This window comes from Flavobacterium silvisoli (genome assembly GCF_004329815.1).
Taxonomy (GTDB): domain Bacteria; phylum Bacteroidota; class Bacteroidia; order Flavobacteriales; family Flavobacteriaceae; genus Flavobacterium; species Flavobacterium silvisoli.
Map to the genome: position 1 here is coordinate 1 of NZ_SJPE01000007.1, position 57,671 is coordinate 57,671.

The following is a 57,671-nucleotide window of genomic DNA, read 5'->3' on the forward strand; positions in this document are numbered from 1 at the left end:
AATTATTTTTGAATTTATTTCAAATCCCTCGTTTTCCAGTTTTCTAAAGAACATTCCCTCTCTTGCGGGGTGCAAATATAGAAATCTTTTTTCTCCCAATCCAAATCTTTTATCCCATTTTTTTATCCTTTTTTTTAATTATCTGATCCATCGGTTTTTGCAGATTAAAATCATCCATTCTTTTTACCGAACCTCTCCAAACACACCAGACAAACTCTCCCTAGCCCCGATTGCAGGGACTACCGTGTAGCCCGGAAAGCGGGAAAACGGACCACAAAAAAAACCGAAACTTTCGCTCCGAGTTTTTATACTATATATATGTATGTTATTTTTTCAGGGCTTTTTTCTCCCAAAAGTCGGTTAGTTCATCTATATCGACAGGGTTTGCGGATTTTTGCGGTACCAATCGGCCACGGGTGAAAGCGCGATCGAGTATGGTTTCGATTAAGAAGTCTTCGTTGACTTCGTAGGGTTCGTATTTTGTTTTGAGGTTGATATCGAATAAACGGGCGGTGTTGTTGGACCAGAAAGCTTTCCAACCGCTTTTATAATCTTTTATGAGCTCAAATGTGGTGAAACCGGTTTGACGGTGGATGAGTTTGACTAAAATTTGTCCTTGTTTGCGGGATAGTTTTTTGAGTTGACCGGTAAATTCGCCTTCTATGTAGTCTTCCACTATTTTAAAGTATTTTCTTTTTTCGCGGTTGGATTTTAGTTTATCCATATTTTTATTGAGGATGCTTAGTCGCTCTGCCGCTGTTTTAGCATAAGGATAAACTTTGTACACTCTGTTTTGCAACAAGAGAAAAGCTTTTTTCTCTTCGGGGGATAATTTTTGTTTGTAAACGATTACTTCTTCCAGTTGAACCGGCTCATCGAGTATGGTGTCATTTTCTTCTACTCCTACTTCTCTTTTGGGTATTGAATCGGTTGAAATCTGCGCTCTTGAAGATATTGACAGGAGAAATATAAAAATGAAAAAAAATAACTTTTCATTTACTGTTTTAAATTGAGTTTGGTTTTTAAGAATCTTCGATTTCATAGAAGTTGGATATTAGGGTAAAATTATAGAATATCCTTAACAACTGTAGTGCCAAATTTATATTTTAGCAAAAAAAAATTATGGCAACAAAATCGATACTAAACAAGGCATCACTTTCGTTTTTGGAAAGTTATTTGAACAATGCATCTCCGACGGGATACGAATCTAACGGACAAAAACTCTGGATGAACTATTTAAAACCTTATGTGGATAGTTTTATTACTGATACGTATGGTTCAGCCGTGGGAGTGATAAATGCGGATGCTCCTTATAAGGTAGTTATCGAAGGGCATTCAGACGAGATTTCGTGGTATGTAAATTACATTACAGACAATGGTCTAATATATGTCATACGAAATGGTGGCTCCGATCACCAGATTGCTCCTTCGAAAAGAGTAAATATTCATACTAAGAAAGGAATTGTAAAAGGAGTTTTTGGATGGCCTGCCATCCATACACGTAATCGGGGCAAAGAAGAATCGGCAACATTGCACAACATATTTATAGATTGTGGTTGCTCTACTAAGGAAGAAGTTGAAAAGTTGGGCGTTCATGTAGGCTGTGTCATCACTTATCCGGATGAATTCATGATTTTAAACGACAATAAATTTGTTTGCCGTGCCATTGACAACAGGATGGGTGGTTTCATGATTGCTGAAGTTGCCCGTTTATTAAAAGAAAACAAGAAGAAGTTGCCTTTTGGATTATACATTACCAATTCGGTTCAGGAAGAAATTGGACTTCGCGGTGCTGAAATGATTACCAACACCATCAAGCCTAATGTTGCCATTGTAACCGATGTTTGTCACGATACCACTACTCCTATGATAGAGAAAAAAATAGAAGGTGATTTACAAATGGGGAAAGGTCCGGTGATTGCTTATGCGCCGGCGGTGCACAATACCTTGCGTGATTTAATTGTAGAGACAGCTGAAGAAAAGAAAATTCCGTTCCAGCGTCATGCTACATCAAGAGCAACCGGAACTGATACGGATGCTTTTGCTTATAGCAACGGCGGTGTGGCCTCGGCTTTGATTTCGTTACCGCTTCGTTATATGCATACCACGGTAGAAATGGTACATCGCGAAGATGTAGAAAATGTTATCAAACTTATTTACGAGAGTTTGTTAAAGATAGAAAATAACGATTCCTTTTCGTATTTCAAATAAAAAACAAAAAAGCATCATTAGTAGAAACAAACTAATGATGCTTTTAACTTTCGCGTGATGCGAAAGCAATCAACCTAAACTTATAATTTTAAATCTACAGTAACAGCCATGTTGTTTCTGTACACTTTATTGTTTTTCACAGAACGATTAATTTTTTCAAAATCTAACGAATACACTTCGGTTGTAACATTGCTTTCAGTAATTTGATTGGCTTCATTAATATAATCTGCAAACGTTTTTTCTAATGAAAGCGGTTGAGCGATTACTTGTTGACTTTCAGTGATTAATTGATCTTCTATGATGGTCTCCTCAACAGTTTTTGAATAGCCGGCATAGTTTTTTGTGATTGGCTCAAGAACAATTTCCTCAGCTGTATTAGTTTCAGTTTTACCTTTAGAAAATTGTTGACTTACCAAAATCAATTGGTTTTGTTGATTGTTTTCTGCCATTGCAGTGATAATTTCCTGTTGGTTTAAATCTTGTGCTTTAAACTCATTAGCCGCTTTACTGTTTGTTGTAAAAAAAGAAGCAACTAGTCCTAAATAAATGATTGTTGATTTCATGATGATTTACTTTTGTTATTAATATCCTATGCAAATATATATCTAAAAACAAGTATCTTGTATTACATAGTACTTAAATTTAACATTTTATTAACTTTTTTACATTTCTATCATACTGATTATGAAATAAAAGCACCTTTTATTTTCAAAAAAGGTGCTTTTAAAGATTCTTAGGCTTGTTTTAAAATTGCTATTGCATCGGTTGAATTAGAGAACTCGGCATATTTCAATGCTGTGTATCCTCTTTCATCTTTTACATCTTTTTTTGCACCCTTTTCCAATAAGTACTTAATGATTTCTACTTTGTTGTATCGGGCAGCAAACATTAAGGGAGTCATTCCGTTTGACTCTTCGTTTACATCTGCTCCGTACTCGATGAATTTTTTTACTGTATTCAAATCGCCTTTGTAAATAGCAGTACACAAAGGAGAGTTTGTACTCATGACAACTTCTTTTGAAATTGCATTGTTTGAAACAGTAGATGCTAATGATACATTAGCAAAAGCTACAAGAGCTAAGCCTGCGAAAATGATTGTTTTTTTCATGATGATTTGTTTTAAAAAGTTATTGATTGTCCATAAGACGTTGATGGACTTATTTTCGTTGCACCAAAATGACAACTATAACATAACTTTAACATTTGGCATAAAAAAACCACGCTTTAACGTGGCTTATATCTTGACATACAATTTTTTATGACTGCAAAAAATGCAGGACATTTTGTTCTATGCGGTGATGAATGTTTGAAACATCAGCTTTGACAAAATGTTCTCCGATTATATTTTCATATAATTCGATGTATCGCTCAGAAACCGATTCGATGTATTCGTCAGTCATATCCGGAATTGTCTGTCCTTCTTTTCCCTGAAAGCCATTTTCAATCAGCCAACGACGCACAAATTCTTTGGATAATTGTTTTTGCTCTTCTCCTCTTTCTTGTCTTTCCTTATATCCTTCTGAATAAAAATAACGGGAAGAATCCGGTGTATGGATTTCATCAATCAGAACTATTTTCCCGTCTTTGGTTTTCCCAAACTCATATTTGGTATCGACCAAAATCAAACCTCTGCTCAAAGCTATCTCAACACCTCTTTGATATAAATCACGGGTATATTTTTCTAAAATCAAATAATCCTCTTCCGAAACTATTCCTTTGGATAAAATGGCTTCTCTAGAAATATCTTCATCATGAGATCCATTATCTGCTTTGGTTGTTGGTGTAATAATAGGTGTCGGAAATTGATCATTTTCTTTTAACCCATCGGGCATAGTGACCCCACAAATGGTTCTTTTGCCCAAAGTATACTCTCGAGCCGCATGTCCGGAGAGATACCCCCGAATGACCATTTCCACTTTGAACGGTTCACAAAGATGCCCTACAGCAACATTTGGATCAGGTGTGGCTATGAGCCAATTAGGCACTATGTCCTGTGTCAAATGCATGAATTTTGTCGCAATCTGATTGAGGATTTGTCCTTTATACGGAATTCCTTTAGGCAAAACGACATCAAAAGCAGAAAGTCGATCGGTGGCAATCATGACGAGTAATTCATCATTGATATTATAAACTTCTCGTACTTTACCTCTGTAAACGGATTTTTGACCCGGAAATTGAAAATGGGTTGTAGTGATAGTATTCATTGTATTGTGTTGTTGTTGCCGCAAAAATAGTTTCTTTCACAGACATATACAACCAGCGTTCAACGTTCATTTTAGACATTTATTTTTATTTATATCAAAAATTTGCTATTATTGCACTAATAATAAGATACATGAGAGTCGCCCTAGTCACATTCTTCTTATCGATGGTTTTCTACATTTCGGGACCAAAAGAAAAAAGACCTACTTCTTTTTTTGGTAGCCACAAGAGTGTAGACAGTACTTTTATTACTATACCCTTTTCTTTAAAAATGGGTAGTGTTTCTGAGAACTTCATCAGAATAATAACCCCTAAAATTGATTCGTTTTACAATAAAAACATCAAATCTCCATATTACAGTGGCGGATTCATTGTGGCTAAAAACGGTCGCATCTTGTATGAGGACTATCAGGGTTTTTCGGATTCAAAAAATAAAATTGCGATAGACTCTTCAACAGCCATTCACTTAGCTTCGGTTAGCAAAGTACTGACTGCAACGGCTATCCTGAAGTTAGTTCAGGAAGACAACATCATGTTGGATCAAAAAGTGACCGACTGGCTTCCAAAATTTCCGTACAAAGACGTTACAATACGCATGTTGCTCAATCACCGCAGCGGTATTCAACCGTATTCAAGTTTCAGCGCTTTGCTCAAAAAGAATTGGAACAGTCGAAAAGTACTGAGTAACCAGGATGTTTTGGATTTGATTGTACAGCATAAATTTAAAAAACTATTTGCGTCCAACACCCGATTTGATTATTGCAACACCAATTACGTTTTATTGGCTTTAATCATTGAAAGAGCAACCGGCATGAACTACCGCAAAGCCATGCAAGAGCTTATTTTCAAACCCTTGGGTATGAGGCATACCTATGTATTCAATTACAACACCGACAGAGAAACCGCTTCAAAATCATATAAAGGAAATGCTCAGTTTCCGTGGGATCAATTTGATGAACTCTACGGCGACAAAAATATTTATTCTACGCCGAGAGACTTAGTCAAATTTGATTTAGCCACTTATTCTCCCGATTTTATTGACCAAAATCTGTTGCAACAAGCGTACTTCGGATACAGTTCTGCTCAAACAGCAAAACCGATAAAAGATTATGGTCTGGGTATGCGCATGCGATTTTTACAGCCAACCGGAGAAAAAATGATTTACCATAACGGCTGGTGGCACGGGAACAACACTTCATTCGTTCCGGTGAGAAAAGATACTATAACCGTAGTGTGTTTGGGAAATAAATACTCCAACAGACCATACAGCACACTGAATATGGTTAGCAATTTGTTTTACAAAAAGCCGAAAGATCACTCAGCTACAGAAATTCCGAGTGAATTGGAATTGTTGGGCGGTGAATAACTACTCCTTTATCAGGTAGATTCCGTCTTCTTTAATCTCAATGCGTTTGTTTTTATAAAGAGAGCCAATAGCTTTTTTGAATGTTTTTTTACTCATTTTCAGCACTGTTTTGATGTCTTCAGGATGACTGTTATCGTTCAATCTTAAAAAGCCTCCTCTACTGGCTCTGAGTTCATTAAGAATTCTCTCCGCATTGGGTTCAATGTTTTCGTAGCCGATTTTTTGCAACGAAACATCTATTTTATTGTCAGGGCGAATGGTTTTGATGTAGCCGGTCATTCTGTCGCCGAGTCGAATGTCATCATATACCTGATCTTTGTATAAAAGTCCTTTGTGCTGGTCGTTTATAATTACATTAATTCCTAAATCGGTGATATGAGAAATGATTAAATCCACTTCATCGCCTTCGGCTACAGTCAGATTTTCATTGCTCAAAAACTGATTGGTTTTGCTCGAAGCCACTATTCTTCCGGTTTTTTCATCAATGTAAGCGAAAACCAAATAGCGTTTTCCTTTTTCCATCGGGCGGGCTTGTTCTTTAAAAGGAACGAACAGGTCTTTCTCTAAGCCCCAATCGAGGAAAGCACCAAATTTATTGACATAATTTACACGCAGTAAACCAAATTCATCCATCAAAATATAGGGTTCTAATGTAGTAGCCACGGGTCTTTCTTCGTGGTCCAAGTATACAAAAACAATAATTTCATCACCAATCTTAAATTGTTTAGGCATATACTTTGACGGAAGCAATACATCGTCTTTCCCGTCGGTTAAAAACAATCCTACTTTGGTTTCTCTGGCTATGGTTAATGTGTTATAACTCCCTATATTCATCTTATTTGCTTGTAATTTTGCCTTGCAAAGATAGGCAAATTTGAAACTTGAAATTAGATTTTAAAATATGTAGTTTTGTGTAGTGTAACAAAATCAATTGTTTTTACACTAACAAGGCTATGAGTGAAAACTTAGAACAATCATTTGTCAAACAGCTAAAGGACAACCAGAACATCATCCACAAGATATGTAGGTTGTATACCAATGGCGAAGATGCGCACAACGATTTGTTTCAGGAAATCACCATTCAGCTTTGGAAAGCATTCCCCAAATTCAGAGGCGAATCTAAATTTTCAACCTGGGCTTATCGAGTGGCCTTGAATACTGCCATTACCTTATATCGAAAAAGCACTCGTTCAGTCAATACCGTAACTTACGAAGGGCAATTTCATTTCATCAGTCAGGAAGAATACAATCACGAAGAGGAAGAACAACTCAAATTGATGTATCAGGCGGTACAGCAACTCAATGACATCGAAAAAGCTTTGGTGTTCTTGTATCTGGAGGATAAAGATTATAACGAAATATCAGAAACTTTGGGGATTAGCGAGGTCAATGCGCGCGTAAAAATGAACAGAATAAAAGGAAAATTGAAAAAAATATTAAATCCCTAAGGATTATGGAAGAGTTGGATTTATTAAAAAAAGCCTGGAAAAAAGACAATTACTCTTTTAACCAAGTAACCGAAAATGAAATTTACAGCATGATTCATAAAAGGTCATCATCTATTGTAAAATGGATTTTGATTATCAGCATACTTGAATTTGTATTTTGGAATATCATCAGTATACTGTATTTGGGCGATGGCTACATCCGAAAAAAATACGGTAATGAAATTTTTGAATACATCAAAGAAATAAACACTATCTACAACATCATCAATTATACGGTGGTTGCCGTATTCATTTACTTGTTCTACAAAAACTACAAACGAATTTCAACCACTACATCAACGAAACAACTGATGAGTGATATTCTTAAAACCCGCAAAACTGTCATCTATTACGTGTGGTTTAACATCTTATTTTTTGTGGTAGGAACCTTGGTTATCTTGTATGTACAACTGAACTACGATTCTAAATTTGCTTCACTGATGCAAAAAATACACGATGATACAGGCTACATGACCCTTTGCAAATCCATCGGAATTATACTGGGCTTTATGCTTCTTATAGTAATTGCTATTTGGCTGTTCTATAAATTAATTTATGGTATACTGCTGGGTAAACTCAGTAAAAACTACAAAGAGTTACAAAAAATTGATTTATAATAAAAAAAATCCCGCTCAATCGAGTGGGATTTTTTTGTGTCATGCTAAAGATATCTGTGAATCAATTCCTGCCATTGTTCGGCCAGTTTTTGTTCTTCATAACCATAAACCGGAACTATATAAGGTTTAGCTTTGTCGTGAAAAAGAATATCATTTCCTTGCGATAATCCGTTTTTGGAGAAGAAAATCAATTCTACCTTTTTCACAATATTGGTTAATCCATGTGGATTGTCTGTAGCCACCGCACAACCTTTGGTATCGGCTAAATCTCTAAAAGCTACATATGGTTCTTTTAGGTTAAAATCCATAAAAAGCAAACCTCTGTTTTGAGGGTCAATTGCCAAAGCTTTGTGGTTTTGCGAAGCTATTAATTGAAAACGGTAACGGTTGTTTTGACTATATTGGGCAATAAGGGCGTTGATTTTATTTTTGTCTGTTTTATTGGCTCTGATGACAAAATAAACCGGTATGACTACTATCAAAAGAAGCACCGCACCTATAATAATTACTGATGTATCCATGTTGTATTTTTTTAAAATAAATGATTGACATCACTCCCCAAAAAAGGAAGCCATGCATTAAAATGTAACGAAGAACATTACACGTTTACCAAAAAAAATGATACGGAAACAAGAGTCGCGATACGCTCTCACATCTGTTGGTATCCTGAAGTACAGCGGTAGTAGTACCCAAAAACCCCAAAACCAAACGAGTGATTTCATCATATTGCAAAACAGTATAACCAAACGGCATTGGCTTGGCTACCTGCTCAGAAGTAAGTCTGGCAGTTGATAGTCCCTGAGGCTGTAATAGATCTTTAGTAAATGAGTGTCCGGCTTTGAAGAGGGAAACTTCTTTAGACCCTTTGGGTGCTATTACCATAGCCGTATTGGCCACCGTTAAATTGCTAAACAGCAACAGCAGTAACCAAACTATCCCCAATAGTAAAATCTTTTTTGCCGACATGTGCCAAAAATAGCCCTATTTACTGAGATAAAGTGGTAAAAGAAAGTTAAAACTGCCCAAAACTTATCCTTGTAGACAACAAAAACAGAAATAAAAAATCCCTCTAGTGAGGGATTTACTTTCTCAGTTCGCTATGCTCGTGTCGGTTTTATCTACATTCCATTTGCGGAGTTTGTTGAGGCGTTCCTGTTCGGCCAATTCTTCGGCAGGAATTACATTTAAGAAGGAAGGGTGCTGTTCTATGGCATAGGCCACTTTTTCTACAATTTGATCTATGGTTTCATTTTCATAATCAATTTCCAAAGGCGGCTTAATGATGAATGACTGCAGTATATTTTTCTTTTTTAGGCGTAATCCTTTTTTATCAAAAGAACGTCTGAAGCCATCTATTACAATTGGAACAACAACAGGTTTGTGTTGTTTAATGATATGAGCTGTTCCTTTACGCACCGGTTTAAACGATTTTGTAGTTCCCTGCGGAAAAGTAATAACCCAGCCGTCTTCTAAGGCAATACGAATGTTCTCAGTGTCATTTGGATTGATATTTCGCTTTTCGGTTACGTCTTTCCCTCCTGACCTCCAAGTTCGTTCCACACTTATCGCACCTACATAAGCCAAAATACGCGGCAACAGTCCTGATTTCATGGTTTCGCTAGCGGCTACGTAATAAATATTCATTTTGGGTTGCCACAAATAGCCTACATTTTTAATGTTGTCCTCTCTGCCCGAAAGACTGGCATTAAAAACATGAAACATGGCTACCACATCGGCAAAATACGTTTGATGATTTGAAATAAAAAGAACATTTTTATCGGGCAATGCTCTGATAATTTCGGAGCCTTCTATTTGCAACTCGTTAAAACCGCGATAACGACGGTGGGTTAAAACCCCAAATATGCGGATTAACCATTTTTTGATGAATAATATATGACCAAAAGGATTTCGCTTAAACAATCCCATAGTGTAGTATTTGATTTTAGGTTGGCAAAGCTACAAAACTTATACTTTATAAAATCATTTTGAGGGTTTCTTTCAGTTCACTAAGCATCATAGCAGTGGCTCCCCAAACAAAATATTCGTTGACCCGAAAACCGGGTACTTCAAAATCACCCGCATAAGAAGTTTTCATAATCTTATTCTGCACTATACCATCATCTAAAAAATCAGCCATTGATAACTCGACCAAACCGGCCACTTCTTCTTCTTGTATGGTAAATGCGAGCTCTTGAGTGCTATATCCTAGAAAAGGATATACCATAAAATTACTGGGCGGAATATAGACTTTGGTAAAAGGTCGAATAAGTTCTACTTTATTGGGATGCACTCCAATTTCTTCATGAGTTTCGCGCAGGGCAGTTTTACTCAAATTTTCATCTCCATCCTCAGCCTTGCCTCCCGGAAAAGCAATTTGGGATGAATGCACCCCGTTATATGAAGTACGCTGAATAAGCGCCAAATGAGTTTGCTCATTTTTGGGATAAACCAACATCATTACCGCTGCTTTTCGTGGACTCATTTTTTCGAAATCGATATTCTTGAGTAGTTCTAAGCGGTTAGAAGGTGCCATTTTTGCATGGGCATCCGTTGCCGGAAGCTCGACATTTAGTATTTTTGACGTGTATTTTAAAAATTCGTCGAAGTGCATGATGAAGGTTTTAAACCATAAAGTTAGTTCAAAAAAAAAAGCATACCAATTTTACCCCACTAAAATGTACAGCAAAGAAGAAGTTTTAGCCCTTAAAAAAGAGTTTTGGACGGCATTTGCCACAGCTTATCCCCGCAAATGGTTGTTATACGATACTAAAATTAAAGACGTTACTTTCAAATTTTATATCGACAATAAAAAAGCACAAGTACTGCTTGACATTGAACCAAAAGATGAGGAAAAGCGCAAAATATACTACGAAAAAATTGAGTCGCTGAAAACTATTTTGACTGAAGAATACTTGCCGGAAGCCATTTTAGAACGCAATTTTTATTTAGAAAACGGAAAAGTAATCAGCAGAATATGGGTAGAAAAGTTAGGCGTGAGCATGAACAACCGAAGTTATTGGCCTGAGATTTTTGATTTCTTTAGTGAAACCATGACACAGTTTGAACTGTTTTTCTACGAGTACGAGGAATACATCAAAGATTTAGAGATTAACACCTAACGAAGAATTATGTCTTTTACGACTTCTTTACCGAGCTCCTCATTAATCATGGTAATGATTTTGGTTTTCCCATAGCTCAGTTCTTCGCGTAAAACAGCCGAAGTTAAGGACACATAAAGGGTTGAACCTTTCAATATCACTTCTTGAGTGTAACTGTTGACTCCGTTACCCATCAACGATTTCCAGGCAGCCTGCACATCAATCTTGTCCATACCGCTTTGAAGTTTATTGGTTTCGATAAAGGCTTTGAGCACTTCTCCTATCGAGCTTTCATTGCTGAGTCTTTTGGCCATTTTTTTAGAATTATTTTAACGAGAAAGGGACAAAACGTTTGTATTCGTATTGCAATTTATCTTTGTTTTTAAGTACCAAAGTCGAATCAGCAATTTCAATAATTTCCTCTTTCCATTTACCATAAGGTGTATCGTATTGAATAAAAAAGGTTTTGTTTTCTTCAATGATTTTGATATTTTCCTTAATGTCGTTAGTTTTAAACTTACCGTCAAACTGCGGCATTACCTTTTGGCGAAATCCTGCATTATTTTTAACTTCAAAAAAATCAACTGTTTCGTTCACTTTATAGTCTTTTTTTTCACCGTCTGCCAGTTTAACCTGTTTGATTTCCCAATAGCCGTTAAGCTTTACTAAGTCTTCTTTCTTAACGTTAGAATGACAGGAAATCAGAATAAAAGCGATGCCTAAAAAACATATTTTTTTCATGGTAAAGGTTGTTTTTGAAGTAAGGCAAATTTACTTTTTTAAGTTAATAAAGCCACATCTGTTACCAATTAATATTATCAACATTAAACTATTTAATACCTTTAAAGTCCAAAGTGAAATTTATCCTAAAAATGAAAAAACTGTTCCTGTTTCCACTCCTGTTACTTGCTGTTTTCAGCTGTAGTTCTGATTCATCATCTACTCCTACTCCCAATCCGGTTCCTGAAGCCATGTATTTTCCGCCAAATGACGGCAGCAGCACATGGGAAACTAAAACCATAGCCGACTTGGGCTGGAACCAAAATGCTGTACAACCCTTATTAGATTATTTAGAATTGAAGCATTCCAAATCCTTTATGATTTTGGTAAATGGCAGAATCGTGATGGAGTATTATTTCAATGGACACAGTGCAACCACTCCGTGGTACTGGGCCAGTGCCGGAAAAACACTAACCTCAACCGTTACAGGCATAGCAGAACAGGAAGGTTTTTTAAACATTACTAATAAAGTATCCGATTATATAGGAACCGGCTGGACCAATGAACCATTAGCCAAGGAGAACTTAATAACGTGTAAAAATCTATTGAGCATGACTTCGGGCATTGATGACTATGTGAATAATGTCTACAGTGATGATGTAACCCCTTCAAGCCTCAATTACAAAGCTGATGCAGGAACACGCTGGGCTTACAGTAATGTGTATGTAAAATTACAGGATGTTGTTGCCAGCGCAACAGGACAAACCTGGAGTAATTATTTTAATAATAAACTGAGAGATAAATTGGGTATGACCGGTTCATGGATACAATCGGGGAACAATAGTGTATACTGGAGCAATACACGAAGTATGGCCCGTTTTGGTCTGATGGCTTTGAATAATGGTAAATGGAATGGTACTCAGATAGTGAATCAAAACTATTTCACGGCAGCAACAAATACTTCGCAAAATATTAATTTGAGTTATGGTTATTTGTGGTGGCTAAATGGAAAAGCCAGTTACCACATGCCTCAGGTACAAACAGAATTTCCGGGAAGTATTATCCCGACAGGACCGAACGACATGTTTATGGCCTTGGGTAAAAATGACCAGAAAATCTACGTAATTCCGAGTAAAAAAATGGTAGTCATCCGCATGGGAGAAGCTGCAGATAATGTGAACTTAGCTCTTTCAGATTTTGATGAAACGCTTTGGGAGAAAATCAATGCTTTATACCAATAGTTACTTTTTGTTGATAAGTCTGAAAAGCCCGTAAACGATGATGATAAAAGCCATCAATTGAAGACCTAAAGCTACATTGGTCAGCTTTTTTTCGATAAGTTTCGATAGGCCCTCTATACCTATACCTAGTAACAGTAAAATAAAAGGTGATGATGTTCTGAAAAAAGATAAAAGTTTAATCATATTTTTTATTTAAAAAACGAATCTACGAATTCAAATTTATTAAAAACCTGCAAATCATTAATTCCTTCTCCAACCCCGATATATTTAACCGGAATTTGAAATTGATCAGAGATACCAATAACCACACCTCCCTTGGCGGTTCCGTCCAACTTGGTTACTGCCAAACAACTAACCTCTGTAGCAGCTGTAAACTGCTTGGCTTGTTCAAAAGCATTCTGACCGGTAGAACCGTCTAATACTAATAATACATCGTGAGGGGCATCTTCTACCACTTTTTGCATCACACGTTTTACTTTGGTCAGCTCATTCATCAGGTTTACTTTGTTGTGCAAACGACCGGCAGTATCTATAATAACTACATCTGCATTCTGAGTTACAGCACTCTGAAGGGTATCAAAAGCCACTGAGGCAGGGTCACTTCCCATTTGTTGTTTGACCAATGGCACTCCAACGCGGTCAGCCCAAATTTGCAACTGATCTATGGCAGCCGCACGGAAGGTATCAGCAGCACCTAAAACTACTTTATAACCGGCTTTATTGAATTGATGGGCTAATTTTCCAATCGTGGTTGTTTTACCTACTCCATTGACTCCAACAACCATCAACACATATGGTTTTTTATTGGCGGGAATGGTGAATTCCGATTCTTCTCCCGATTGGGTTTCCGAAAGTAAGGCCGCTATTTCTTCGCGCAGGATTTGATTCAATTCATCAGTCCCCAAATATTTATCTTGGGCAACGCGTTTTTCTATTCTTTCAATAATTTTTAAGGTGGTATTTACACCTACATCCGAAGAGACCAATACTTCTTCTAAATTGTCTAAGACCTCATCGTCTACTTTAGATTTTCCGGCTACAGCTTTGGTTAATTTGCTGAAAAACGAGGTTTTGGTTTGCTCCAACCCTTTATCTAAGGTTTCTTTCTTTTCGGAGGAAAATATTCTTTTAAAAAAACTCATTATAAATGTAAGATTAAGGAATTAGGAATTAGGATCAGACCTAAAGCTTAATAAATATTGAGGGCAAATATAAAAATAAAAAAGCTACTTCCGAATGAAAGTAGCTTTGATATATATGAGTTTGCTGAATTAGTTCTTTTTAAGGTAACTATCTACTTCTTCAGGAGTCATGATAGCTTCCTGGAAAGTGTAAGCACCCGTTTTTGGAGATTTAACCATTTTGATAGCTTTGGTTAATCTTTTAGATGCTGTTTGTAACGTTGCAACAGTTTTCTTTGCCATGATATTATAGTTTTATGAATTTCTACTAATCTGTAAAAACCCGTAATTATTTAATTTCTTTGTGAACAGTCATTCTCTTCAAGATTGGATTAAATTTTTTAATCTCTAATCTGTCCGGAGTATTTTTTTTGTTTTTGTTTGTGATGTAACGAGAAGTTCCAGGAAGACCTGTTGCTTTGTGCTCAGTACACTCTAAAATAACTTGTATTCTATTACCTTTCTTTGCCATCTTACTTTATTTTTAAGGATTTCAGATTATTTAATAAATCCGTTTGCTTTAGCATCTTTTAATACTGCAGCCAATCCGTTTTTATTGATTGTTTTAATTGTAGACGCGGCTACTCTTAGCGTAATCCATCTGTCTTCTTCAGCAAGATAGAAACGTTTTTTAACTAAGTTAACAGAAAATTTTCTCTTAGTTTTGTTCATAGCGTGAGAAACGTTATTTCCTACCATCGCTTTTTTACCTGTAAGGTCACAAACTCTTGACATTATGCTTTTCTTTTATCGTTATTCAATTCGAGGGTGCAAACTTAAGCAAAATAAATCATTGAAACAAAATAATTATGGCAGATTTTTTGCTTTTTTTTTATTTGCTTTTTACTGACCCGAAAGAACCTCTTTTTTTGAGGAGTTTACAAGGCTCTAAATTTCGTCACAGCGTCTTATTTAAAATGGCTTTTTGTAGCATTTCCAAGGCTTTATTCGCTGCTCGGTCTATCACTTTTTCTCGGGGTTGCCCGAAATTAAATTCTTCAGTCAGCATCTCATTTGGAGTAGCTAAAGCAATAAAAACAGCTCCTACTTCGGCCTCTGCATCCCCTTTGCTTGGCCCTGCATTTCCTGTAGTTGCGATTGCATAATCGGTTTGCATGAGATGTTTTATTCCGCGTGCCATTTCCTGAGCTACCTCAGCACTTACGACAGTATATTTATTTATCGTATCTTGAGAAACACTCAAAACCGAAACTTTAGTATCAGTAGCATAACTTACTACACTTCCTCTGAAATACTGCGAAGAACCTGCTACTGAAGTAATCATTTGGGCAATTTTTCCTCCGGTGCAACTCTCGGCTGTGGCTATAGTCTTTCCGCGTTGTTTGAGCAATCTGCCGATTACCACCTCTAAAGTTTCCTCTTCATCAAATCCTACGATGATATCGCCTATGATTTGGGTTAAAGATTCAACATTTTGCTGAATTGCGGCTTCCAAAACAGCCTTATCGTTGCCTCGTGCGGTTAATCGCAAACGAACCCTTCCCGGATTAGGCAAATAGGCCAACTTGATAAACTCCGGTAAATTGTTTTCCCAATCTTCTATGCGTTCTGCAATGAGGCTTTCGCCCTGCCCGTATGTGAGTATGGTTTTGTGCAAAAAATAAGGGCGTTCGTACTCTTTTACTATTTTGGGAATGATTTCGTTATCCACAATATGTTTCATTTCATACGGTACGCCGGGAAGTGAAATGTACACGGTATTTTCCTTTTTCATCCACATGCCTGGTGCTGTTCCCATTTGATTGAATAGCACTTCGCATTTGGATGGCACCAATGCCTGGTCGCGGTTTAATTGAGTAATCGGACGTTTATAAAAGCCTTCAATCATTTGGATGACATGGGCTTCAACGGCTTGGTTAACCACTAATTTATCTTCAAAATATTCGCAAAAAGTGTGTTTGGTAATGTCATCTTTAGTTGGCCCTAAACCACCGGTAATGATTACCAAATCAACTTTATTTTGCAGTGATGTGAATGTATTTAAAATGTGTTGTTTATCGTCGGAAATGGAAAGCATTTCGTGGGTTTGCACTCCAATTTTATCGAGTGCTTTGGCAATATAACTGGAATTAGTATCCACGATTTGCCCGATGAGGATTTCGTCACCAATGGTTACTATGGTTGCTTTCATTAGAAATTTACTATTTGTTTTAGAGCGGTCTTATGCCATTGCATTGCTCGTGTGATCTAATTTGCAGGATTTAGGAATAAGGCATCAGGATTTGCAAACGGAATCCTGACTAGCCCCGGTTGGAGCGGCACCTTGTAGAGCGTAAAACGGGAACTACCATTGCTGATAATTCCCGAACCTTTCGCTTCTTATATTACATATCGAAATCTTTCTTGATTTCTTTTACGGCTTTTTCTACCTGATTTTGGATGCTTTCGAAGGTGTGTTCGATTTCTTTGCGTTTTCCTTCTCTTTTGGTCCAGGCTTCTACCTGAAGGATTTCTTCAAAAGCTACGGTCATACCCAGTAAATCGAGGCTTGGTTTAATTTTATGAGCATAACTGTAAGCCAGTTTGTGATCTTTGTTTTTGATACCCAAATCTATTTGTTTCATGTCTTCGGGTACTTCTGTTACGAATAAAGTAATGATTTGCATCACAAATTCGGGATCATTATCAGAGAGTGCGTAGACTTTTGCTAGGTTGTAATTGATTGCCATTATTTAACGTGTATTCTTAATAGTTGTTTATTGTCTATGAATCCTTCTAAAATATCGTTAGGTGCTACTTTGGCAACACCTTCCGGTGTTCCTGTAAATATGATATCACCTACTTTTAGCGTGAAATATTGTGAAACATGCGAAATAATTTCGTCAATTTTCCACAGCATGTGGGCAGTATTTCCTTTTTGAACGGTCTGTCCGTTATTTTTCAACTCAAAAGTAATATTTTCCATCGAAACAAACTCATTTTTCGGAAGAAAGTCACCGATTACCGCTGAACCGTCAAATGCTTTGGCTTTTTCCCAAGGCAGCCCTTTTTCCTTTAATTTATTCTGAACATCTCTGGCTGTAAAATCGATTCCCAATCCTATTTCATTGTAATACTTATGAGCAAATTTGGTTTCGATGTATTTGCCCACTTTATTGATTTTGACCAATACCTCTACTTCGTGATGAATGTCGCTGCTGAAAGCCGGAATATAGAATGCCTCGTCTTTCTTTAAGACAGCTGTATCGGGTTTTAGGAAAATCACCGGTTCATCGGGACGCTCGTTATGGAGTTCCTCAATATGGTTTACATAATTTCTACCTACACAGATTATTTTCATAATAAGAGAATGGAAACTAGACCTGAAACTTCTTCGAGCCAGTCTTGTTTTGTTCTAATTGAATTTATTGTTCAGTTTTCTTAATTTGATTCCGGTCAATACTTTTTTGGTGTACAGTGGAAACTCGGCATTTTGAATCCAACCGAAATAACCCGGTTCTTTTTCCAACACGTCATCTACCAATGCTCCTTTGTGTTTCCCGAAAGTAAAGATTTCTTTTCCTTCAGCATTGAGTGCAATGAATCCGGCAAAGTCAACCGATTTTTTTCGGGTGGTAAACTCAGACAATGCTTTCATATCGTTTTCCAAATCATCATAACGATCCAACTGCGCTTTCAGAATTTCGTAGGTTGCCATTGTATCGGCTTCCGCACTGTGCGCATTATCCAGGATGCCATTGCAATAAAATTTGTACGCGGCACTGAGTGTTCGTTCTTCTTTTTTATGAAAAATAGTTTGCACGTCAACAGATACGCGGTTTTTCATATCAAAATCAACATCGGCGCGCAATAATTCTTCGGCTAATAGCGGAATATCAAACCTGTCTGAATTGAATCCGGCCAAATCGGCATCTTTAATCATAGCATGTATTTGACCTGCGAGTTCTTTGAAAGTTGGCTCATTCGCTACTTTTTCATCGCTGATTCCGTGAACTGCAGTAGCGGTAGGCGGAATTGGAATCGTGGGATTAACCAACCATGTTTTGCTTTCTTTATTGCCGTTAGGATAGACTTTAAAAATCGAAATTTCGACGATTCGGTCTTTAGCAACGTCGATTCCGGTAGTTTCTAAGTCGAAAAAGCAAATGGGTCGGTTGAGTTTTAATTCCATTATAAAAAGTTAAGTCGACAAATATAAAGTATTGCAGTTACCGTTGGTCGATTATTTCATTTTTTAAATAAAAAAATCCCGATTTTACAATCGGGATTTTGATTAATATAGTGCGATTAATATTCTCTGTTTACATCAAACGCTTCCAAATAATCGGCTACGCGTTTTACGAAACTACCTCCTAAAGCTCCGTCTACCACTCGGTGGTCATAACTGTGCGATAAGAACATTTTTTGACGGATTCCTATAAAGTCGCCTTCCGGAGTTTCGATTACCGCCGGCACTTTTCTGATGGCTCCTAAAGCCAGAATTCCTACCTGTGGTTGGTTGATGATTGGGGTGCCAAATACCGAACCAAAGGTTCCAACATTTGTTACTGTATAAGTTCCGCCCTGAGTATCGTCCGGTTTAAGTTTTCCGGCTTTGGCACGGTTTCCTAAATCGTTAACGGCTTTCGCCATTCCGACTAAGTTCAACTGGTCTGCATTCTTGATTACCGGAACAATTAAATTTCCGTTAGGCAAAGCGGCGGCCATTCCCAGATTTATATTTTTTCTTTTTATGATGAATTCACCGTCTACAGAGATGTTCATTCCCGGGAAATCTTTTAAAGCCTTAGCTACAGCTTCCATAAAAATTGGGGTAAACGTAAGTTTCTCTCCTTCTCTCTTTTCGAAAGCATTTTTCACACGGTCTCTCCATTTTACGATATTGGTCACATCTACTTCAATGAAGGATTGTACGTGTGCAGAAGTTTGTACCGAAGCCACCATGTAGCCCGAAATTAACTTACGCATACGATCCATTTCAACAATTTCGTCACCGCCGTTTACAGACACCGGAGTAGCAATTGGAGTGGTTGCTTTTGGCGCTGAAGCAGCAACAGGAGCGGCAGATTGGGCAGCCGGTTGATTACCTCTGTTTTTAACGTAATTTAAAATATCTTCTTTGGTTACACGACCGTCTTTGCCCGAACCTGCAATATTTTCTAATTCACTTAACGAAACTCCCTCTGCATTGGCAATGTTTTTTACCAAAGGCGAGAAGAATTTATCCGACGATTTAAAATCGGCCGAAGCGGCAACGGCTTGAGCTGTTTCTACAGTTTTAACCACTTCAGCAACCGGAGTAGCTACTGTTTCAGCCACCGGAGCGGCTACTGCGTTACCTCCTTCGGTTTCAATAATAGCTATTGTCTGCCCTACTTTTACCACGTCATTAACTTGGAATAAAATTTCGGTCAAAGTACCCGAAACTTCACTCGGCACTTCGCTGTCTACTTTATCGGTAGCGATTTCCAAAACAGCTTCATCCGCACTGATGGAGTCGCCTATATTTTTCAACCAATTGGTAATCGTTGCTTCTGCAACGCTTTCTCCCATTTTAGGTAATTTCAATTCAAACTTTGCCATATTGATATTCTAAAGTTGTGTTTTGTTATTTTGCCTGCAAAAATACTAAATCTTGCGGGTTAGCAAGAATGTTTTTTAATTTAAAATCTTTACTGTCAATTCCCAAATTCTAAATGAGAATGATTTCGCCCCTGTCGTTACTGCTGTTACTCCCGATGATAAAATCACTTTGAGGCAGTAATATTTTAAAAGTAAATGAGTTAAATGCATTTTGTTCTAAAAAAACGATGGCTTCTTTACAACTCATACTGTTTAAATCGAGAATAAATTCTGTATTTGGGGTTTTCAAAAACGATTGCGAAAATACATTTTTTCCGTTTTCCGAAAGGACAATTTCCATGTTTTTTTGAAGTTTATCCTCCAGCTTTTTCTTGACAATCTCGCTGTCCGAAATCAATACATATTGCTCGGAAGCGGCTTTGGGCTTTACTTTTCCCTGAAACATTTTGACGAAAGAAAAGAAAACAATCCCGACTGTCATAAACAAGGAGAAGAACCCTGATACTTTATAATGCTTTTTGTAAAAAAAGTTCATTGCTTCGCGGAAACGTTTCATATAAGTTCCGTCTTTTACAGTGCTTTCGCCTTTGTAATGGATGACGGTAGTTTTGTGAAAATAATAATTCGACTTCCCTTTTTGCAGTGCCCTGTAGCTCAAATCGATATCATCGGAATACATGAAGCAATTTTCATCAAAACCTTGTAGTTCGTTATACAAGTCACGTTTCATAATCATAAAAGCGCCTACCAAAATTTCGACTTTACCGGTTTGATCAGAAGCCAAGTGCTGCGCATAATACCGATTGAAAAACGTCGAATTCGGAAAGATTTTATACAAGCCAAAAATCTTGGTAAATGCCACCCAAGGCGTGGGGATTCCACGTTTGCTCTCGGGTAAAAACTTTCCAGTTCCATCAATTAATTTGCATCCTACAATGCCTAAATCGGTTTTACTTTTGGCGAAAGCCAACACTTTTTCAAACGTATCTTCGGCTACAACGGTATCGGGATTTAAAATACAGACATATTCTCCTTTGGCCTGAGCCACACCAATATTATTGCCTTTTGGGAAACCTGAATTTTCTTTGTTTTCAATGAGTTGTACATTGGGGAAACGCTCCTTCATCATGGTACAACTGTCGTCGGAAGAATTATTATCGACCACTATAATCTCGGCATCGAGGTTCTGAATCGCCTTTTGCACGCTCAGGACACAGAGCTCTAAAAAGTAGCGTACATTATAATTAAGGATGACGACCGATAGTTGCATTGGACAAATATAAGGTATCGATTTGAAAATTTGAAATGAAAAAAGCGCAGATACCTCTGCGCTTTCCTTGTTTAGTATTTTATATTGTACTTTATTACTCTTTGGCCAATCGCTGGGTTAAAACTTGGCCTTCGGCATTGGTAACTTTTAATAAATAAATTCCTTTCGGCAAATTCGAGATATCAATATTGTTGTCAAAATCTTGAACTATTTCTTTTACAATTGTGCCTTTGATGTCATACATTTTCATCGTTGTAACCGTTCCTGTATTTGTAACTTTAAAAGTATCTTTTACCGGATTAGGATAAACTGTAATGTGATTTGTCATCCCTTCAAATTCGCTATTTCCTAAATTAGGAGCATTGTTAAGGTACACCTTCCAATATTTCTGACCGCCGTTCATAAAGACTTCAGCAATGCTTTCGGTAGCTTCATTTTCAGTATCGACAAAATCCGGTTTACGATCGCCATTCATGTCAATAACGGTGTGGTAATCATAAGCCAATCTGTAATCTGAGGAGTCACTCACAATTGGGATGTTCCATTGGGTAGCTGAAGCGGCAAACCCCGATCCTGTATTCAAATAAACTTTCCAATATTTTTGGCCGCTGTTCACAAAGACATCAGCAATGCTTTCGGTAGCTTCATTTTCAGTATCAACAAAATCAGGTTTACGGTCACCATTCATATCAATAACAGTGTGATAGTCATATGCCAGTCTATAGTCTGTGGTATCTGTATTGATTGGGATATTCCACTGAGTTGGTGTCGCGCTGAATCCCGATCCTGTATTAAGGTACACTCTCCAGTATTTCTGACTGCCGTTCATAAAGACATCTGCAACGCTTTCAGTAGCTTGGTTTTCGGTATCTACAAAATCCGGTTTATTATCGCCATTCATATCAATTACCGTATGGTAATCATAAGCCAGCCTGTAGTCTGAAGTATCTGTATTGATTGGAATATTCCATTGGGTGGCTACGGCATCAAATCCGGCTCCATTGTTTAAGTAAACTTTCCAGTATTTTTGGCTACCGTTCATGAAGACATCGGAAGTACTCTCTGTAGCTTCGTTTTCTGTATCTACAAAATCCGGTTTATTATCCCCATTCATATCAATTACAGTATGGTAATCATAAGCTAACCTATAGTCAGAGGTATCTGTATTGATTGGAATATTCCATTGAGTCGGCGTTGCACTAAATCCCGAACCTGTGTTGAGATACACCCTCCAATATTTCTGACTGCCGTTCATAAAGACATCTGCAACGCTTTCGGTAGCTTGGTTTTCGGTATCCACAAAATCAGGTTTACCATCGCCGTTCATATCGATAACGGTATGGTAATCCCACGACATGCGATAGTCAGATGTATCAGTATTGATTGGGATATTCCATTGTATGGCAGTAGGGGCGAATGATGTTCCGTTACCCAGATATACCTTCCAGTATTTTTGACTGCCATTCATAAAGACATCAGCAATGCTTTCAGTAGCTTGGTTTTCGGTATCGACTAGGTCAATTTTTCCATCACCATCCATATCAATGAGCTGATGGTAATCCCAAGCAGCACGATAGTCTGTGTCATCGGTGACTATCGGAATGTTCCATTGCAATGCCGGACTGGTGAATCCCTGAGCTTTGATGTAGTTTGAGCTTGTAATGACAAATAAAGCAAGTAAAATTTTTTTCATGTGTATTATATATTTAATAGAGTCAGACACCCAATATGAAACTATTGAGTATCTGACTTTTTGATTATTAATTTTTAATTATTTTCAAGGCTTTGGTTTCTCCACCCACATTTACTTTTACTACGTATGTACCTTGTACTAAATGCGAAACATCGATGTTACCTTCATTAGCATTTATTGTTTTGCTGATCATTTGTTGCCCCAGTAAATTATAGATTGCTACTGTTTCTATGTCTTGATCGAAAGATACAGTCAAAATATCGTGCACTGGGTTTGGATAAAGCTTTAATATGCTGGCAACGGCCGGATTAAAATCAGAAACACCTAAAACACTGTTGTAACAAGCTACATTTGCTGGTGTATAGGCTCCACTGGTAGTTCCATTCCCTAATTCTCCGTAAATATTTGAACCCCAACCCCAAAGTGACTTTTCGGTTTTTACAGCTGCACTGTCATTATAGGATGCCACAACAACATCCCAATTGGTAGCGGTCCCTGCTTGTACAGGTGTGTAATAGTTTGATGAGTTACCATTACCTATTTGTCCCCAATGGTTGTAACCCCATCCCCAAAGCGTCCCGTCGGTTTTTACCGCCACGGTGTGTGAATTTCCGGCACTTGCATTTTTCCAGTTGGTTGCTGTACCCAATTGCGTAGGAATATTTCGATTACTGGTATCATTGAGTCCTAACTTTCCAGATTCATTTTCTCCCCAAACCCAAAGCGTTCCGTTTGATTTTTTAGCAACGCTGTGATAATATCCGGCAGAGATTTGTTGCCAGTTAGTGTCGGTTCCAATTTGGTAAGGCTCTTCTCGGTTCGAACCAACTCCATCTCCCAACTGTCCGTAATTATTTCTTCCCCAACCCCAAAGTGTTCCGTTGGTTTTGATGGCCAGTGTAAAGTCCATACCTGCTTCTAAAGTAAGCCAGTTGTTCTCTGTCCCGATGCGAACCGGTGTAATTGAATTCATATAAGTAGCATTTCCAAGCTGATTGTAGGTATTTCTCCCCCAGCCCCAAAGACTACCGTCAGATTTTATAGCAAAAGTAAAGTCGAATCCCGCAGCTACTTTTACCCAATCATTGGCAGTTCCGATGCGTATAGGCGTAGTTCTGTTTGCAGTGGTTCCGTCACCCAATTGACCATTGTTATTGCGTCCCCATGTCCATAACGAACCATCACTTTTAATGGCAACCGCGTGTTCACCACCAGCTGCAAAAGTAAGCCAAGTAGAAGTTCCTATCTGTTTCGGTGTAAGTACATCAGCAGTACTGCCATCAGCAACCTGCCCGTAATTATTTCGTCCCCAAGCCCAAATAGAGTTGTCTGTTTTTTGCGCTATAGTGTAATATTCTCCCACGCTCAACGCCTTCCAACACATGGCAGGAACGAAAATGCTAGCAGGACATGCCATACTTATTAAAGTAGTCGAATCTGTCAAACTATTGTTCCCAAATTGTCCGTAACCATTATCTCCCGTTGCCCATAATTTACCTTCGCTGTTTACGGCTACAGTAACTCCTGAGCCTCCATCGATACCCTGCCAGTTAGTAGCGGTTCCGATTTGTGTAGGTACTGTTTTGTTTGTAGTGGTGCCATCACCTAATTGTCCGTCGACGTTTCTACCCCAAGCCCATAGTGTTCCATCGGTTTTTACAGCAAGTGTATGATAGTATCCTGTAGCTATGGCTTGCCAGTTCGTAGCAGTTCCTATTTGCGTTGGCACCAAAACGTTGGTAGTGTTTCCGTTACCCAATTGTCCATAATTGTTACTACCCCATGTCCAGATAGTTCCATTGGTTCTTTTGGCTATAGTATGTCCGCTTGAACAGGCAACACTTTGCCAGTTGGTAGCAGTTCCTATCTGGACCGGAGTATTTCTGTTTGTGGTAGTGCCGTTTCCTAATTCGCCATTGCCATTATACCCCCATGCCCACAAAGTACCGTTTGTTTTAACAGCAATTGTAAAACCATCTCCAGCCACGGCACTTTGCCAGTTCGTAGCGGTTCCTATCTGCACCGGTGCATCTCTTTCAACATTATCTCCGAGACCCAATTCTCCATAGTAATTTTCACCCCATCCCCAAAGTGTACCGTCTGTTTTTACAGCCACACTGTGGGTAAAACCTGCACTGATACTACTCCAGTTATTAGCAGTACCTATTTGTGTAGGAGTATTTCTGGCAATACCCGTACCATCGCCCAATTGGCCGTAATAGTTACTTCCCCAAGCCCATATTGTGCCATCGGTTTTTTTTGCAATCGTATGCATGTCACCTACTGAAATGGTTTGCCAATTGGTAGCCGTTCCAATTTGTATTGGTAATGGTGCCCACGAAACAGTGGTACCACTACCCAATTGATAAGTATCATTATAGCCCCAAGTCCAGAGGCTACCGTTACTCCCAATAGCAGCGGTGTGTTTATTGCCGGTCGCAATCATTTGCCAACACTGCTGTGCCGAAATTTGCCAACAAAGGGCTAATAAGAAGATAGTAATTGTTTTTTTCATTTTTTTCTGATTGTTATTTAGTCTGTTTTTAATGTTATTCCATTTTCCGAGAAATGCTTTGCCGCTCTATTCAAACTATAAAAGCTACATACTCAATTGGTTTCTAAATTTTAAGCTGTTTTTCCATGTTTAGAGAAATTTTCGCGCAATGATAGGCAAAAAAAAGTGAGATTTTTTCGCAAATGAACAAACGTTTACTTTTTAACTATTTTCGTTAGATTTTGACGTATAATCGTTTTTGGTGCGATTAATTTATCTGTTATTTAACTGTGAAATTTGTGGTTTATTGACAAGGAGTTTCAAACAATCAATATTGGAGTTTACTATATTCATTGGCCGATGAATAAGTCTGTTTTTTTACAGCTTCGTTAAGTGCCAGCTAAATCAAGACTTTAGATTTACTATTTAAAAAAAACAGGTCTATGCAAAAGTAAATCCTTGTACAATTTCAAGATAATATCGATTAAAAATAGAATTGTATCTTTGGCCCAACATGAGAAAAAATTATTTGTTTTTGAAATGAAATCACACTACAAATCTCAAAAACGCATAACTCATTAAAAACAAAAAGCTTACCATTGTGAATTACCTTTCTGTAGAAAATATATCAAAATCTTTTGGCGAAAGAACCTTGTTTAAAGACATTTCTTTCGGTATCAACAAAGACCAAAAAATTGCTTTTATTGCCAAAAACGGTTCGGGCAAGACCTGCATTATGAACATCCTCAACGGCGAAGACGAACCCGATACCGGTCAGGTGGTGATTCGCAAAGGATTAAAAATGGCTTTTTTGTCGCAAAAAGACAAACTTCAGGATGAACTCACCATTGAGGAAAGCATTTTTGCTTCTGATAATGAAATTCTGCATGTTATTGAGCGCTACGAAAAAGCATTAGAAAACCCCGAAGACGAAGAGAAATACCAATTAGCTTTTGACGAAATGGATCGTTACAATGCATGGGATTTTGAAACACAGTTCAAGCAAATTTTATCCAAATTAAAATTGGACGATTTGAAACTGAAAGTAAAATCGCTTTCCGGCGGACAAAAAAAACGGTTGTCTTTAGCCATCATATTAATTAACCGCCCCGATTTGTTAATATTGGATGAACCAACTAACCATCTCGATTTAGAAATGATTGAATGGTTGGAGAGTTATTTTGCTAAAGAAAACATTACTTTATTTATGGTGACGCACGACCGTTTCTTTTTGGAGCGCGTTTGTAACGAAATCATAGAATTAGACAATGGCAAATTGTACTCCTATAAAGGTAACTATTCATACTATCTGCAGAAAAAAGAAGAACGCTTAGCCATGGAAAGTGCAACCATTGACAAAGCGCAGAACTTATTTGTAAAAGAATTGGCCTGGATGCGCAGACAACCCAAAGCCAGAACAACCAAATCGAAATCGCGCCAAGATGATTTTTACAAAATAAAAGAAGTGGCCGAAAGCCGCAGAAAAGAAAATGTGGTAGAACTCGAAATCAACATGGAGCGCATGGGCAGCAAGATTATTGAGTTGCACAAAATTTATAAAAAGTTTGGCGACAGGATTATCCTTGATAATTTCAGCTACGATTTTCAACGCGGAGAACGGATCGGAATTATTGGCAAAAACGGAACCGGAAAATCAACTTTCCTCAATATTTTAACCAAAACCATTCAACCCGACGGGGGTAAAGTCGTCATTGGTGACACCATCAAAGTAGGCTATTACACCCAAAGCGGTATCAACCCCAAACCAGGCCAAAAAGTCATTGACATCATCAAAGAATATGGTGAATACATTCCGCTGACAAAAGGAAAAATCATTTCGGCTTCGCAATTGTTAGAACGTTTCTTATTTGATTCCAAAAAGCAATATGACTTTGTTGAAAAACTGAGTGGCGGTGAGTTGAAGCGTTTGTATTTGTGTACGGTTTTAATTCAGAATCCGAACTTTTTAATCCTTGATGAGCCTACCAATGACTTAGATATCGTGACTTTAAATGTATTGGAAAGTTTCCTGTTGGATTATCCCGGATGCTTGTTAGTGGTATCGCACGATCGTTATTTTATGGATAAGATAGTAGACCATCTATTCATCTTCAGAGGTGAAGGACAGATTGAAGATTTCCCTGGAAATTACTCAGATTTCCGTATTTATGAAGATTCGGCAGAACCGAAAGAACTGTCTAATGTAAGCACCGAAAAAGTAAATTGGAAACAAAACAATCCAACAACGACTGGTTTAAGCTTCAATGAACAAAAAGAATTCAACAAAATTGAGCGCGAAATCAAAGACCTAGAATACGAGAAAAAACAAATCGAAAACCTATTCGCCGAAGGTAAAGTTGCCGATGCCGACATCACGGTCAAAGCCAACGAATTACAGTCCATCATAAACAAATTAGAAGCAAAGGAAGAGCGCTGGTTTGAATTATCGTCAAAAATGGAATAATGTTTCACTGGGCAAAATCTTATCTCAACTTCCTTTGGCACTCCAAAAACGAACACGGAGTGCATTCGCCTTTCGTGTTTTCTTTAGTGACCAAATGTTTTTACGATAAAAAAAAGTATGCCGAATATGCTCTTTTAAAAAATTATCGCAATACGCTTTTACAAAACAAAAACACGATTGAAGTCACCGATTTCGGAGCCGGTTCGCGCGTTTTCAAAAGCAATAGCAGAGCCGTAAATCAAATAGCAAAGAACGCCGGTATATCAAAAAAAAGAGCCGAATTATTGTTCCGAATCACCAATTATTTCAAACCCGAAAATATACTGGAGATAGGAACCTCACTAGGGCTAGCCTCTTCGGCACTTTCGTTAGCAAGTAAAAATGCTACCATAACCACGTTGGAAGGTTGCGAAAATACTATGACCGAAGCCAAAAAACAATTTAAAAAATTCGGTTTAAAAAACATTAATTCAATTCATACAGAATTTTCAAACTACCTAAAAAATTGTCAATTGTCAATTGTCAATTATCAATTAATCTACTTTGACGGCAACCATTCCAAACAAGCCACTTTAGAATATTTCGAGTTACTTCTTCCAACCACAACCAACGACTGCGTTTGGATTTTTGACGACATTCACTGGTCAGAAGACATGGAGGAAGCATGGGAGGCAATTAAAAAGCATCCATCCGTAACGGTAACTATCGATACTTTTCAATGGGGATTGGTATTTTTCAGAAAAGAACAACCCAAAGAACATTTTGTAATCAGAATATAAACCCGATGTAACAAAACCTGATTTCAGATTACTTATATTTACCATTCACAATTCACAACTCACAATTTCAATGGCAAATCCATTAATCAAAATAAGCAACCTGAAACGCGATTTTCAATTAGGCAGCGAAACCATTTATGTCTTAAAAGGCATCGATTTAGAAATCAACAAAGGCGAATATGTAGCCCTCATGGGACCATCCGGTTCCGGAAAATCCACTTTAATGAACCTTTTAGGTTGTTTGGATACGCCAACTTCAGGAACGTATATTCTGAACGGAAAAGACGTCAGCCAAATGCACGATGACGACCTGGCCGAAATCCGCAACAAAGAAATCGGATTCGTCTTCCAAACTTTCAATCTTTTACCCAGAACTACTGCGCTCGATAACGTGGCCTTGCCCATGATATACGCCGGATATTCCAAATCCGAAAGAAACCAGCGCGCCACCGAAGTACTGACTCAGGTAAATTTGTCCGACCGTATGGACCACCAGCCCAACCAACTTTCGGGGGGACAACGCCAACGTGTAGCCATTGCCCGGGCATTGGTCAACAAACCTTCAATTATACTGGCCGACGAACCCACCGGAAACCTCGACAGTAAAACCTCGGTCGAAATCATGAATCTGTTCAACGACATTCACAAAAACGGCAACACCGTGATTTTGGTCACCCACGAAGAAGACATCGCCAAATACGCCCACCGCATCATCCGCCTGCGCGACGGATTAATTGAAAGCGACAGCCTCAACCCCGATCATCTTTAAAATAAGAAGCGAAAAGCTTGGGTTTTATCAGTAATCCGTTTTCCCGCTTTCCGCGCTACACGGTAGCTGCTGCACACGAGCGAAGCGACTGCCTAAGGAATCGGGGCTAGTTGGTTATCCATTTGTATTTTTGTTATCTTTGAAATCAAATATATCGAATTACGAATTTCCTAATTCCTAATTCCTAATTCCTAATTCACTCATGAAAGTCTATACCAAAACCGGCGACACCGGAACTACCGCACTCTTCGGCGGTACCCGCGTGCCCAAACACCATATCCGCATCGAAAGTTACGGCACCGTTGACGAACTCAATTCCCACATCGGTTTAATCCGTGACCAAGACATGAACCCATTGTATAAAAATGTATTGGCGGAAATACAAGACCGATTATTTACCGTTGGAGCCATACTGGCCACTCCACCCGAAAAAGAAATTCTTAAAAACGGTCAGCCGCGTCTCAACATCAACCGCATTTCGGAAGAAGACATCGTGTTTTTAGAAAATGAAATCGACCTGATGGAGACCGCTTTGCCTCCCATGACACACTTTGTCTTGCCCGGCGGTCATACTACCGTGTCATATTGTCACATTGCCCGCTGTGTCTGCCGCAGAGCCGAACGATTGGCCGTACATTTACACGAATTAGAACCCACCGACGAACAAGTTATTAAGTACTTAAACCGACTTTCTGACTATCTTTTTGTCTTGGCACGGAAGTTGTCCCAAGACCTGCACGCAGACGAAGTAAAATGGATACCAAGAAAATAAAATTTTAGAATAAAGATTAACGATTTATGAGGTCAGATTTGATATTGAAGTACTTCTTAAATCTTAAATCACAAATCAACAATCAACAATAAAAAGCCGTTCTTAAACATAATTAAAAATAAATCAAAAAAAACTTGACTTTTTCAGTATTAAATTTATTTTTGCATAAACTAAAATCGACAGAAGATGTATTGGACATTAGAATTAGCATCCTACTTAAGTGATGCCCCTTGGCCAGCTACCAAAGATGAACTTATCGACTATGCTATACGAACAGGAGCTCCACTAGAAGTAGTAGAGAATTTACAATCGATAGAGGACGAAGGTGAAATTTACGAATCAATGGAAGAAATTTGGCCCGATTATCCAACTGACGAAGATTACCTTTGGAACGAGGATGAATATTAAAAAAATAAACGTACACAGCAGAAAAAAGTCCACTTGGGGCTTTTTTTTTGTTTAAATTTGCACACCTTTTTTCAACATATAATACAAACCCATTATGAGTTTCATAAATAGCATTATCAAAGCTTTTGTAGGCGACAAATCTCAAAAAGATGTCAAAGCCACACAACCTTATATCAACAAAATAAAAGCTTTAGAGCCTGTGTTAGCGGCACTATCTCATGACGAACTGAGAGCTAAAACAGCCGAATTCAAGGCCAAAATAAAACAAGCAAGAGCTAAACAGGATGCCGAAATTGAAGCCAAAAAAGCCGAAGCCGAAAACACTGCGGATATCGACCTGAGAGAAGACATCTATAACGCTATAGATGCTTTGGAAAAAGAAGCTTATGAAATTTCAGAAAAGGTATTAATGGAAATTCTTCCCGAGGCTTTTGCCGTGGTAAAAGAAACCGCCCGTCGTTTCAAAGAAAACACTTCTATTACCGTAACCGCGACTCCTAAGGACAGAGAGCTTTCGGCTACTAAATCATACATTACTCTTGACGGTGACCAAGCACACTGGGCCAATTCCTGGAATGCCGCCGGAAAAGAAATTACCTGGGACATGATTCATTACGACGTGCAGTTGATTGGGGGTATCGTGTTGCACCAAGGTAAAATTGCCGAGATGCAAACCGGAGAAGGAAAAACATTGGTGGCAACCTTGCCGCTCTATTTAAACGCTTTGACCGGAAACGGCGTACACCTAGTAACCGTAAATGATTATTTGGCCAAACGTGACAGCACTTGGAAAGCTCCGTTATTCGAGTTCCACGGATTGACTGTAGATTGTATCGACAACCACTCTCCGAATTCTGATGCGCGAAGAAAAGCTTACGAAGCCGACATCACTTACGGAACCAATAACGAGTTCGGTTTTGATTACCTGCGTGACAACATGGCGCATTCACCCGAAGATTTAGTACAACGCAAACACAATTATGCCATAGTCGATGAGGTAGACTCCGTATTGATTGACGATGCGAGAACTCCGTTGATTATTTCGGGTCCGGTGCCTGATGGTGACCGACACGAATTCAACGAATTGAAACCAAAAATTGAAAACCTTTACAATTTACAACGTCAACTGGCCAACGGATTCTTAACCGAAGCTAAACGTTTGTTCAAAGAAGGCAATATGAAAGAAGCCGGGTTCCAATTGTTGAGAGCCTACAGAGCTTTACCAAAAAACAAAGCACTAATCAAATTCTTGAGCGAAGAAGGTGTTAAACAATTACTGCAAAAAACCGAAAACGAATACATGGCTGACAACAACCGCAAAATGCCGGAAGTGGACGAAGCCTTGTACTTTGTAATCGAGGAGAAAAACAATCAAGTAGAATTATCAGATAACGGGATTAAATTCTTATCCAAAGACACCGATGAAAACTTCTTCGTTTTACCGGATATCGGAACCGAAATTGCCAACATCGAAAAACAAAATCTGGAAAAAGATAAAGAAGCAGAAGCCAAAGAGCGTTTGTTTCAGGATTTCGGCATAAAAAGTGAGCGCATCCACACGTTGACACAATTACTAAAAGCTTACACCTTGTTTGAAAAAGACGTCGAATACGTAATCATGGATAACAAAATCCTGATTGTAGACGAGCAAACCGGGCGCATCATGGATGGCCGTCGCTACTCAGACGGATTACACCAAGCCATTGAAGCCAAAGAAAACGTAACCATTGAAGCGGCAACCCAAACCTTTGCAACCATTACCCTTCAGAATTACTTCCGTATGTACAGTAAATTAGCCGGTATGACCGGAACTGCTGTAACCGAAGCCGGAGAATTTTGGGAAATTTACAAATTGGATGTGGTAGAAATTCCAACCAACAGAGGAATTGCCCGTCAGGATAAAGAAGATTTAATTTACCGTTCCGTTCGTGAAAAATTTAATGCTGTCATTGAAGATGTGACGCAATTGTCACAATCCGGAAGACCGGTATTGATTGGTACTACCTCGGTAGAAATTTCAGAATTGTTGAGCCGCATGCTTCGCGTTCGTAACGTTCCGCATAATGTATTGAACGCCAAATTACACAAAAAAGAAGCTGAAATTGTAGCCGAAGCCGGAAAACCGGGTGTCGTTACGATTGCAACGAACATGGCCGGTCGTGGAACCGATATTAAGTTAACTCCGGAAGTAAAAGCTGCCGGCGGTTTAGCCATCATTGGTACCGAGCGACATGATTCTCGTCGTGTTGACCGTCAGTTGCGCGGTCGTGCCGGTCGTCAGGGAGATCCGGGAAGTTCACAGTTTTATGTGTCTTTGGAGGATAACCTGATGCGTTTGTTTGGTTCAGAAAGAGTAGCCAAAATCATGGACCGTATGGGATTGAAAGAAGGTGAAGTAATTCAACACTCGATGATGACCAAATCGATTGAGCGCGCACAGAAAAAAGTGGAAGAAAACAACTTCGGTACCCGTAAGCGTTTGTTGGAATACGATGATGTGATGAATGCTCAAAGAGAGGTCGTTTACAAACGTCGTCGCCATGCCTTGCACGGAGAACGTCTGAAACTGGATATCGCCAATATGATGTATGATACCTGCGAGTTAATCGTAAGTGAAAATAAAGCGAAAAACGATTTCAAAAATTTTGAATTCGAATTGATTCGTTATTTCTCTATTACCTCACCCATCACTCAAAGCGAATTTGAAAAAGGTTCCGAAATAGATATTACCGGTAAAGTATATAAAGCTGCTTTGGCTTACTATAACGAAAAAACTGAGAGAAGTGCCCGAGAAGCATTCCCAATCATTGCGGATGTTTATCAACGTGAAGGCAATAAATTTGAACGCATCATCGTACCGTTTTCAGACGGCATCAAAACATTGAATGTAGTGACCGATTTGAAAAAAGCCTTTGAAACTAACGGTGCTCAACTCGTAGCTGATTTTGAAAAAAACATAACATTAGCCATCGTAGACGAAGCATGGAAGAAACACTTACGCAAAATGGACGAATTAAAACAATCCGTACAATTAGCGGTGCACGAACAAAAAGATCCACTGCTTATATACAAACTGGAAGCTTTTAAATTGTTCCGAAACATGTTAGACGGAGTCAACAAAGAAGTGATTTCATTCTTGTTCAAAGGTGATTTACCGCAACAAAATCAAAACATACAAGAAGCAAGACAAATTCGAGAAAAACAAAACTATACCGAAAGCAAAGACGAAGTATTAAATTCGGATGAATTGGCAGAACGCAATCGAGAAGCCGGCCAAACCCAACAACGTCCGCAAGTAACTGAAACCATTGTACGCGATCAACCGAAAATCAACCGCAATGACAATGTTACCATCAAGCACGTAATGAGTGGTAAAACCGAAACCATGAAATACAAAAAGGCCGAAAGCATGTTGGCTTCAGGCGAGTGGGTTATTGTAAATGAATAATTAGCCTTCAATTTCTGATTATTAAAACTAAAACCCCCAACAACTTTGGTTGTTGGGGGTTCTCTTTATGTCATCAATTATGATTATTCTTTATCTTTTCAATCCATACTTGAAGCACTTTTCGCAATTCGTCAACAATGAGCGGTTTCGACAAATAATCGTTCATTCCTGCCTCAAAGCATTTCTCTTTTTCTCCCGGCATAATACCGGCTGTTAATGCAATTATCGGAATCATATTACCCTGACTATGCTTACGCATAGCTACTGTTGCTTCATATCCATTCATCCTGGGCATTTGAATATCCATAAAAATCATGTCTAATGATTCTCTTTCAAAAATTTCCAATGCCTGAACACCATCAAAAGCTTGAAATAAAGTTACATTTGGGATCAATCGTTTCAGTAATGTTTTGGCCAAATAAAGATTTACCTGATTGTCTTCTACCACTAAAATATTCAAAGTTTCTTCAAAAAGAATTGAATCGTATTCACTTGTTTGATCTTTTTCTTGTTCCAGCTGTGAACTGATATGATTCTGAATCTTGAACTTTACCTCAAAATAAAAATCACTGCCTTCGCCATATTTACTGATTAGCTGCAATCTACTGTTCATGAGCTCTAACAACTTATTAGAAATAGCTAAGCCCAATCCGGTACCACCAAATTTTCTGCTCGTAGTTGTATCCTCCTGTACAAAGGACTGAAATATTTTTTCCTGATTCTGCTTTTGAATTCCCATACCGGTGTCTTTTACAGAAAATTGTATGGTTGTTTCTTCTTCATTTTTAACAATCAGTCGAATATCAATATGTATTTGACCAAAAGCCGTAAACTTGAGAGCATTACTGATTAGATTAACCAAAATTTGTTTTAATCGTAAATCATCCGCCAAAATAAACTGTGGAATTTGACTATCAATAGTCAATTTTAAATCAATCTTTTTGCGATCCGCTTCATGCCTGAATAATTCAACTATTTGCTGTGAAACGGCGAAAATGTCAATAGTATGTTCATTCAGTTCGAGCTTGCCTTCTTCGATTTTAGAAAAATCCAAAATATCGTTTACAATTTCCATGAGTGTTGAAGCAGAATCGGTAATCATGGTCATGTATTCCGATTGGTTTTTATCCAAATCTGTTCGCATCAAGAGCCCGGTAAACCCAATGATGCCATTCAAAGGAGTCCTGATTTCGTGACTCATATTGGCCAAAAAATCAGATTTAGCCTTACTTGCAGCTTCCGCTTGAATTTTTGCCTTTACCAACTCCATTTCCATTTCCTTACGATCTGTAATGTCTATAAAAGTAATGACTACTTCTTCTATTTGCTGATCATGATCAAAAACCGGAAAACCATTGACCATTACCCAAACCACATCACTTTGAGTCGGTCTGTAAATACCCATCGTAAAATTTTTAAGGGGATGCCTGCTTTTTATGATTTGATTCACGGGAAAATCAGCTAACAGAAGCTCTGAATAATCTTCATCTATAAATTTCCATTCCGATTCAATAGCTATTTTTCCTTTCATTTGGGCCTCGGTGAGCCCTAATAAATCACAGGATTTTGAATTGCAATTTCGTACAGAAGTATCAGGATTATGAACCACCACTCCGGCTTCAAGATTATTTAAAATACTTTGATACCGTTGCTCATTTTCCTGAATCGATTTCAATACGTTTTTACGCTCTGTAATATCCTTACCATAACAAACCACGCCTATGATTTCATCTTTGGAGTACATAGGATGAATATTGGCTTCAAACCAATATATTTGATCGGAATCTTTTCGGGGAACGCAAATTTCCTCCTTAACAATCTCTCCCGACAAGCCACGGTCATAAAAAGTTTTCCAAAGATTAAGATAGTCTTCCGGATAAGCTTCCCGGTTTAAGGCGCATTCATTTATCTTAAAAGTCGTTCCGGTTGAATCTCTGACCGTCTTTAAAAAAGCATTGTTAGCCGCAATCAATTTATACTCTCTGTCAACACTCCAAATTAAATCGGAAATACTATTCACAATGGCTTCATTCAACATAGTCCAGGCGTATTAATTCAATAAATTAATTTTAAATTTAGTTAAAATAATCAATCTTTTATATGTTTTAAAAAAATTAAATAAAATACTTATTGTTTTTTAACAATTAGTAAAAACAATAAATAAACAACCTTGAAATCCAAAATAACTGCAGTCTGTAGTAAGTTTTGACAGATAATCAAAAAGTCCCGGCTTGCCGGGACTCTCTTTATAATTCATCAGGAAAAATCTTCCCGGGATTTAAGACATTATTGGGATCAAATACGCGCTTGATGCTTTCCATCAATTCCAGATGAGTGCGGGTAAATGCAATATCCATAAAGTTTTTTTGAACGTAGCCTATACCGTGTTCTCCTGAGAGCGTTCCTTTGAGCGAAACCGTTAACTCAAATATTTCGCGTATGCCTAACGGCACTTGAGTTCGCCAATTGTCATCGGTCATGTTGCCTTTGATGATGTTGACGTGCAAATTGCCATCGCCGGCATGTCCGTAACACACCGATTGAAATCCGTACTTAGCTCCAATTCTTTTGATACCTGAAAGTAATTCCGGGAGCATGTATCTTGGCACTACTGTATCCTCTTCTTTATAAACAGAGTTTGATTTTACCGCTTCGGCTACAGAACGTCTCATTTTCCAGAGGGCATTTTTTTGGTCTTCGGTGTCGGCAAACAGCACCTCATCGATTTCAAATTGTTCGACTACTGCCAAAATCTTTTCCGCTTCCTGCATCAATACTTCCGGGTAATTGCCATCAACCTCAATCAGTAAGTGCGCCTGATGCTCAGGTTTTACCGTTACACTGATCCCTTCTACCAATCTGAGAGTCCAGTCGATGGCATCGCGTTCCATAAATTCTAAAGCACTAGGGGTAATACCTGCCCTGAAAATGGCTGATACGGCTTCACAAGCTTCATGTGCCTTGTAAAAAGGCACCAACATTAAGACGTTATGACTGTTTTGCGGTAAAAGTTTCAGGACGGCTTTAGTGATAACACCCAATGTTCCTTCACTGCCTACCATTAGCTGAGTCAGATTGTATCCGGTAGAGTTTTTCAAGGTATTAGCTCCGGTCCAAATGATTTCCCCGTTGGGCAGAACCACTTCCAAATTTAAAACATAATCTTTGGTGACACCATACTTTAACGCTCTGGCTCCACCGGCGTTTTCTGCAATGTTTCCTCCTATCCAACAACTGCCCATACTGCTGGGGTCGACGGGGTAAAACAAACCTTTTTCGGCCACAGCTTCGCGCAAAACCTGATTGATTACTGCCGTTTCTACCGTTACCTGAAGGTTTTGTTCGTCAATTTCGATGATTTTATTCAAACGCTCAGTTGATAAACCAATACCCTCATAAATAGACAAAGCACCACCGCTCAAACCCGTGCGGGCTCCTATGGGTGTGGTCGGTATTTTATAATCGTTAGCTACTTTTAAAATGGCGGCTATTTCCTGTGTATTGGCTGGTTTTACTACCACACTGGGCGGAAATACCAAATCTTCGGTTTCATCGTGGCCGTAGTGTTCACGGGTTTCTATATCAGTAAAAATATAGGCTTCACCAACAATAGCGGTAAGCTTTTGAATTATTTCGGGTTGTAGTGACATTTTGTAAAAATTGAGACGTAAATGTACTGATAACAAAAAGAAAAGACAAATCCTTTTTAGCCCCGATGGGAGTGGCTACCGTGTAGCGCGGACAGCGGGAACAGGGTTTATTAAATAGCCCGGACCTTTCGCTCCTAGCCTTTTTTCAAATTCGGTAAAAAGTAACAAATGATGCCTATCAGCGGCAGGAAAGAACACACGTGATACACGTATTGAATGGAGGTAAAATCAGCCAATTTGCCTAATAACGCTGAACCCAAGGCTCCCATTCCGAAAGCAAAACCATAGAAAAGACCGGACACCATTCCCAATTTTCTAGGCAGTAATTCCTGTGCGTAGACCAATATAGCTGGGAAAGCCGAAGAAATAATCATTCCGATGATGACCATAAGTACATCGGTCCAGAATAAGTTGACGTAGGGCAGCAATAAAGCAAAAGGTGCCGCTCCGAAAACAGATAGCCAAATCACGTATTTTCGTCCAATCTTATCCCCCAAAGGCCCGCCTAAAATGGTTCCGGCTGCATAGGCAATCAGGTAAATAAACATGTGAAATTGGGCTTCTTTGATGGTTAAATGGAATTTATCCATCACATAAAACGTGTAGTAGGTTGATAAACTTGCGGAGTAAAAAAACTTAGAGAAAATCACAACCAGCAAAATGACAATGGCCCACTTTACCTTGCTTTTAGTTAAGCGTTGAAAATCGGCAAAAACCACTTTTTTCTGTTGGCGGTGGATTAAATGATCGCGGTACCAAAAGGCAATCTTACTTATAATGGCAATGGCGATTCCGGCAGCTAATACAAACCAAAGCAGGTGTTTTTGACTGTAAGGAACCACGATAAGAGCTACCAGCAATGGACCTAATGCCGTTCCGAAATTACCGCCTACCTGAAAAATAGCTTGTGCCAAGCCCCTTCTTCCGCCCGATGCCATATTGGAAATACGTGCTGACTCGGGGTGGAATATAGAAGAACCGGTACCGATGAGCATAACCGAAATCAATATCCAGTAAAAATTATTGGCAAAAGCAATGGAAATAACTCCGGCCATGGAGAATAACATTCCGTAAATCTGTGAAAAAGGTTTCGGATATTTATCGGTATAATACCCCACGAAAGGTTGAAACAGTGAAGCCGTTAACTGAAAGGCAAACGTTATCAATCCGATTTGAGAAAAAGACAAATTGTAATTCTGCTTCAAAATAGGATAAACCGAAGGAATTACTGCCTGAATCAAATCATTCAGTAAGTGCGCAAAGCTAATGGAAAACAGTATGGAATAAACCGTCTTTTGCGCTAAATCTTTTTTGGACGATGCGTTTACCAATGAATCCATTTAAAAAGTATTTAAAATGAAATACCAAAAAGCCAGTGTAAGGAATGACAACGGTATCCCGATGCCCACCATCATACTGCTCAGCTTGGGTTTTAAGCCATAATTAGAAGCCAGAATTGCTCCCGTAATCATGGGTGCCATAGCCGATTCTATAATAGAAACATTTACAGCCAAGCCTTTACCTCCCAAAATTATTTTATACAACACAAAGAAAACAGCGGGAGTAATGAACAGTTTGAACAATAATCCTAATCTTAAGAATTTCCAGTGCTGACTTCGCTTGTCAATTTTTAACTGAAGCCCGACAGCAACTAAAGCTACCGGCGTTACTGTAGCTCCTAACTTTTGAAAAACCGTTTGAAAATGCTCGTTGAAATCAACTTTCAGAACATTCAGTACACATGCGAGAACAAAAGCTATGAACGGCGGAAAAAGTAGTATCTTTCTAATGATTTCATTGCGGCTGGGTTCGCCTTTGGCAAAAATTCCGGCAGTAATAATCCCAAGTGTAGCCATTACCACAAAAGAACCGGGTTGATCGACTATGATTGCTGTTTTTAATCCTTCTTCGCCATAAAGTGCCTGAACGATTGGAAAACCAATAAATGAAGTATTCCCCAGTCCGGCAGTAATAACCAAGCAGCCAATTAATCGGTTTGGCCAGCCGAGTTTTTTTCCTATGGAATAGAAAAAGACAAACGACATCATAAAACCAATCCAGGCAATACCCAACGGATAAAGCAAATCGGTTGATACGGAAACCTTGGGAATATAGTACAATGCCAATGAAGGCAGAGCTATATAAATCACAAATTGGTTAAGGGCTAAGTGTCCGTTTTTAGGAAAAGCTGAAACTCGTTGCATCCCCAATCCCATGAGTAAGCAAAGAAAAACTAATAGAATGTTATCCATTCGAAAGGTGAAAAATTATTGTGCAAAGGAACGGCAAAAAAAGCAAACAGACTAAAATGTGAAGCGAAATGAACTTAAGAAAATGTTAAAGTTGGCGATGTGCCAAGCTAAGAATTAGAGTACGTCAATCCTAAGAATAAATATCCCTTCATACATGGATGAAAAATGACATTTTTTCAATTTTCGGCGCAAATTATTTTACTAAATTTACCCAAACGATTTTCCATTGAATCAAGAGTCAAATAAACCAAGTGCTTTACACGAAAAAGAGGGCGTTGAACAACCCGAAGTTTTCAGTCAGTCGGCTATGGCCAAGATTGTACACAGGCGCAAAGTTCAGCCTTCTGCACAGGAGCTCATTGAAGGTATCTTAAACAAGGACAAAGTTGCCTTGAGTCGCGCTATCACTATGGTAGAAAGTACTAATTCTGCTCATTTGGAAAAAGCCAATGAAATCATTACAGGCTGTTTACCCTACGCCAACCAATCAGTGCGCATTGGCATTACCGGGGTTCCGGGTGTGGGAAAAAGTACTTTTATCGAAGCTTTCGGAAGCTATTTAACCTCAATAGGAAAAAAAGTAGCCGTATTGGCGGTAGATCCTAGCAGTACGATATCGCATGGCAGTATTTTGGGCGATAAAACCCGAATGGAAGAGTTGGTCAAAGATGAAAACGCCTATATAAGACCTAGTGCTTCAGGAGAAACTCTGGGTGGCGTGGCCCGAAAAACCCGTGAAACAATTATCCTTTGCGAAGCTGCCGGTTTTGATACGGTAATCATAGAAACCGTTGGTGTAGGACAAAGCGAAACGGCCGTTCACAGCATGGTGGATTTCTTTTTACTGTTAAAAATATCCGGTGCCGGCGACGAATTGCAAGGTATCAAACGTGGAATTATGGAAATGGCCGATGCTATCGTCATCAATAAAGCGGATGGTGATAATATTGCTAAAGCCAAATTGGCCAAAACCGAATTCAACCGGGCATTGCATTTATTTCCGGCTAAAAGTTCGGGATGGGTACCTACGGCTTCTACTTGTAGTGCTTATGAAAAAACCGGAATTGACGAGGTTTGGAAAACGATTTCAAATTATTTTGAATTGGTCAAAAGCAATCATTATTTCGAAAACAAACGTCAGGAACAAAGTTTATACTGGATGATGGAAACCATCAATGAGCAACTTAAACAACGTTTTTACCAACATCCGGATATAGCCGAAATGCTGATGACCACACAACAAGAAGTACTGCAAAACAAACGTTCTCCATTTGCTGCTGCACAGCATTTGTTAGGTCATTATTTCAAAAAAGAATAGGAACGACTTCTTCTTTTCTCTCTAAATTACTCTTCGTAGGCCTCCATTTCTTTATCGTAAAACTCCCCTGCCAGTGTAATCAAATGTTCCATTTCCGATTCCAGTTCGGTTTCATCTTCACCTTCCAAATCTTCCAAAAACTCTACTTCATCGTCTTTTAAATTAATGATAAAGCGCGGAAAATCAAGGTGAATTACAAAAATATCTTCAGGAAAATCAGAGTTGTCAGCGAGTACGAATTTTGGTAATTGCATGTGTTTTATTTTTTAGATGATAGACGAATAGATGACGGATAATAGACGGACACGAAAATGTTAGTACAAAAGTAAAAATAAATCGGTCTGTTACAATTCTGTTAAATGTTGTTTGACAGCATGATTGATTAGCTGATTTCATTTTCCAAAACCAACTTCTTGGTCAGGTAATGAAATCGCAGGAATAAAAAAACCGCAGCGGCTGTTAAACCCGCCAAAAGGCCTATCCAAACTCCGGTTGCTTTCAGTTGGGTATGTTCGCCCAAATAAAACGAAATAGGGAAACCAACCAACCAATAAGCCACAAAGGTAATGTACATAGGGATTTTAACATCCTGCAAACCGCGAAGCGCTCCTAAAACCACCACCTGTATACCATCGGAAATTTGAAAAACAGCAGCCACCAGTAATAGTCTGGCGGCAATAGAAATTACTTCCTGATTGTCTAACAATTGGGTTTCATTTTCCATATTCAGAAACAGGTAAGGCAACACTTGGTGCAACGCAACGAACATAACCGCGAAAATGATTTCTATGATTATAGCCAATAAAAATATGGAACGCGCCACGACAATCAACTGTTTGTAATCGCCTAATCCACGCTGATTGCTTACCCTTATCATGGAAACCACACTCAACCCCATAGCAAACATAAAGGTCATCGAAGCCAAACTCAGTGCAATCTGATTGGCTGCCTGACTTGTCTTACCGATGTTTCCACACAGCCAAATTCCCGCTGTAAATAAAACCACTTCAAACAGCATTTGCATAGCTGAAGGCAACCCCAAATTGACAATTTTTTTAATGGTTTCCTTCTTGATTTCATCAAAACTGAACTCGTGAAAATACTGTTTCAACTGTTCTTTACGAGAGAGAATGATGTGCATAAAAATTACCATTGCCAAACGCGAAATCACAGTTCCCAAACCAGCTCCGAGTATGCCCATTTTTGGAAAAATCCAAACTCCGTATATCAAACAATAGTTTATAGGCACGTGAATGATATTAGCCATCACAATAGCATACATCGAAATTTTGGTCATCGACAATCCATCGGCAAACTGTTTGTATCCTTGGTAAATGATTAAAGGCACTAATGAAAAAGCTACCCAATCCAAATAAGGTTTGGCCAAAGTGATGACTTCTTCCGGCTGGTGTAACAATTCCATTATCGGCTTTGCCAATACCACCAAACCAAAAAGAGCAAACCCTAAAATGATGCACAAAAACAATCCGTGGTGAAAAGCCGAACGTATTTTACTGTTGTCTTTTTCGGCATCAGCTTCGGCAACTATAGGTGTAATAGCGGTTGAGAAACCAATACCCAACGACATGGCTACAAACACCAAACTGTTGCCTAAAGAAACAGCCGCGAGTTCAGTACTGCCCAATTTACCAACCATTATGTTATCAACGATGGCTATTAATGTATGCCCCAGCATACCCAGTATCACAGGATAAGCCAATTGCATATTGTATCTGAATTCTTTGGTGTATTGGGCTAGATTCACTTTGCTTTTTTTTGAGTGCGCAAAGATAATCAGTTTTTATGGTTTCAATTGGTTTTTATAAAAATCAATATTGGCTTTTACTTTCGGGTCCAATTCGGGTTCGGCAATATCCGTGAGTTGCTCCAGAGTTTCCCAAATGATTTTGGCAACAATATACCGTGATATTTCTTTATCATCGGCAGGAACAATATACCAGGGAGCGTGTTGGGTAGAGGTTGTATTAATGGCTTCTTCGTAATACTGCATGTAATCTTCCCAATGCTCTCTCTCTTTTAAATCACCAACCGAAAATTTCCAATTATCTTCTGCATTTTCCAGGCGATGCAATAATCTTTGACGTTGTTCTTCTTTGCTGATGTGCAGGTAAAATTTAAGCACCTGTGTACCATTTTGCGCAATGTATTTTTCAAAATGATTGATTTGTTTCATGCGTTCCTGCCAAAAATCCTCGGGTATATCCGTTACTTTTTCAATTCCCGGCAGATTTTCGCCCAAGATATACTCCGGATGCACACGGGTGACAAGTATGTTTTCATAATGAGTGCGATTGAAAACGGCAAACTTTCCCTTTTCGGGCAAGGCGATGTAATGGCGCCACAGGTAATCGTGTTCTAATTCGGCCGATGTCGGAGTTTTGAAACTGTGCACCACCACCCCGCGCGGATTGAATTCTTTGAATACTTCCCGAATCAGGCTGTCTTTTCCGCTGGTATCCATTCCTTGCAGACAAATCAGTACTGCATGTCGGTTGTGGGCGTACATAGCATCTTGGCGCTTGCTGAGTTTTTGTTGTATATTCAACAGTTTTTCAGCAAGTTCTTCACGGTTCATTTCCGTTGTCATACGAGTCGGGATTTTTGACAACCGAACGGTATCTTTTGCCCTGAAGTCTTCAGAAGTTATTGCTTTCATAATTTCTTGTATAAGTGTAAATATAAAAAAACCTCGGCTGTATTGAAACAACCAAGGTTTATTTATGCGAGTTTGTAAATTGCTATTTTTCTATTTCTTTCAGACTTTCCATCTTTTTGTGAGCCAAGAACCCTTTGATGTCTTCAAAATGTTCTTTGACTCTTTTGTTTCCGAACTCAAATACTTTTTCGGCCAAACCATCTAAGAAATCACGGTCATGCGACACTAGGATTAACGTTCCGTCAAAATCTTTCAAAGCTTCTTTGATGATGTCTTTGGTTTTCATGTCGAGGTGGTTGGAGGGCTCATCTAGAATCAGCAGATTTACCGGTTCTAGCAAGAGTTTAATCATAGCCAAACGTGTTTTCTCACCGCCCGAAAGTACTTTTACTTTTTTCTGAATGTCATCGCCATGGAACATGAAAGCTCCGAGGATATTTTTGATTTGCGTCCTGATTTCGCCTACAGCAATGTTATCAATCGTTTCAAAAATGGTAGCGTTTTCATCTAACAACGAAGCCTGATTTTGGGCAAAATATCCAATTTGAGCATTATGTCCAATCTCTACCGAACCTCCATTGATTTCGATTTCCTTCATAATGGCTTTGATCATAGTTGATTTTCCTTCCCCGTTTTTACCCACAAAGGCCACTTTCTGTCCGCGTTCAATGACTAAATTAGCATCTTTAAAAATCAAATGATCGCCATAAGATTTTTCCAAATCGCGCACAATCACCGGATACTGTCCTGAACGCACTGATGGAGGGAATTTGAGTTTCAGGGCCGAATTATCAATTTCGTCAATTTCTACCGGAACCAATTTTTCTAACATACGAACCCTCGATTGCACTTGTTCTGTTTTGGAAAAAGTGCCTCGGAAGCGCTCGATAAATGCCTGATTTTCGGCAATGAATTTTTGCTGCTCGTCGTAGGCTTTCTGTTGGTGAATTCTTCTGTCCTTGCGCAACTCCAAATAATGAGAATATTTGGCTTTGTAATCGTAAATGCGTCCCATCGTTACTTCGATGGTGCGATTAGTAATATTATCGACAAAAGCACGGTCGTGGGAAATCACCATAACAGCTTTAGCTTGATTGATTAAGAAGTCCTCCAACCATTGAATACTATCCATATCCAAGTGATTGGTAGGCTCATCAAGCAAAATCAAATCGGGTTGTCTTAACAGGATTTTAGCCAGTTCAATGCGCATACGCCATCCTCCTGAAAACTCAGAAGTGGAACGATTGAAATCCTCGCGAACAAATCCTAAACCTTTTAAGACTTTCTCTACTTCGGCTTCGTAATTGACCTCTTCAATAGAATAATATTTTTCGCTGAGCTCTGACACCCGTTCAATCAATTTCATGTACTCATCGCTTTCATAATCGGTTCGTATGGTGAGTTGTTCATTGATTTCATCAATCTCCGCTTTCATTTTGAATATTTCTGAAAAAGCTTTCGATGCTTCTTCCATCACGGTACAATTGTCTGCTGCCAATAAATGCTGAGGCAAATAGGCAATTACCGCTTCCTTGGGAGCTGTGATGGCTCCGCATGTGGGTTTGTTTTCACCGGCTACAATTTTGAGCAGGGTTGATTTTCCGGCACCGTTTTTACCCATAAGTGCTATTTTATCGGTTTCATTAATAGCGAACGTTACGTCGCTGAAGAGTGTGGTGCCGCCAAATTCAACGGCTATGTCGTTTACGGTAATCATTGGATTGCTAAGATTTTTAGACTTCTCAGGCTACTTGCTGAGCTTGGAAGTTTTTGTTTTTGAAGCGGCAAAGATAGCTTAATTTGACAATGAGGCAATTATTCTTCTGCTCTGTTGATGAGAAGAAAAAACAATAGTATTCAGATTTTATCAAATCATTTAAAGACTCATCCGAAAAGCTTCGAGCACCGGACTGGCTTTGCCGTAATCTACTTCCTGAATAAACAGTTCTACTGGTTTAGCTGTTGAAATACTGGGCAACACATTGGCCTGATTATTGGCTCTGAGGACCACAGTAATATTGGCTTCTTCCAATCTTTGTTTTAACGTAACGGCCAAGATTTCTTCTCCTGAGAATATTTTTATTAAGCCCATTTTTTTAGTAATTAAATTATATAAATTGTAATGACTACTCCTCCATTTCGAAAAAAAGTGGTTCAATCATTATTTTATCTGCCAAAACTTCTACCCTTTCTGTGATTTGCGAACAAAAGAACAAACGTTGCGTTTTTTCGATACTCATAGAGAGTCGCTGTACTATAGCATCATGGCGCAAACGGAAAAGCACATCGGCATCGTCTATAACAAACATTTTTATGGTATTGATATTGAAACCGGCTGAAGAGAACATAGCATTAATTTTATTGGGCGTTCCAATCAACACATCCAGTCCCATTGAAATGACGTTTTTATCATAATCGATATCGCCTTTGTCGTGCACACCCAAGATGCTTAAGTCGGTATAGGTTCCGTATTTTAAAAACATTTCTTCCATTTCCATCACTTTTTCTTTGGTTTCAACGATGATGAGTGCCCGGGTGCTTTCGCCTTGCGATTTTTCCAATCGTTGAAGGACATTTAAAACGATGGTCGTAGTCTTGCCGGTTCCTCCGGGAGATTGTATCACGGCATCGGCGCCACTTTTGATGGTTGAAAAAGTTTCCTGTTGCATTTCATTGGCTTCGGTCAATCCGTTTTCGATGAGTGCTTTTTGCAGGTTGGGGTTTATTTTTTTTAAATTCATTTTATTGGCTTTTAGCTTTAGCAAAAATGCTGATGGCTACTATTTATTTTGATGCAAACAAGGTTACATCGGTTTCTGATATTTCGTTACCCCCAAGAATGATAAGTCTTTCGACTACATTTCTCAGTTCGCGTATGTTACCCGTCCAGTCGTATTCCTGAAGCAGTTTAACCGCATCTTTCGAAAAAGATTTCGGAGCATTTCCTTGTTCTTCAGCAATTTTTACGGCAAAGTGTTCTATCAATAACGGGATGTCGTCTCTTCTGTCGTTTAATGCCGGAACTTTGATTAAAATCACAGCTAAACGGTGGTATAAATCTTCGCGGAAACGTCCTTCGGCTATTTCTTTTTTCAGGTCTTTATTAGTTGCGGCAATTACCCGGACATTGATTTTGATGTCTTTATCAGCACCGACCCTTTGAATCAGACTTTCCTGTAAAGCGCGCAATACTTTGGCCTGAGCCGAAAGACTCATATCGCCAATTTCATCAAGAAAAATTGTTCCTCCATCAGCCGCTTCAAATTTTCCTGCGCGGTCTTTAACGGCTGAAGTAAAGGCTCCTTTCACATGACCGAACAATTCGCTTTCTATCAATTCTGATGGAATGGCGGCGCAGTTTACCTCAATCATGGGTGCATGAGCCCGTTCACTTTTTTCGTGCAGTTGATGGGCAACCAATTCTTTTCCGGTTCCGTTGGGGCCTGTTATGAGAACGCGGGCATCGGTTTGAGCTACTTTTTCAATCATTTGTTTGATCTGATTGATGGGCTCACTTTGGCCTATGATTTCATAGTTTTTGGAAACTTTTTTCTTGAGGATTTTGTTCTCGACCACCAATTGCTTTTTGTCTAAAGCATTGCGAACGGTATTGAGTAAACGGTTCAAATCGGGTGGTTTGGAAATGTAATCGAAGGCTCCGAGACGCATGGTGTTGACTGCCGTTTCCAAATCGCCGTGACCGGAAATCATGACCATGGGGATTTCAGGTTTTATTTTTTTGACCGCTTCAAGCAGTTCTTCGCCGTTCATTTTGGGCATTTTGATGTCGCACAATACCAAATCGTAATCTTCGGCTTTGATTTTTTCAAATCCTTGTTTGCCGTCTTCGGCTTCGTCAACTGTATAAGTATCGCTTTCTTCGGTAAGTATTTTGACCAATACTCTTCGGATGGAAGCTTCGTCTTCGATGATTAATATTTTAGGCATGTTTTTTTGGTTGATAGTTGGTGGTGGTTGGTTAATATCTTTATTCCTAATTCCTAATTCCTAATTCCTAATTCCTAATTCTTTCACGGTTGGCTGTTTAGCCCCGATGGGAGTGGCTACCGTGTAGCGCGGACAGCGGGAATATGGTTTACTCAGAGCCCGAACCATACGCTCCTGACTTTGGAGACAAAAATAAGATAATTTCGCATTGGACGCTGCATCCGAAATAGATTTAATACTTTTACAGTTCCAAAACGAACACTTATGTCAACTGCAAAAAAAGATTATAAAAGAATTACGACCAAGTCCTTATTTGACATGAAAGCCAACGGTGAGAAGATTTCGATGCTGACGGCTTATGATTATACTATGGCTAAAATTGTTGACTCGGCCGGAGTTGATGTGATTTTGGTGGGTGACTCGGCCAGTAATGTGATGGCAGGACACGAGACCACTTTACCGATTACATTGGACCAAATGATTTACCATGCTTCCTCTGTAGTAAGAGCGATTGACAGAGCTTTGGTCGTGGTGGATTTGCCGTTTGGAAGTTACCAATCGGACCCGAAAGAAGCTTTGCGCTCAGCCATCAGAATCATGAAAGAAAGCGGCGGACATGCGGTAAAACTGGAAGGCGGAAGTGAAATTAAAGAAAGTATCAAACGCATCCTGAACGCGGGAATTCCGGTTATGGGTCATTTGGGTTTGACGCCACAATCGATTTACAAATTCGGAACCTATACAGTAAGAGCCAAAGAAGAAGCCGAAGCGGAAAAACTATTGGAAGATGCTAAATTATTAGAAAGAATTGGTTGTTTTGCCTTGGTATTGGAGAAAATCCCGGCGGCCTTGGCCGAGAGAGTGGCTAAGACCATTTCGATTCCGGTGATTGGCATTGGTGCCGGTGGCGGAGTGGACGGACAGGTTTTGGTGATTCACGATATGTTGGGCATGAACAACGAATTCAGTCCGAGATTTTTACGCCGTTACATGAACTTGTACGAAGGAATGACCCAAGCTATCGGACAATATGTGGAGGATGTAAAATCGCAGGATTTCCCGAATAAGAATGAGCAGTATTAATTCAGATTGTTAGATTTTTAGATTATCAGATTGTTAGAAATATGCATAGATTTAAAGATTTAGAAATTTGGAAATTAAGTCGCTTGTTTTGCTCACAAATATATTCTGTAACAGCTCATTTCCCCGATAGTGAGAAATTCGGCTTAACAAATCAGTTAAGAAGAGCTTCCGTTTCTATTCCATCGAATATAGCTGAAGGCTGTTCGAGGATAAGCAACAAAGAATTCTCAAGATTTCTCGAAATTGCAATAGGTTCTGTTTATGAAATAGAAACACAGTTATTAATCGCTTTTGATTTGGGATACATCAATCAAATAGAGCTAGATAAATTAGTTCATGATTTGGACATCATTATCAAAATGACAACGAAATTCCGTTCCAGATTAATTGTCTGATAATCCAACAATCAAAAAATCCAACAATCGATTTTGAAAATAGTCTCAACTAAAGAAAACCTACAGGTTCTTCACGAAGACAACCATATAATTGTGGTGAACAAGCGTGTCGGCGATATTGTACAAGGCGATAAAACCGGCGACAAACCCCTTTCTGAAGTGGTTAAGGAATACATCAAAGAAAAATACAACAAACCCGGAGAAGTATTTCTTGGAGTTGTTCATCGGCTGGACAGACCAACCACCGGAATAGTTGTTTTTGCCCGCACCAGTAAAGCTCTGACACGTTTAAACGAATTGTTCAGCAACAGAGAAACTAAAAAAACCTATTGGGCTGTAGTCAAGAATAAACCACCCAAAACAGAAGATACGCTTGTACATTATTTGAAACGCAACGAAAAAAACAATACTTCCAAAGCGCATTTGAAAGAAGTTCCCGGAAGTAAAAAAGCCAGTCTTGATTATACCATCATCAAAGAATTAGACCATTATTTCGCCTTAGAAATCAATCTGCACACCGGAAGGCACCATCAAATCAGAGCGCAACTAGCGGCTATTGGTTGTCCTATTAAAGGAGATTTAAAATATGGATTTGACCGCAGCAATCCTGATGGAGGGATTCATCTGCATGCACGGAAATTGGTATTTATCCACCCCGTCAACAAAGAAACTCTTGAAATTACGGCTCCCACACCAAAAGATGTTATTTGGAATTTGATTTAAAAGTAAAATTGTATATTTACTTTTGATTTTTAATCCAAATGACTTCCTACTATGAAAAAAACCATTGTAACCCTTGGCCTTCTTATGGGTTTTAGTGCTTTTGCACAAGACCATTTCTCCGGGATGAGTACCTCAAACCGAGTTGGCATTTTAAACGGAGCCATGAATCCTGCCGAATTTGTTAACCTCTCAAAACGATTTGAAGTTAATATTTACGGCCTCAGTTTCAATGTAGCCAACAATAAAATTGGTTTCAGCGACATCAGTTCGGATGCTAATTTTGAAGAACTGCTTTTTAAAGGCACCGATCCGGTTGATGCCCGTGTTGATGCCGAAATTTTAGGCCCGGGTTTTGCCATGAAATGGATGAAATGGGGATTCGCTATTACTACCAAAGCACATGCTAATTTCAACATTACCGATGTGGATCCGGATATTGGGAAAGCGATTACCAACGATAATTTTGTACTCACTAATATCCCATTGAACAGCACCAACAATCAGCGTTTGAACGGAGTAGCCTATGGTGAGTTGGGACTATCAGCCGCCCGCAGTTTATTTGAAAACGATAAGCACAGTTTCAGTGCCGGATTAACCCTTAAATTTTTATTTCCGGGGACTTATTCCAACTTTGGTTTGGCTAATCTGAATGGTCAAATTAGTGAAGGTCCTACCGGAGCATACCTAACCACCAACTCACCGGCCACATTGAATATTGCTTATTCGGGTAATTTGGCTGATAGTTTCACTAACTTCAGCGATTATGGTAAATCTATTTTTGGAGGATTGAATGGAACGGCTATCGATATTGGTTTCAATTACCAATGGAAAGGCGGCAGCAAAGACTATAAAATTAATGCCGGATTGGCTTTCAAAAATATGGGAAGCATGACTTTTAAAGACGGTAATAACCAATCAACTAATTACATTTTTGACACCCAAGAACCCGGCCCTTTAGATTTGAGTCAATTTGATGGAGTTGACAACTTAAAAGAAGTAGAAGAAATTTTATCGACTAATGGGTATATTACAAAAACCACAGGTGGAAAGGATTTTAAAGTAAAATTACCAGCAATGATTAATTTGTATGCTGATTTTAAAATTGTCCCAAAATTCTACGTATCGGGGTTTTTACAACAAAAACTACAGGATAATGAAGGCAATGACCAAATCACAACAGTCAATACATTTACCGTGACACCGCGATTTAATATTGGTTTCTTTGAAGCATTTTTACCGGTAAATAACAATGAAATTTCAGGGACTAATGTAGGTCTCGGATTCCGATTCAGAGGATTTTACTTAGGTTCAGGCTCTATGGTAACGGCTTTAATCAACGACAGCAAACAAGCCGACATATACACCGGTTTCCGTTGGGCATTTCTGTAAACCGAATACCCTATTTATTGGCTAAAAAACTAATCGGGCTAACTGAACCAAAATGAATTTTATATCGGACATCCATTTCAGAAAGCAAGCCTTACTAAAACTACTACATGCTGTTCAGATGCATGAAGAAGCTATTATCAAAGCGCTTTACGATGATTTTAAAAAACCGGCGTTTGAAACGGTGGTTACCGAAACTGCCTATACACTTGCCGAACTCAGCCATACTATTAAAAACATTCATAAATGGGCAAAACCGCAAACGGTTTTGCCCTCTTTTTTAAATTTTCCTTCTACAGATTACATCTACAAAGAACCTTATGGGAAAGTACTGATTATAGCGCCTTGGAATTATCCTTTTCAATTGGTGATGTCGCCTTTGATAGCTGCCTTAGCTGCCGGAAACCAAGTGGTGGTTAAACCTTCCGAATTGACGCCTAATACTTCGCAAATTATTGCCAAAATCATAAGCGAAACTTTTGATAAAAACCATGTAGAATGTGTCTTGGGCGGTGTTGAAACGGCACAACAACTTTTGGCGCAACGTTGGAATTACATCTTCTTTACCGGAAGTCCAGCCGTCGGAAAAATAGTAGCACAAGCTGCCGCCGAGAATTTAACGCCCGTTACCTTGGAACTCGGGGGTAAAAATCCGTGTATCGTTGATGAAAATGTCAATCTGAAACTAGCTGCCAAGCGCATCGTTTGGGGAAAATTTATCAATGCCGGTCAAACTTGTATTGCTCCCGATTACATTTTGGCGCATCAAAGCATCAAAAGTGAACTAATTCGGTTTCTGATTGATGAAATAACTCTTGCATATGGCGACAATCCTGAAGCCTCTCCTGATTTTGCACGCATTATCAATGCTAAAAACCACCAGCGGTTAGTTTCTTTACTTGAAAACGAAACCGTTATTTTCGGAGGAAAAAGTAATCCTGAAGATTGTTATCTGTCTCCGACTCTTTTGGATGAGCCCAACTTAGACAGTCCGGTGATGAGGGGTGAAATTTTCGGGCCTATACTCCCGGTTTTGAGTTATGAAACCGAGACCGATTTGGAGCGTATCATCGGATTATATGAAAAGCCACTCTCGTTGTACATCTTTTCAAAAAACAGCCAATTTGCGGAGAAGATGATTCGGAGGTTTTCATTTGGCGGAGGCTGTGTGAATGATACTGTGATTCATTTTGCTAATAAAAGATTGCCTTTTGGCGGTGTCGGTCAAAGCGGTATGGGTGCTTATCATGGCAAACGCTCTTTTGATACATTTTCACACCTCAAACCGATTGTAAAAAAAGCCAACTGGCTCGACATTCCTTTCAGGTATGCTCCCTATCAAGGCAAACTTCTTTTGATAAAAAAGATAATGAAATGGTTTTCCTGATTGCTAAAAATATGATAGTTACTTGGTGATGTATTTCTATTTTTATGTATATTGGAGCAGAAAATGAATAACCCTAAACGGAATCGTCTAATTGGATAAAACTACATCACTTTGAGTACGCTTGTTTCATTTGCAAACATCAATAGTTACATAATAATCAGCTTATTATTAATTGTTTTAATGCTATTTTACATAGCTATCAATAAAACAGTACAAAAAAAACTCAACCTCAGCAACAAATATTCTGATTTTGAACCGAATGCGGAACAATTCAGAATCTATTTGCTCTTTTTTGGAATAACTATTCCGCTGATAGAAATCATTGCAAATGTTTTTGAGCTAAGGGCTACCAGTCATTTGACCTTTAATTTATCGGTTGGAGGACTGCTCTTAATACTGTATTACCTTTCAGATAAGCACGACTACATTTACCAACATCTCAGCAAGATTTTTACGTTTCTGTATCTGGGGTACTTTTGTTATGTTGCCTATAATGTTTTCTTCAGACCCTTTGAACTATTGGCCTATATAGGATTAATACTTGGCTACTTCCTTTCCTATTTTGTTATTAAAAACATTACACGTTATTGGATTTTTGTTTTTGTTTCGGTGCTTTCACTCGTGGTTGCTTATTACGGAAAATTCATTGACGGCAAGCTGATTATTTTACTCTTTTGTGTGTTTTTAACGATTAGTGCAATTCATGTTTCTACACACTTAGCCTCAATCGGGGTCAGAAATAAGTTTATTTTTTCTGATATAATAGTAAATAACGGGAATTCTTTAATCATTACAGCAAATAAAAAAGGAGAGCTGACTTTTTGTAGTGAATCGGTAAAATCTATTTTGGGATACTCTGTAGAGGAAGTTTTAGGCTACGGATTTTGGCATCTGACCGAAGACCCCGAATTCATAGGGGTTGATTATCACGACGATTATGTTGATGGGCGACTATACATCAGAAAATTAAAATGCAGCAATGGAGATTACAAATACATTCAGTGGAAAGACAAAAAATACTCTGATGAAATCATCATTGGGATAGGACAAGATGTAACCGAACAGGTTAAAATAAAAGACCAATACCGCAGCTTGATTGAATCGGCTGTCGATTTGATTTATGAAGTCGATTTGGATTCTCAAATCACCTACGTGAATCATTTTACCGAAAAAACTTTGGGATATACCCGAGAAGAAATTTTAAATAAAAACTACAGCCAATTCATCCGTCCGGATTACTTAGAGTATGTTGTGGCTTTTTATGATGAAGTTCCCGAAGAAGCCCAGGATTACAACGATTTGGTTTTTCCGTTACTCAAAAAAGACGGTGATTCGATTTGGGTTTCCCAAAAAGTAACTTTAAAAAGAAATGAAAATGGAGAAGTTATTGGTTACTCGGCCATTGCCAGAGATATCACTTTAGTTAAAAATCTGGAAATAGAACATTACAATCGAAGCAAAAAAGTCAGAATTCACAACGAAACACTCAAAAAACTAACTTCCCAAAGCTATTCCAACAAGGATACGTTCAATGGTATTTTAAAAAACATTTTAAAAGTATCGGGCAGCAATTGCAGTATAGACCGTGTGAGCTATTGGTCCTACATTCCTGAAGGATTGCGTTGTGAAAATATGTATTATTTGAAAAGCGATCGTTTTGAGAAAAACTTTTTTCTGGCTTTAGAAAACTACCCAACTTATTTTCAAAAAATTGAAACCGGAATGCAAATAGTAGCTTCCAATGTGTACAACAACAATATAACGGCTGAACTTTGTGTGGATTATTTCCCCAAAAACAATGTCAAATCGATGTTGGACACGCCTATCTTCATCAACGGAAAAATTATCGGAATTCTGTGCTTTGAATCGGTCGAAACTACCAAAGACTGGGATAATGAAGACATCAATTTTTCACGTTCAATTGCTGATTTAATTGCCATTGCCATCGAATCGCAGATGCGCATCGAAGTGGAACAAAAATTATCCTACAAGAGCGACATCTTATTGGAAATTACCAAAAACACCGAGCGGTTTTTGTTGTCTAAAAACACCCATGAAATTTTCACAGGAATTCTTGAAACCATCGGACATGTAACAAATGTTGACAAGCTATCGTTTTTTGAAAGCGATAATATTAATAAAACCTACACTCAAAAATACCGTTGGGCAGCTGAAGCTAACAGCATTACAACACCAAACCCTGACTTGACCAATTTGCCCCACAGTGTAATTCCCGGAATTACCGCAAAATTGCTCGAAAACAAAATTTACTTTTCTACTATCCGGAAAATGACCGACGAAACGTCGCGTACGTTTTTACAGAAACTGAATACTAAGTCCATTCTTTTCATTCCCATCTTTGTAAAATCGGCTTTTTACGGTTTCATTGTTTTTGATGATTCAACCAAAGAAAGGGAATGGTCTAATGACGAAGTCAGTGCCTTGCAAACACTTACCAATAATATTTCGTATGCTATTGAGCGCAATATAAACGAAGCGATGATTCAGGAAAGTGAGGAAAAGTTCCGATTATTAGCTAACAACATTCCGGGAACGGTTCACCTTTCAAAATTTGATGAAAAATGGACTAAAATATACCTGAATGATGAAATTGAAAAACTAACCGGTTATCCTAAAGAAGATTTTCTGTCGAACAAAATTCATTTTATTGATTTAGTGCATCCGGATGATTTAAAAATTGTTCAGGGCAAAGCCAACGAATTATTCAAAAACAAACAAAAAATTCACTTAATCTACCGAATCATCAATAAAAAAGGGTATTACATCTGGGTAGAGGAATTTGGAGAACCTATTTTTAAAGACAATGAAATAGTGTACATCGTAGGGATCTTTCTAGATATTACCCAAAGAATGGAAGCCGAAGAAGCCATCAAGGCCAAAAATTACGCCGAAGCTGCCAACAGAGCCAAGTCTGAATTCCTGGCCAATATGAGTCACGAAATCAGAACCCCGCTAAACGGAATTATTGGCTTTACCGAACTACTCATGAATACTGAGCTGGAAAGCATCCAAAAAAAATATATGGAAACGGTGAATCAATCAGCCAATGCACTGATGGAAGTCATCAACAACATTTTGGACTTTTCAAAAATTGAATCGGGAAAATTAGAATTGCACATTGAGAAATTTGACGTTACCGATTTAGCCCATCAGGTGGTGGATTTAATCAAATACGAAGCCAATCTGAAGAAACTGCAACTCAATCTGAACATTGATAAAAATGTTCCTAAATATATCTGGGTGGATTACATCCGTCTGAAACAAGTATTAATTAATTTACTGAGCAACGCCGTCAAGTTCACCGAAAAAGGGAGTATAGACTTCAGTGTTTCGGTTTTTAGGCTGATAGATGACTCTAAAATACAACTGCAATTTTCAGTAAAAGATACCGGTATCGGAATCAAAAAGAAAAACCAACTGCGCATTTTTGAGGCATTTTCGCAGGAAGACAATTCTACCACCAAAAAATTCGGAGGTACCGGACTGGGGCTATCTATATCAAATCAGTTGCTGGGCTTAATGAACAGCCAGTTAGAACTGAGCAGCGAGGCCGATAAAGGAAGTACTTTCAGTTTCATCCTGGAAGTTTCTTACTCTAATGAAGCGTTGAATAGCGATCATTCCAACGATTTCACTTTTAAAAATACTAAGACGAATGTAATTTCCAATGAAGCCAAAGTCATTTTTATTGTAGAAGACAATAAAATAAATATGCTTTTAGCCCGAACCTTAGTCAAACAAATCCTCCCGAATGCTGATGTAATTGAATTGGAAAACGGTAAAGAAGCATTGGAAAAAGCACAGCAAAAATTACCGGATTTGATTTTGATGGATATACAAATGCCTGTGATGAACGGTTATGAAGCTTCAGCCGAAATCAGAAAACTTCCCAATTCTGGAGATATCCCGATTATTGCGTTGACCGCCGGAACCATTGTAGGAGAAAAAGAAAAATGTATAGAGCACGGTATGAATGATTACATTCCGAAACCTATTGATAAAGAATTTTTGGAGAATATTATACGCGAATATATTACGCCCAATTAAAAATCTGCCTCAAAATTAAACCAACTAGCCTAACCAACCATCGCGGTCCAAACTGCGGTATTGAATAGCTTCGGCTATGTGACCGGAGTTTACTGTTTCGGTTTGCTCTAAATCAGCTATAGTACGGGCAACTTTCAAAATTCGGTCGTATGCCCTGGCAGAGAGGTTTAAACGTTCCATGGCTGTTTTTAACAATTGCAAAGAAGTCTCATCCAAAGCACAAAATTCCCTGATTTGTTTGGTATTCATTTGCGCATTATAATGAATCCCCTCTAAATGAGCGAAACGTTGCGATTGCTTTTCACGCGCTTTAGTCACTCGTTTCCGAATAGACAAACTGCTTTCTGCGGGACGGGTTTCCGTTAATTTTTCAAAGGGTACGGGAGTTACTTCGATATGGATGTCTATTCGATCTAGTAACGGCCCCGAAATTTTACTCAAATACCGGTGCATTTCAGCAGGTGAAGAACTGACCGGTGCATCGGGATCATTAAAGTAACCACCCGGACTGGGATTCATACTGGCAACCAACATGATGGAGGAAGGATAAGTGATTGAAAATTTAGCTCTGGAAATAGTAACTTCTCTATCTTCTAACGGCTGGCGCATAACCTCCAATACCTCTCTTTTGAATTCGGGCAACTCATCTAAAAATAAAACTCCGTTGTGTGCCAAAGATATTTCTCCCGGTTGCGGATAGCTTCCTCCTCCTACCAAAGCAGCTGCAGAAGCCGAATGATGCGGACTCCGAAAGGGCCGTTGGTTCATCAAACCCACATCTTTTATTTTTCCTGCCACGCTGTGAATTTTAGTAGTTTCCAAGGCCTCCTTCATAGTCATTGGTGGCAAAATACTGGGCAAGCGCTTGGCCAGCATGGTTTTTCCGGAGCCCGGCGGGCCTATCAAAATGATGTTGTGTCCCCCGGCAGCGGCTATTTCCATACAGCGTTTGATACTTTCCTGTCCTTTGACATCGGCAAAATCATATTCGGGAAAATCCAAAGCTTTGTAAAATTCTTC

At 38.7% G+C, this 57,671-nt stretch carries 55 protein-coding genes (1 of these 55 running past the window's edge); 19 read left to right on the forward strand and 36 right to left on the reverse strand.

Features of this window, described 5'->3' with window-relative positions; all coding sequences use genetic code 11:
- Window positions 1-325 precede the first annotated feature (325 nt).
- Window positions 326-1,042 carry a DUF4294 domain-containing protein gene (locus EZL74_RS07060; RefSeq protein WP_131475905.1) on the reverse strand — a complete coding sequence of 239 codons (717 nt, stop codon included), beginning with the start codon at window positions 1,040-1,042 and terminating at the stop codon, window positions 326-328.
- An 80-nt stretch (window positions 1,043-1,122) separates the two neighbouring features.
- On the opposite strand from EZL74_RS07060, the gene EZL74_RS07065 reads away from it, so the two are divergent.
- Entirely contained in the window at window positions 1,123-2,211 is a 1,089-nt protein-coding gene (locus EZL74_RS07065; protein WP_131475906.1) for a M42 family metallopeptidase, read from the forward strand.
- An 80-nt stretch (window positions 2,212-2,291) separates the two neighbouring features.
- On the opposite strand, the gene EZL74_RS07070 is transcribed toward EZL74_RS07065, so the two are convergent.
- The 3 genes from EZL74_RS07070 to EZL74_RS07080 form a co-directional block, all read right to left on the reverse strand.
- Window positions 2,292-2,774 (reverse strand): hypothetical protein, encoded by a 483-nt coding sequence (locus EZL74_RS07070; RefSeq protein ID WP_131475907.1) that lies wholly within the window; start codon window positions 2,772-2,774, stop codon window positions 2,292-2,294.
- 170 nt (window positions 2,775-2,944) lie between these two features.
- Window positions 2,945-3,319, reverse strand: a complete 375-nt coding sequence (locus tag EZL74_RS07075; protein ID WP_131475908.1) for an ankyrin repeat domain-containing protein — start codon at window positions 3,317-3,319, stop codon at window positions 2,945-2,947.
- 148 nt (window positions 3,320-3,467) lie between these two features.
- A complete protein-coding gene (locus EZL74_RS07080) occupies window positions 3,468-4,415 on the reverse strand; it encodes a phosphoribosylaminoimidazolesuccinocarboxamide synthase (RefSeq protein WP_131475909.1) in 948 nt (315 codons plus the stop codon).
- A gap of 131 nt (window positions 4,416-4,546) precedes the next feature.
- On the opposite strand from EZL74_RS07080, the gene EZL74_RS07085 reads away from it, so the two are divergent.
- Window positions 4,547-5,779, forward strand: a complete 1,233-nt coding sequence (locus tag EZL74_RS07085; RefSeq protein ID WP_131475910.1) for a serine hydrolase domain-containing protein — start codon at window positions 4,547-4,549, stop codon at window positions 5,777-5,779.
- Here the strand turns inward: EZL74_RS07085 and EZL74_RS07090 are convergent, their stop codons facing one another.
- Window positions 5,780-6,613: a CvfB family protein gene (locus EZL74_RS07090; protein ID WP_131475911.1), complete on the reverse strand. Its 834-nt coding sequence runs from the start codon at window positions 6,611-6,613 to the stop codon at window positions 5,780-5,782.
- A 119-nt stretch (window positions 6,614-6,732) separates the two neighbouring features.
- Between EZL74_RS07090 and EZL74_RS07095 the strand changes: the two genes are divergently transcribed.
- Both EZL74_RS07095 and EZL74_RS07100 read left to right on the forward strand, forming a co-directional pair.
- Window positions 6,733-7,227: an RNA polymerase sigma factor gene (locus EZL74_RS07095; protein WP_131475912.1), complete on the forward strand. Its 495-nt coding sequence runs from the start codon at window positions 6,733-6,735 to the stop codon at window positions 7,225-7,227.
- 5 nt (window positions 7,228-7,232) lie between these two features.
- Window positions 7,233-7,883 carry a hypothetical protein gene (locus EZL74_RS07100; protein WP_131475913.1) on the forward strand — a complete coding sequence of 217 codons (651 nt, stop codon included), beginning with the start codon at window positions 7,233-7,235 and terminating at the stop codon, window positions 7,881-7,883.
- A gap of 44 nt (window positions 7,884-7,927) precedes the next feature.
- Here EZL74_RS07100 and EZL74_RS07105 read toward each other — a convergent pair whose 3' ends face one another.
- The 4 genes from EZL74_RS07105 to EZL74_RS07120 all read right to left on the reverse strand — a co-directional run bounded on the left by EZL74_RS07105 (window position 7,928) and on the right by EZL74_RS07120 (window position 10,494).
- Complete coding sequence (locus EZL74_RS07105) at window positions 7,928-8,404, reverse strand: hypothetical protein (RefSeq protein ID WP_131475914.1); 477 nt, start codon at window positions 8,402-8,404, stop codon at window positions 7,928-7,930.
- An 85-nt stretch (window positions 8,405-8,489) separates the two neighbouring features.
- On the reverse strand, window positions 8,490-8,849 hold the full coding sequence (locus EZL74_RS07110) for a hypothetical protein (protein ID WP_131475915.1): 360 nt from the start codon (window positions 8,847-8,849) through the stop codon (window positions 8,490-8,492).
- 123 nt (window positions 8,850-8,972) lie between these two features.
- Window positions 8,973-9,809 carry a lysophospholipid acyltransferase family protein gene (locus EZL74_RS07115; protein ID WP_131475916.1) on the reverse strand — a complete coding sequence of 279 codons (837 nt, stop codon included), beginning with the start codon at window positions 9,807-9,809 and terminating at the stop codon, window positions 8,973-8,975.
- Window positions 9,810-9,855: 46 nt separating this feature from the next.
- Window positions 9,856-10,494, reverse strand: a complete 639-nt coding sequence (locus EZL74_RS07120) for an NUDIX hydrolase (protein WP_131475917.1) — start codon at window positions 10,492-10,494, stop codon at window positions 9,856-9,858.
- A gap of 64 nt (window positions 10,495-10,558) precedes the next feature.
- On the opposite strand from EZL74_RS07120, the gene EZL74_RS07125 reads away from it, so the two are divergent.
- Window positions 10,559-11,002: a DUF4268 domain-containing protein gene (locus EZL74_RS07125; protein ID WP_131476039.1), complete on the forward strand. Its 444-nt coding sequence runs from the start codon at window positions 10,559-10,561 to the stop codon at window positions 11,000-11,002.
- Here the strand turns inward: EZL74_RS07125 and EZL74_RS07130 are convergent.
- Window positions 10,999-11,295, reverse strand: a complete 297-nt coding sequence (locus tag EZL74_RS07130; protein ID WP_131475918.1) for a DUF721 domain-containing protein — start codon at window positions 11,293-11,295, stop codon at window positions 10,999-11,001. The genes EZL74_RS07125 and EZL74_RS07130 overlap by 4 nt on opposite strands.
- A gap of 10 nt (window positions 11,296-11,305) precedes the next feature.
- A complete protein-coding gene (locus EZL74_RS07135; protein ID WP_131475919.1) occupies window positions 11,306-11,722 on the reverse strand; it encodes a hypothetical protein in 417 nt (138 codons plus the stop codon).
- A gap of 131 nt (window positions 11,723-11,853) precedes the next feature.
- Between EZL74_RS07135 and EZL74_RS07140 the strand changes: the two genes are divergently transcribed.
- A complete protein-coding gene (locus EZL74_RS07140) occupies window positions 11,854-12,942 on the forward strand; it encodes a serine hydrolase domain-containing protein (protein WP_131475920.1) in 1,089 nt (362 codons plus the stop codon).
- Here the strand turns inward: EZL74_RS07140 and EZL74_RS07145 are convergent, their stop codons facing one another.
- From EZL74_RS07145 to EZL74_RS07205, 13 genes are all read right to left on the reverse strand, one after another.
- The gene (locus EZL74_RS07145; protein WP_131475921.1) at window positions 12,943-13,125 is read right to left on the reverse strand and encodes a hypothetical protein; all 183 of its coding nucleotides are present in this window, start codon (window positions 13,123-13,125) and stop codon (window positions 12,943-12,945) included.
- A 5-nt stretch (window positions 13,126-13,130) separates the two neighbouring features.
- Window positions 13,131-14,084, reverse strand: coding sequence for a signal recognition particle-docking protein FtsY (gene ftsY / locus EZL74_RS07150; RefSeq protein ID WP_131475922.1), 954 nt, complete (start codon window positions 14,082-14,084; stop codon window positions 13,131-13,133).
- Window positions 14,085-14,213: 129 nt separating this feature from the next.
- Window positions 14,214-14,366: a DUF4295 domain-containing protein gene (locus tag EZL74_RS07155; RefSeq protein WP_131475923.1), complete on the reverse strand. Its 153-nt coding sequence runs from the start codon at window positions 14,364-14,366 to the stop codon at window positions 14,214-14,216.
- 46 nt (window positions 14,367-14,412) lie between these two features.
- Window positions 14,413-14,595 carry a 50S ribosomal protein L33 gene (rpmG, locus tag EZL74_RS07160; RefSeq protein WP_131475924.1) on the reverse strand — a complete coding sequence of 61 codons (183 nt, stop codon included), beginning with the start codon at window positions 14,593-14,595 and terminating at the stop codon, window positions 14,413-14,415.
- A 26-nt stretch (window positions 14,596-14,621) separates the two neighbouring features.
- Window positions 14,622-14,858 carry a 50S ribosomal protein L28 gene (gene rpmB, locus EZL74_RS07165; protein WP_131475925.1) on the reverse strand — a complete coding sequence of 79 codons (237 nt, stop codon included), beginning with the start codon at window positions 14,856-14,858 and terminating at the stop codon, window positions 14,622-14,624.
- A gap of 163 nt (window positions 14,859-15,021) precedes the next feature.
- Window positions 15,022-16,275 (reverse strand): competence/damage-inducible protein A, encoded by a 1,254-nt coding sequence (locus EZL74_RS07170; protein ID WP_131475926.1) that lies wholly within the window; start codon window positions 16,273-16,275, stop codon window positions 15,022-15,024.
- Between the two features lie 193 nt (window positions 16,276-16,468).
- Complete coding sequence (locus EZL74_RS07175; protein WP_131475927.1) at window positions 16,469-16,813, reverse strand: Hpt domain-containing protein; 345 nt, start codon at window positions 16,811-16,813, stop codon at window positions 16,469-16,471.
- Window positions 16,813-17,424: a fumarylacetoacetate hydrolase family protein gene (locus EZL74_RS07180; RefSeq protein ID WP_131475928.1), complete on the reverse strand. Its 612-nt coding sequence runs from the start codon at window positions 17,422-17,424 to the stop codon at window positions 16,813-16,815. Before EZL74_RS07180 ends, EZL74_RS07175 begins: the two co-directional genes overlap by 1 nt.
- A gap of 54 nt (window positions 17,425-17,478) precedes the next feature.
- Window positions 17,479-18,255 carry a 3'-5' exonuclease gene (locus EZL74_RS07185; protein WP_131475929.1) on the reverse strand — a complete coding sequence of 259 codons (777 nt, stop codon included), beginning with the start codon at window positions 18,253-18,255 and terminating at the stop codon, window positions 17,479-17,481.
- 116 nt (window positions 18,256-18,371) lie between these two features.
- Complete coding sequence (locus tag EZL74_RS07190; protein ID WP_131475930.1) at window positions 18,372-19,667, reverse strand: dihydrolipoamide acetyltransferase family protein; 1,296 nt, start codon at window positions 19,665-19,667, stop codon at window positions 18,372-18,374.
- A gap of 109 nt (window positions 19,668-19,776) precedes the next feature.
- Window positions 19,777-20,937 carry a glycosyltransferase family 2 protein gene (locus EZL74_RS07195; protein WP_131475931.1) on the reverse strand — a complete coding sequence of 387 codons (1,161 nt, stop codon included), beginning with the start codon at window positions 20,935-20,937 and terminating at the stop codon, window positions 19,777-19,779.
- 94 nt (window positions 20,938-21,031) lie between these two features.
- Entirely contained in the window at window positions 21,032-22,630 is a 1,599-nt protein-coding gene (locus EZL74_RS07200) for a T9SS type A sorting domain-containing protein (protein ID WP_131475932.1), read from the reverse strand.
- Between the two features lie 67 nt (window positions 22,631-22,697).
- The gene (locus EZL74_RS07205) at window positions 22,698-25,145 is read right to left on the reverse strand and encodes an RCC1 domain-containing protein (protein ID WP_131475933.1); all 2,448 of its coding nucleotides are present in this window, start codon (window positions 25,143-25,145) and stop codon (window positions 22,698-22,700) included.
- 580 nt (window positions 25,146-25,725) lie between these two features.
- On the opposite strand from EZL74_RS07205, the gene EZL74_RS07210 reads away from it, so the two are divergent.
- The 6 genes from EZL74_RS07210 to secA all read left to right on the forward strand — a co-directional run bounded on the left by EZL74_RS07210 (window position 25,726) and on the right by secA (window position 33,764).
- On the forward strand, window positions 25,726-27,588 hold the full coding sequence (locus tag EZL74_RS07210) for an ABC-F family ATP-binding cassette domain-containing protein (protein ID WP_131475934.1): 1,863 nt from the start codon (window positions 25,726-25,728) through the stop codon (window positions 27,586-27,588).
- Window positions 27,588-28,367, forward strand: coding sequence for a class I SAM-dependent methyltransferase (locus EZL74_RS07215; RefSeq protein WP_131475935.1), 780 nt, complete (start codon window positions 27,588-27,590; stop codon window positions 28,365-28,367). Before EZL74_RS07210 ends, EZL74_RS07215 begins: the two co-directional genes overlap by 1 nt.
- 70 nt (window positions 28,368-28,437) lie before the next feature.
- Complete coding sequence (locus EZL74_RS07220; protein WP_131475936.1) at window positions 28,438-29,136, forward strand: ABC transporter ATP-binding protein; 699 nt, start codon at window positions 28,438-28,440, stop codon at window positions 29,134-29,136.
- A 202-nt stretch (window positions 29,137-29,338) separates the two neighbouring features.
- Window positions 29,339-29,908: a cob(I)yrinic acid a,c-diamide adenosyltransferase gene (locus EZL74_RS07225; RefSeq protein WP_131475937.1), complete on the forward strand. Its 570-nt coding sequence runs from the start codon at window positions 29,339-29,341 to the stop codon at window positions 29,906-29,908.
- A 186-nt stretch (window positions 29,909-30,094) separates the two neighbouring features.
- Window positions 30,095-30,316: a DUF2795 domain-containing protein gene (locus EZL74_RS07230; protein ID WP_002986941.1), complete on the forward strand. Its 222-nt coding sequence runs from the start codon at window positions 30,095-30,097 to the stop codon at window positions 30,314-30,316.
- Window positions 30,317-30,410: 94 nt separating this feature from the next.
- A complete protein-coding gene (secA, locus tag EZL74_RS07235) occupies window positions 30,411-33,764 on the forward strand; it encodes a preprotein translocase subunit SecA (protein ID WP_131475938.1) in 3,354 nt (1,117 codons plus the stop codon).
- A gap of 73 nt (window positions 33,765-33,837) precedes the next feature.
- Here secA and EZL74_RS07240 read toward each other — a convergent pair whose 3' ends face one another.
- The 4 genes from EZL74_RS07240 to EZL74_RS07255 all read right to left on the reverse strand — a co-directional run bounded on the left by EZL74_RS07240 (window position 33,838) and on the right by EZL74_RS07255 (window position 39,666).
- On the reverse strand, window positions 33,838-35,802 hold the full coding sequence (locus EZL74_RS07240) for a PAS domain-containing hybrid sensor histidine kinase/response regulator (RefSeq protein WP_131475939.1): 1,965 nt from the start codon (window positions 35,800-35,802) through the stop codon (window positions 33,838-33,840).
- A gap of 208 nt (window positions 35,803-36,010) precedes the next feature.
- Entirely contained in the window at window positions 36,011-37,414 is a 1,404-nt protein-coding gene (locus tag EZL74_RS07245) for an FAD-binding oxidoreductase (protein WP_131475940.1), read from the reverse strand.
- Between the two features lie 134 nt (window positions 37,415-37,548).
- Window positions 37,549-38,754 carry an MFS transporter gene (locus EZL74_RS07250; protein ID WP_131475941.1) on the reverse strand — a complete coding sequence of 402 codons (1,206 nt, stop codon included), beginning with the start codon at window positions 38,752-38,754 and terminating at the stop codon, window positions 37,549-37,551.
- Window positions 38,755-39,666, reverse strand: a complete 912-nt coding sequence (locus tag EZL74_RS07255; protein WP_131475942.1) for an AEC family transporter — start codon at window positions 39,664-39,666, stop codon at window positions 38,755-38,757.
- 226 nt (window positions 39,667-39,892) lie between these two features.
- Between EZL74_RS07255 and meaB the strand changes: the two genes are divergently transcribed.
- Window positions 39,893-40,984: a methylmalonyl Co-A mutase-associated GTPase MeaB gene (gene meaB / locus EZL74_RS07260; protein WP_240034570.1), complete on the forward strand. Its 1,092-nt coding sequence runs from the start codon at window positions 39,893-39,895 to the stop codon at window positions 40,982-40,984.
- Window positions 40,985-41,010: 26 nt separating this feature from the next.
- Here meaB and EZL74_RS07265 read toward each other — a convergent pair whose 3' ends face one another.
- The 7 genes from EZL74_RS07265 to EZL74_RS07295 all read right to left on the reverse strand — a co-directional run bounded on the left by EZL74_RS07265 (window position 41,011) and on the right by EZL74_RS07295 (window position 47,609).
- Window positions 41,011-41,238, reverse strand: a complete 228-nt coding sequence (locus tag EZL74_RS07265; RefSeq protein ID WP_131475943.1) for a hypothetical protein — start codon at window positions 41,236-41,238, stop codon at window positions 41,011-41,013.
- A 128-nt stretch (window positions 41,239-41,366) separates the two neighbouring features.
- The gene (locus EZL74_RS07270) at window positions 41,367-42,749 is read right to left on the reverse strand and encodes an MATE family efflux transporter (protein ID WP_131475944.1); all 1,383 of its coding nucleotides are present in this window, start codon (window positions 42,747-42,749) and stop codon (window positions 41,367-41,369) included.
- Between the two features lie 36 nt (window positions 42,750-42,785).
- Window positions 42,786-43,661: a PPK2 family polyphosphate kinase gene (locus tag EZL74_RS07275; RefSeq protein ID WP_131475945.1), complete on the reverse strand. Its 876-nt coding sequence runs from the start codon at window positions 43,659-43,661 to the stop codon at window positions 42,786-42,788.
- A gap of 82 nt (window positions 43,662-43,743) precedes the next feature.
- Window positions 43,744-45,378: an ABC-F family ATP-binding cassette domain-containing protein gene (locus EZL74_RS07280; protein ID WP_131475946.1), complete on the reverse strand. Its 1,635-nt coding sequence runs from the start codon at window positions 45,376-45,378 to the stop codon at window positions 43,744-43,746.
- 159 nt (window positions 45,379-45,537) lie between these two features.
- Window positions 45,538-45,753, reverse strand: a complete 216-nt coding sequence (locus tag EZL74_RS07285) for a putative signal transducing protein (protein WP_131475947.1) — start codon at window positions 45,751-45,753, stop codon at window positions 45,538-45,540.
- 34 nt (window positions 45,754-45,787) lie between these two features.
- Window positions 45,788-46,402 (reverse strand): DEAD/DEAH box helicase, encoded by a 615-nt coding sequence (locus EZL74_RS07290; RefSeq protein ID WP_131475948.1) that lies wholly within the window; start codon window positions 46,400-46,402, stop codon window positions 45,788-45,790.
- 43 nt (window positions 46,403-46,445) lie between these two features.
- Window positions 46,446-47,609, reverse strand: coding sequence for a sigma-54-dependent transcriptional regulator (locus EZL74_RS07295; RefSeq protein WP_131475949.1), 1,164 nt, complete (start codon window positions 47,607-47,609; stop codon window positions 46,446-46,448).
- A gap of 264 nt (window positions 47,610-47,873) precedes the next feature.
- Between EZL74_RS07295 and panB the strand changes: the two genes are divergently transcribed.
- The 6 genes from panB (at window position 47,874) to EZL74_RS07325 (ending at window position 56,651) form a co-directional block, all read left to right on the forward strand.
- Window positions 47,874-48,692, forward strand: coding sequence for a 3-methyl-2-oxobutanoate hydroxymethyltransferase (gene panB / locus EZL74_RS07300; RefSeq protein WP_131475950.1), 819 nt, complete (start codon window positions 47,874-47,876; stop codon window positions 48,690-48,692).
- 41 nt (window positions 48,693-48,733) lie between these two features.
- Entirely contained in the window at window positions 48,734-49,087 is a 354-nt protein-coding gene (locus EZL74_RS07305) for a four helix bundle protein (protein WP_131475951.1), read from the forward strand.
- Window positions 49,088-49,120: 33 nt separating this feature from the next.
- Window positions 49,121-49,810: an RluA family pseudouridine synthase gene (locus EZL74_RS07310; protein WP_131475952.1), complete on the forward strand. Its 690-nt coding sequence runs from the start codon at window positions 49,121-49,123 to the stop codon at window positions 49,808-49,810.
- A 51-nt stretch (window positions 49,811-49,861) separates the two neighbouring features.
- Window positions 49,862-51,199 (forward strand): hypothetical protein, encoded by a 1,338-nt coding sequence (locus tag EZL74_RS07315; protein WP_131475953.1) that lies wholly within the window; start codon window positions 49,862-49,864, stop codon window positions 51,197-51,199.
- A 52-nt stretch (window positions 51,200-51,251) separates the two neighbouring features.
- Window positions 51,252-52,583 (forward strand): aldehyde dehydrogenase, encoded by a 1,332-nt coding sequence (locus EZL74_RS07320; protein ID WP_131475954.1) that lies wholly within the window; start codon window positions 51,252-51,254, stop codon window positions 52,581-52,583.
- Window positions 52,584-52,763: 180 nt separating this feature from the next.
- Window positions 52,764-56,651 (forward strand): PAS domain S-box protein, encoded by a 3,888-nt coding sequence (locus EZL74_RS07325; RefSeq protein WP_131475955.1) that lies wholly within the window; start codon window positions 52,764-52,766, stop codon window positions 56,649-56,651.
- A 24-nt stretch (window positions 56,652-56,675) separates the two neighbouring features.
- Here the strand turns inward: EZL74_RS07325 and EZL74_RS07330 are convergent, their stop codons facing one another.
- Window positions 56,676-57,671, reverse strand: the 3' portion of a protein-coding gene (locus EZL74_RS07330) for a YifB family Mg chelatase-like AAA ATPase (protein ID WP_131475956.1). It continues 540 nt past the right edge of the window; the window shows 996 of its 1,536 coding nt (coding positions 541-1,536); the start codon falls outside the window, past its right edge; it ends in the stop codon at window positions 56,676-56,678.

Excerpts from the sequence above, each read along its gene's own strand:
- EZL74_RS07060 (WP_131475905.1), bottom strand. The coding sequence starts at position 1,042 with ATGAAATCGAAGATTCTTAAAAACCAAACTCAATTTAAAACAGTAAAT.
- EZL74_RS07065 (WP_131475906.1), top strand. The coding sequence starts at position 1,123 with ATGGCAACAAAATCGATACTAAACAAGGCATCACTTTCGTTTTTGGAA.
- EZL74_RS07070 (WP_131475907.1), bottom strand. The coding sequence starts at position 2,774 with ATGAAATCAACAATCATTTATTTAGGACTAGTTGCTTCTTTTTTTACA.
- EZL74_RS07075 (WP_131475908.1), bottom strand. The coding sequence starts at position 3,319 with ATGAAAAAAACAATCATTTTCGCAGGCTTAGCTCTTGTAGCTTTTGCT.
- EZL74_RS07080 (WP_131475909.1), bottom strand. The coding sequence starts at position 4,415 with ATGAATACTATCACTACAACCCATTTTCAATTTCCGGGTCAAAAATCC.
- EZL74_RS07085 (WP_131475910.1), top strand. The coding sequence starts at position 4,547 with ATGAGAGTCGCCCTAGTCACATTCTTCTTATCGATGGTTTTCTACATT.
- EZL74_RS07090 (WP_131475911.1), bottom strand. The coding sequence starts at position 6,613 with ATGAATATAGGGAGTTATAACACATTAACCATAGCCAGAGAAACCAAA.
- EZL74_RS07095 (WP_131475912.1), top strand. The coding sequence starts at position 6,733 with ATGAGTGAAAACTTAGAACAATCATTTGTCAAACAGCTAAAGGACAAC.
- EZL74_RS07100 (WP_131475913.1), top strand. The coding sequence starts at position 7,233 with ATGGAAGAGTTGGATTTATTAAAAAAAGCCTGGAAAAAAGACAATTAC.
- EZL74_RS07105 (WP_131475914.1), bottom strand. The coding sequence starts at position 8,404 with ATGGATACATCAGTAATTATTATAGGTGCGGTGCTTCTTTTGATAGTA.
- EZL74_RS07110 (WP_131475915.1), bottom strand. The coding sequence starts at position 8,849 with ATGTCGGCAAAAAAGATTTTACTATTGGGGATAGTTTGGTTACTGCTG.
- EZL74_RS07115 (WP_131475916.1), bottom strand. The coding sequence starts at position 9,809 with ATGGGATTGTTTAAGCGAAATCCTTTTGGTCATATATTATTCATCAAA.
- EZL74_RS07120 (WP_131475917.1), bottom strand. The coding sequence starts at position 10,494 with ATGCACTTCGACGAATTTTTAAAATACACGTCAAAAATACTAAATGTC.
- EZL74_RS07125 (WP_131476039.1), top strand. The coding sequence starts at position 10,559 with ATGTACAGCAAAGAAGAAGTTTTAGCCCTTAAAAAAGAGTTTTGGACG.
- EZL74_RS07130 (WP_131475918.1), bottom strand. The coding sequence starts at position 11,295 with ATGGCCAAAAGACTCAGCAATGAAAGCTCGATAGGAGAAGTGCTCAAA.
- EZL74_RS07135 (WP_131475919.1), bottom strand. The coding sequence starts at position 11,722 with ATGAAAAAAATATGTTTTTTAGGCATCGCTTTTATTCTGATTTCCTGT.
- EZL74_RS07140 (WP_131475920.1), top strand. The coding sequence starts at position 11,854 with ATGAAAAAACTGTTCCTGTTTCCACTCCTGTTACTTGCTGTTTTCAGC.
- EZL74_RS07145 (WP_131475921.1), bottom strand. The coding sequence starts at position 13,125 with ATGATTAAACTTTTATCTTTTTTCAGAACATCATCACCTTTTATTTTA.
- ftsY (WP_131475922.1), bottom strand. The coding sequence starts at position 14,084 with ATGAGTTTTTTTAAAAGAATATTTTCCTCCGAAAAGAAAGAAACCTTA.
- EZL74_RS07155 (WP_131475923.1), bottom strand. The coding sequence starts at position 14,366 with ATGGCAAAGAAAACTGTTGCAACGTTACAAACAGCATCTAAAAGATTA.
- rpmG (WP_131475924.1), bottom strand. The coding sequence starts at position 14,595 with ATGGCAAAGAAAGGTAATAGAATACAAGTTATTTTAGAGTGTACTGAG.
- rpmB (WP_131475925.1), bottom strand. The coding sequence starts at position 14,858 with ATGTCAAGAGTTTGTGACCTTACAGGTAAAAAAGCGATGGTAGGAAAT.
- EZL74_RS07170 (WP_131475926.1), bottom strand. The coding sequence starts at position 16,275 with ATGAAAGCAACCATAGTAACCATTGGTGACGAAATCCTCATCGGGCAA.
- EZL74_RS07175 (WP_131475927.1), bottom strand. The coding sequence starts at position 16,813 with ATGGCAATCAATTACAACCTAGCAAAAGTCTACGCACTCTCTGATAAT.
- EZL74_RS07180 (WP_131475928.1), bottom strand. The coding sequence starts at position 17,424 with ATGAAAATAATCTGTGTAGGTAGAAATTATGTAAACCATATTGAGGAA.
- EZL74_RS07185 (WP_131475929.1), bottom strand. The coding sequence starts at position 18,255 with ATGGAATTAAAACTCAACCGACCCATTTGCTTTTTCGACTTAGAAACT.
- EZL74_RS07190 (WP_131475930.1), bottom strand. The coding sequence starts at position 19,667 with ATGGCAAAGTTTGAATTGAAATTACCTAAAATGGGAGAAAGCGTTGCA.
- EZL74_RS07195 (WP_131475931.1), bottom strand. The coding sequence starts at position 20,937 with ATGCAACTATCGGTCGTCATCCTTAATTATAATGTACGCTACTTTTTA.
- EZL74_RS07200 (WP_131475932.1), bottom strand. The coding sequence starts at position 22,630 with ATGAAAAAAATTTTACTTGCTTTATTTGTCATTACAAGCTCAAACTAC.
- EZL74_RS07205 (WP_131475933.1), bottom strand. The coding sequence starts at position 25,145 with ATGAAAAAAACAATTACTATCTTCTTATTAGCCCTTTGTTGGCAAATT.
- EZL74_RS07215 (WP_131475935.1), top strand. The coding sequence starts at position 27,588 with ATGTTTCACTGGGCAAAATCTTATCTCAACTTCCTTTGGCACTCCAAA.
- EZL74_RS07220 (WP_131475936.1), top strand. The coding sequence starts at position 28,438 with ATGGCAAATCCATTAATCAAAATAAGCAACCTGAAACGCGATTTTCAA.
- EZL74_RS07225 (WP_131475937.1), top strand. The coding sequence starts at position 29,339 with ATGAAAGTCTATACCAAAACCGGCGACACCGGAACTACCGCACTCTTC.
- EZL74_RS07230 (WP_002986941.1), top strand. The coding sequence starts at position 30,095 with ATGTATTGGACATTAGAATTAGCATCCTACTTAAGTGATGCCCCTTGG.
- secA (WP_131475938.1), top strand. The coding sequence starts at position 30,411 with ATGAGTTTCATAAATAGCATTATCAAAGCTTTTGTAGGCGACAAATCT.
- EZL74_RS07240 (WP_131475939.1), bottom strand. The coding sequence starts at position 35,802 with ATGTTGAATGAAGCCATTGTGAATAGTATTTCCGATTTAATTTGGAGT.
- EZL74_RS07245 (WP_131475940.1), bottom strand. The coding sequence starts at position 37,414 with ATGTCACTACAACCCGAAATAATTCAAAAGCTTACCGCTATTGTTGGT.
- EZL74_RS07250 (WP_131475941.1), bottom strand. The coding sequence starts at position 38,754 with ATGGATTCATTGGTAAACGCATCGTCCAAAAAAGATTTAGCGCAAAAG.
- EZL74_RS07255 (WP_131475942.1), bottom strand. The coding sequence starts at position 39,666 with ATGGATAACATTCTATTAGTTTTTCTTTGCTTACTCATGGGATTGGGG.
- EZL74_RS07265 (WP_131475943.1), bottom strand. The coding sequence starts at position 41,238 with ATGCAATTACCAAAATTCGTACTCGCTGACAACTCTGATTTTCCTGAA.
- EZL74_RS07275 (WP_131475945.1), bottom strand. The coding sequence starts at position 43,661 with ATGAAAGCAATAACTTCTGAAGACTTCAGGGCAAAAGATACCGTTCGG.
- EZL74_RS07280 (WP_131475946.1), bottom strand. The coding sequence starts at position 45,378 with ATGATTACCGTAAACGACATAGCCGTTGAATTTGGCGGCACCACACTC.
- EZL74_RS07285 (WP_131475947.1), bottom strand. The coding sequence starts at position 45,753 with ATGGGCTTAATAAAAATATTCTCAGGAGAAGAAATCTTGGCCGTTACG.
- EZL74_RS07290 (WP_131475948.1), bottom strand. The coding sequence starts at position 46,402 with ATGAATTTAAAAAAAATAAACCCCAACCTGCAAAAAGCACTCATCGAA.
- EZL74_RS07295 (WP_131475949.1), bottom strand. The coding sequence starts at position 47,609 with ATGCCTAAAATATTAATCATCGAAGACGAAGCTTCCATCCGAAGAGTA.
- panB (WP_131475950.1), top strand. The coding sequence starts at position 47,874 with ATGTCAACTGCAAAAAAAGATTATAAAAGAATTACGACCAAGTCCTTA.
- EZL74_RS07305 (WP_131475951.1), top strand. The coding sequence starts at position 48,734 with ATGCATAGATTTAAAGATTTAGAAATTTGGAAATTAAGTCGCTTGTTT.
- EZL74_RS07315 (WP_131475953.1), top strand. The coding sequence starts at position 49,862 with ATGAAAAAAACCATTGTAACCCTTGGCCTTCTTATGGGTTTTAGTGCT.
- EZL74_RS07320 (WP_131475954.1), top strand. The coding sequence starts at position 51,252 with ATGAATTTTATATCGGACATCCATTTCAGAAAGCAAGCCTTACTAAAA.
- EZL74_RS07325 (WP_131475955.1), top strand. The coding sequence starts at position 52,764 with ATGCTATTTTACATAGCTATCAATAAAACAGTACAAAAAAAACTCAAC.